Below are 57,671 nucleotides of genomic sequence, written 5' to 3' on the forward strand. Positions count from 1 at the left end.
AGCGACTTAACTATCTTATCAAATCACCAAGCGATTTGCAACAACTTTTTTTTACTGTTTGCTTGTTTATTCTGGATAAGATGGTTTCTATTTCTTGGCCACCTTGCGGCGACAAGTAATAATATAGCATGCATGCCGGGCAAATAACAATGGTAATTTATTACTGATATTAATTTTTTTTTACGCTTAACAGGAAAGCGAATTCACTAAAGGCTTTCGTACCAAAATGAAAAAGCAGAAGAGAATTGTACACCTTCCCTTCTGCTGCCCATTTGCTTATTTTGTATGCCTTTTTTTCAATTCCTCCAGCACTGCATCGAACGGAAGCTTCTGTTCCCGAAGAAGAACAAGCAGGTGGAAAATCAAATCGCTCGCCTCATACCGCAGTTCATCGTGGCTGCGATTCTTAGCGGCGATAATGACTTCGCTCGCTTCTTCCCCAACCTTCTTCAGAATCTTATCAACTCCTTCTCTAAACAAATAAGTCGTATAAGAACCTTCCGGCATTTCAGCCTCACGGACCGCAATTAATGATTCCAATTGGTTAATGATATCAAAACGAGAAGCATTCCCCGTACTTACACTTTCCCCCAGCAATGAATCATTAAAGCAGGAATACACATCCTTATGGCAGGCAGGGCCTGCTGGAATCACCTTTACAACGAGAGCATCGCCGTCGCAGTCATAAAGCACATCGATCACCTGCTGCTTGTTGCCCGAAGTCGCCCCTTTATTCCAAAGCTCCTGCCGGGACCGGCTCCAAAACCACGTTTCCTTCGTTTCCAGCGTTTTTTGCAGCGATTCCTCATTCATATAAGCAAGAGTCAGAACCTCTTTGCTCTGTGCATCTTGTACAACGGCGGGGATAAGCCCGTTCTCGTCAAATTTAATGTTGGATAAATCCATTTATACCGTCTCCTCTACCAGGCGCATTTCAATATTTCGCTCGTCCAAATAATCCTTCACTTCTTTAATCGATGTTTCCTTATAATGAAAAATAGAGGCCGCAAGGGCGGCATCCGCCTTTCCTTCCGTAAACGCATCATAGAAGTGCTCCTTGGAGCCCGCTCCACCAGACGCGATAACTGGAATTCGAACCGCTTCCGATACCGCACGGGTCAATGCAAGTGCAAACCCATCCTTTTGCCCGTCGGAGTCCATACTGGTCAGCAAGATTTCCCCCGCTCCCAGCCTCTCCGCTTGCTTAGCCCATTCGACAGCATCGATTCCCGTTGCCTGCCGTCCGCCATGCGTGTAGACTTCCCAGCCCTCACCGTTCTCCCGGGCTTTTGCGTCAATCGCGACCACGATACACTGCGTTCCAAACACCTTCGCACCTTCACTGATAAGCTCCGGGCGCTTCACAGCTGCTGTATTAACAGACACTTTATCGGCACCCGCACGTAAAATCCGGCGCATATCCTCTACTGCATTAATCCCACCGCCAACCGTAAAAGGAATCGTCACGTTGGCCGCTGTATTTTCAACGACCTCAACCATCGTTTCCCTTCCTTCGTGGGAGGCAGAAATATCAAGAAACACGAGTTCGTCTGCACCTTCTGCGCTATAGCGCTTCGCCAGCTCCACCGGGTCTCCCGCATCCCGCAGGTTAACGAAGCTAACGCCTTTGACGACACGCCCTTCTTTCACATCAAGACAGGGAATAATTCGCTTTGCCAGCATTTATACGACCTCCCTGACTTTCTCAATGGCATTGGTAAGCTGGATACGATCCGTGTACAAAGCCTTCCCGACAATGGCGCCGCCAACCCCATCCTTCGCGTAACGGGCTAGTTCCAGAATGTCCTCCTGCACGCTTACACCGCCGGAAGCAATCACATTTTTTCCGGTTGCTTTTGCCAGTTGAACAATTCCTTCCGTATTCGGCCCTTCCAGTGTGCCATCGCGGGAAATGTCTGTATAGATAAAAGTTTCGGCGCCTTTCCCAATCAATACCTTCGCCAGTTCCTCCGCCGTTACCTCGGATGTCTCCAGCCAGCCATGTGTGGCTACGTATCCGTTCCGGGCATCGATGCCAATCGCCACTTTGTCCCCGTATTTCGCCAGCACCTGCTCAGCAAACGGCTGATCCTGAATGGCCGCTGTCCCGAGAATGACTCTGCTTACTCCGCCCCCAATATATCGGTCAACATCCTCCATCCTGCGAAGGCCGCCGCCTATCTGTACCGGCACATCCAACGTACGGGCGATTTCCAGAACAACCTCATCATTTATCGGTTTGCCGGCTTTTGCGCCATCCAGGTCTACCAGGTGTACCCATTCCGCTCCCTGGGCCATCCATTGCTTCGCCATTTCCAGCGGAGAATCGCCGTATACTGTTTCCTGGCTGTAATCCCCCTGCAGCAGGCGGACACATTTGCCGCCGCGTATGTCAATGGCAGGGTAAATAATAAAACTCATCCCGTCACTCCCTTTCGTGCCGCTTCTCTATTTTGTATACGCCTTTTCACACAGGCCTGTAAAGTTCTCCAGCAGCTTCATTCCAACCGTACCGCTCTTCTCCGGATGAAATTGCATTCCGTATACATTGTCGCGCCCTGTAATCGCAGGTACTTCCTGATAATAGTCGGTCGTTGCCATTAGAACGGAGCGGTTTGTTTCAGCAGGCTGAAGAAAATACGAATGGACAAAATAAACGTACCCTTCTTCCACGTCTGAAAAAATCGGGTTTTCCTGCAAAAACTCCAGCTTATTCCAGCCCATGTGTGGAATTTTATAATCTCCCTCAAACCGCAGGACCGTCCCGGGTAGCAGGCCAATTCCCTCATGCTCTCCATGCTCCGTACTGCTTTCAAATAGCAGTTGCATGCCAAGGCAAATGCCGAGCAGCGGTTTGCCGGACGCCGCGAATTGCCGAATCGATTCAACTAGGTTCAGTTTATGAAGGTTCTCCATGGCATCCCCGAAAGCACCTACACCGGGCAGGATGGCCCCGTCTGCCGCCAGCAATTCTTCCGCAGTAGAAACAAACGTGTACTCGTGGCCGAGGCGTTCAATGGCTTTGCTTACGCTGTGGAGATTCCCCATCCCATAATCAATAATGGCTATCACTTACAACATCCCCTTCGTTGACGGGACCCCTTTAACCCGGGGATCAATCGTCGTCGCCTCATCGAGTGCCCGTCCCAACGCTTTAAACACCGCTTCAATCATATGGTGGGTATTCTGCCCATAATGCACAATAATATGGAGGGTAATTCTCGCCTCCAGCGCCAGCTTCCAGAAAAACTCATGGAAGAGTTCCATCGGGAAGTTTCCGACCACATTCGATGGATACTCGGCCCTGTATTCAAGGTGCGGGCGATTGCTAATGTCGATTGCGACCTGTCCAAGCGCCTCATCCATCGGGACAAAAACGCTGCTGTATCGTTTAATTCCTTTTTTATCTCCGAGCGCTTCACGGAGCGCTTGGCCAAGGCAAATCGCAATATCTTCTACCGTGTGGTGGTAGTCGATTTCAATATCGCCTTTCGCCTGTACCGTTAAATCGAACTGCCCATGCTTTGTAAAAAGGTCCAGCATATGATCGAGGAAAGGAACATCCGTTTTCAACTCGCTTTTTCCTTCTCCGTCGATCGCAAACGCAAGTTTAATATCCGTTTCATTCGTTTTTCTTTCAATGGCTGCCTGCCGCATCGCTGTCTCTCCTTCTATTTGTTCTCGTTATCCAGGCGAACCTGAATCGCTCTGGCGTGCGCTTCTAATCCTTCTTGTCTGGCAAGCGCTACAATTTTATGGCCGTTGGCTAATAAATCCTGTTTACTGTAGGAAATAAGGCTTGATTTTTTCAGGAAATCATCTACATTCAGCGGTGAAGAAAAACGCGCCGTTCCGTTGGTCGGCAGTACATGATTCGGCCCGGCAAAGTAGTCGCCCACCGGTTCTGAGCTGTATGCACCGAGAAAAATGGCGCCCGCATTCTTCACCCTGCCAATATACGATACCGCGTCCTCCAGCATTAATTCGAGATGCTCCGGGGCAAGGCGGTTCACAATATCAAAGCCCTGTTCCAGGCCATCAACCAGGCAGATAGCGCCATAATCCCGAATGGATGCCTCGGCGATTTCTTTCCTTGGAAGCTCGGCAAGCTGCCGCTCTACCTCCGCCTGAACCGCAAAAGCCAGCTCCTTGCTGTCCGTGACGAGAACTGCAGATGCCATTGGATCGTGCTCGGCCTGGGAGAGCAGGTCCGCTGCCACATAAGCCGCATTAGCCTTTTCATCCGCCAGTACAACAATCTCACTCGGTCCAGCCACCATATCGATATCGACAAGCCCAAACACTTCCCGTTTAGCGAGGGCAACATAAATGTTGCCGGGACCGACAATTTTATCGACAGCTTTTATTGTTTCCGTTCCGTAGGTAAGCGCTGCGATGGCCTGAGCGCCGCCCACCTTGTACACTTCTTTTACACCGAGCTCGTAAGCTGCGACAAGCACACCCGGATTAATCGTTCCGTCTTTTCCCGGCGGTGTCACCATAGCAATCTCTTCGACGCCTGCGACCTGTGCCGGAATGGCATTCATCAGAACAGAAGAAGGGTACGCCGCTGTTCCACCCGGCACATAAAGACCCACGCGCTGCAGGGGACGAATAATCTGGCCGAGTATCGTTCCCGACTCCTTTGTCGTCATCCATGACTGGCGTGTTTGCCGGCTATGATAGTCACGGATGTGACCGGCCGCATCGCGAATGGCATTCCGAACTTCCGGGTCAATTTGCTCGTAGGCCTGTAAAAACTCATGCTCCGTCACTTTACAATCTTCAAGCCGGACGCCGTCAAACTGTTCGGTAAACTTCCGAACCGCGCTGTCCCCTTCACGCTTGACCGCTTCCAGTATTGCCATTACGGCCGCCCGCTGTGTTTCCGTCCCGTTCTCCACATCACGGCGGGTTGAAAAATTCTCCGCTTCTACTATCCGTATCACCGCTTAGTCCCCCTCAACAATGGAAGCAAACTTCTCATATATATAATCTACAGCCTCGCTCTTCATCCGGTAGCTGACCCGGTTGGCGATCAGGCGCGTCGTAATGGGTACAATTTCCTCTAACTCCACCAGGCCGTTTTCCTGCAGCGTCCTGCCGGTTGACACGATATCCACAATCCGGTCGGCCAATCCGATGAGCGGCGCCAGTTCGATGGAGCCGTTCAGTTTAATGACCTCAACCTGCTGTCCTTGCTCACGAAAATATTTAGAAGCTACTTTCGGATATTTCGTCGCTACACGCGGCAGGCTGCCCGAGGGCTTCCATCCCGGAAGCCCGGCCACGGAAAGCCGGCAGCGGCTGATTTGTAAGTCCAGCAGCTCGTACACATCCCGCTCATCTTCTAACAGGACGTCCTTCCCGACAACGCCAATATCCGCTACGCCATACTCTACGTAGGTAGGCACATCCGTCGGTTTTGCGAGGATAAAATCCATATTCGCTTCCGGAACCGGCACAATTAATTTACGTGAATCATCAAACTCTGGAGGAAGCGGGACACCGGCCCGCCGCAGCAAGTCCGCCGCCTCTTCAAAAATCCTCCCCTTCGGCATGGCAACAATTAATTTCTCCCCTGGCTCGACCGGCATTATATCCCCTCCTCTGTTAAATCAATAATGCCCATGTATTGTGAAATGTCTACGCCAGCCAGCTCTTCCTTGCGCTGGGCAACGACAATCAGATTCTCTTCAAGGCGCAGCTCCATTGCCTTTTCCAGCGCTTCTCTTCGCTGTGGTTCATGATATAAAATAAGAAAACGTTTCTGCTTCTCCGGTGTGTAGTCCGCCGCTTCCAGCAAACGGTCCATCTGGACAGCAAACCCGGTAGCCGGACATGGCCGGCCAAACTGGGCCATCAACCCGTCATAACGCCCGCCCCCACAAATAGGGAAACCCTGGTTGGCCGCATAGCCTTCAAACAAAATGCCGGTATAGTAATTCAAGTTGCTCAGTAAGTTTAAATCAAACAAAATATAATCCGTAACCTGGTAAGCCTCAAGTGCTTCCCATAGCTGTTTTAGATTGATGACCGCTTTGCGGGCCTGGCCATTAATCGTAATCGCTTCGGCCCGTTCCATCAGCTCTTTGCCCCCGCGCAATGTGAGCAGCTCATGGAGTCTTGCTTCTCCCTGCTCCGGCAGTTCCAGCTTCTTCACATAATGGCGGAACCCAACATAGTCGCGGAAGTACAAGAATTCCTTCAGCGTTTCCCGAGCGGACTGTTTTTCCACAATTTCTTCCAGCAGTCCTTCCAAAAATCCGATATGCCCGACCGCAATTTTAAATGCTTCCACGCCTGCTGCCTTTAATACAGATACGGCAAGCGCAATCGCTTCTGCGTCCGCATCTACCGAAGCAGATCCGATGTATTCGATTCCGGCCTGTGTGAATTCCGCGTTTCTCCCCGCTTCTTTGGCCTGCGCCCGAAAGACATTCGCTGTATACATCAAGCGCAGTGGAAGCGGCTCTTCCTTTAGAAGGGAGGAAGCGACCCGCGCAATCGGTGCTGTCATCTCCGGCCGAAGGACAAGCGTTTTCCCTTTGCGATCCAATAGTTTAAACAATCGATTATCAAGTGCAGCGCTGGCTCCGCCAACGGTATCGTAATATTCAAGCGTCGGCGTGGCGATTTCTTCATATCCCCACTGCCGCATGCAATTCTTTACCTGATTTTCCAACCACCGCTGCTTTTCCAGTACGTCAGGAAGTATGTCCCTCATACCTAGCGGCTTTTCAAATCCTAACGGCTTTGACATTAAAGTTCCACCCCTGCTCTCTATCCTTTAGTTCGCTACCAAGCTAAAGGATTTTCTTATTGAATGTAGTCTACCACTCAATCGCCATATGCGTCAACATAAAAAGAGGGTGGCAAACACTAAAATCCCGCCCGCTTTCCAGTGAAGCACTCTTTAGCATTTGCCACCCTCGTGACCCGATATTCTGTTTTTTATCCATTTCCTATTGCCGGATGATTTGCATCGGATTCCCGCCGGCAAAAGCGCCCGCCGGAACATCGCGGTGCACGAGCGTTCCGGCGGAAACCGTTGCTCCATCTCCAATTGTAACGCCTGGAAGAACGGTTGAATTCGCACCAATCATCACACGCGAGCCAATTTTTACATCCCCCAGCCGATACTCCTCAATCAGATACTCGTGGGCAAGAATCGTTGTATTATAGCCGATAATGCTGTTCGAGCCGATTGAAATCCGCTCCGGAAACATCGTGTCCATCATGACCATAAGGGCCACCGCCGTCTGCTCCCCGATTTTCATACCGAGGAGCGTCCGATACATCCAATTCTTAAACGGCATCCACGGTACATACCGGGCAAGCTGTACAACTGTAAAGCACTTGACTACCTTCCAGAAGCTGACCGTTTTATAGAGTTGCCAGAGAGAGTTCGGCCCCTCCACTGGATAGCGTTCCGTCTGCCGTTTCGCCATAGGCTGCCTCTACAGAGACCGGTGAACAGGCTGTTTGACAATCTGGATTAAATCTTTCATATCGTTAAGCAAATGCGTAGGCTTGAAAGTAGAGAGGAACGAAGCGCCTTTCAGGCTCCAGGCAACCCCCGCGGAGTCGACGCCGGCATTGTGTGCCGCCTGAATATCATACTGGCTGTCTCCCACCATTAGAGTCTTGTCCGGGTCCGCTTTTATTTGTTCCATCGCTTTCTGGACAGGAGCGGGATGTGGTTTATGGTGCTCCGTATCATGGAAGCAAACAACGGTCTCCATATATTTGTCGAGCCCGAACATGCGAAGGCCCATTTCTGCTGTTTTTCTTTGCTTCGTCGTTACGATCCCCATCGTAATGTTCATCTTTGACAATTCATCGATCGTCTCCAGCACATTGGGAAACTCCATTACAAGTTCGTCGTGCACACGCTCATTATGTTCACGGTATACCTCAACAAGCTGTTCTGCCTGGCCCGGCCCGAACAATTCCATTTGATCATATAGCGGCTTCCCCATGTGCGGAATGAGTTCTTCCCTCGTATACTTGCCGGGATAGAATTTCTCAAGCGTGTACATAAAGGACGTAAGGATTAAGTTATTCGTATCAATTAACGTTCCATCTAAATCAAACAGGACATAGTTATACTTGTTCATAAAATCGTTCCTTCCTGGCTAAGTTCCGTTCTCTCATACTGTTATTCTCCGTATTTTTCTCTCGCATATCCCATTTTTCGCCGTACAACCATAAGAATAAGCGCCAGAGCAATTAACACAAGGCTGATGACCTGCGCGATTCGAAGGTTCGCTGTCAGCATCAGGCTGTCCGTACGCAATCCTTCCACAAAAAAACGGCCAATCGAGTACCATATCACATAAATAAGAAACAGGTCTCCTCTCTTTAACGGCGCAATGCGGCGAATCGTGAGCAAAACAATGACGCCGAGAAAGTTCCAGAGAGATTCATATAAAAAGGTAGGATGATAATACGCATATGTATTGGTCACCGGATCAAGAATGTGCATCTGATTAATAATAAACTGCGGCAGGTGCAGGCTTTGCAAGTACGCTAAGCTAACCGGCCCGCCGTGTGCTTCCTGGTTCATAAAATTTCCCCAGCGCCCGATCGCCTGCCCGATAAGCAAGCTGGGGGCGATAATGTCAATGAGCCGCCAGAACGATATGTTTTTTATACGCGAGTAAATATACCCTGTCAGCACGGAAGCAATAAGCGCCCCGTGGATGGCAATCCCGCCATGCCAGATCGCGATAATTTCTCCCGGATGGTCTTTATAGTACTCATTCCAGCGAAAAATCACATAGTAAATACGGGCCCCAATAATAGCGGCAGGCACACCGTACATGACAGCGTCCATAATCAATTCGGGGTTAAACCCCACTCGTTTTGCTTCCCGCAGAGCCAGCAACAGGCCAACCAGTGCCGCTGTCCCGAGAATGATGCCGTACCAGTGCACGGTAAAGGGACCGAGCCTGAGGGCAACTGGATTAATCGCCAACATCATAAAATTAGTGTCCTCCTTTAAATATCTTCAGCCGCTTCTTCAATCGTATCTGTCAGCTTCTTGCTGAATACGACAGCCGCATTGTATCCCATACGCTTCAGGCGGAAGTTCATTGAGGCTACTTCAACAATGACGGCAAGGTTTCGTCCGGGGCGTACAGGAATCGTAATTTGCGGCACATCCGTATCCATAATTTTAAGCTTCTCTTCATCGAGCCCGAGACGTTCGTACATTTTTTCCGGATCCCAGATTTCCAGGCGGATAACGAGCGAGATGCGCTTGTAATTACGGACAGCTCCGGCGCCAAATAATGTCATAACATTGATAATTCCTACACCGCGAATCTCCAGTAAATGCTGGATAAGTTCCGGAGCATTCCCGATCAACTGGTTCTCCTGCGTCTGGCGAATCTCCACCGCATCGTCGGCGACAAGGCGATGGCCCCGCTTAACGAGTTCAAGTGCCGTTTCACTCTTTCCGATTGAACTTTGTCCGACAAGAAGAACTCCGATACCGTATACATCGACAAGAACGCCGTGCATGGTCGTTGTCGGTGCCAGGCGGCTTTCCAGGTACGTCGTCAGCTTACTCGACAATTTCGTTGTCGGAAGCGGTGAAGTAAGCACCGGAATGCTCCGCTCTTCGGCAAGCTGCATCAGTTCAACCGGCACTACAAGATTGTGGGCAACACAAATGCACGGCGTATCCTCATGCAGCATCCGCCCGATCCGCTCTATGCGTTCGTCCGCACTTAATGTTTCAAAAAAACTGAGTTCTGTCTTGCCAAGCAGTTGAATACGCTCAGAAGGATAAAAGTTAAAATAACCCGCCATCTCCAGGCCAGGCCGGCTGATATCGCTTACTGTAATCTCACGAAGAAGGCCGGCTTCTCCACTCGCCACATTTAATTTAAAGTAATTGACCATATCTCGGACATGGGTTTTCTTCAAGCATGTCACCCTCTCGTTTTTCAATCGTAATCTATTTTAACACAAATATCCCTTGCCCACCTACGTTGAAAGGGGCGAATGCCCTGCAGATTGTATGTAACTTTTTTTCTCCTCTATCCGTCTTATACCGTAGAAAGGAAGTGCGAAAATGAAAAAATCTATTGGTTTCTTCCTGTCACTGCTCCTTGTTACAGCCTGTTCACCGAAGCCTGCTGAGCAAACATCCGCCCGGGCAGCGGAGCCGGCGGCAGCGGCTTCAACCCAAACCGCAGTCCAAACGACGGCCCAGGCTTCAGCGCCTGCCCCTGTTCCGGCACCAAATCCGTCACCGTCCAGCAGCAGCATAGCAAAAAGCACGACGGTCTCCCATGCAGCAAAAACACTGGCGTCCACTGCCCCTGCTCCCGCAAAGAAACGCGTGCCCATCGTAATAAAAGACGAATCTTCCAAAAATCCTGCTCTATCCCGCTTTATTGTCCAGCTAAAGGCAACAGTAAACAAAAAAGATACGAAAGCTCTTCTCGCTATTGTTTCAGATGATGTAAGGTTTACATTTGGCGATAGCAACGGCAAAAAAGAATTTATCAAGCATTGGAAACTGGATAAAAATCCGCAAAACTCACCCATTTGGCTGGAACTGCAGGACGCGCTCGCCCTGGGGGGAGACTTCGCGAAAGGAAACTCATCCCTTTACTTTGTTCCCTATCTATACCTGCATTTCCCTGAAAAATACGACGCATTTACACACGCAGCTATTATCGGCAAAGACGTAAATGTCCGGACCTCCCCGAACCTCAAAGCAAAGGTCGTTGCCCAGCTTAGCAACGAGGTCGTACAAATGAAATACCCTCCAAGCAAAGAAATCGTGTCCCTTGGCGGCAGAACGTACCACTGGATTCCAGTGATGACTCTGGACGGAAAGAAAGGGTATGTTGTTGAGAAGTATGTGCGGAGCTCGGTAGATTACCGGATGGGAATACAGAAAAACAAAGCGGGCGCCTGGAAAATTTCATTATTTGTAACCGGCGATTAACCTACTCGTATACGAATTAGGTTGCAGCCCGTCTAAATCCTGGGATTTGACGGGTTTTTGTCATTGGATAGGAAAGGGATATAGTTATACCTTGTTCTCCCTTCCTTTTGGGAAAGTAAGAAAGCAGGAAATTTTCAAAAGGAGCCAGAAGAGGTCGATACACACAGGGATCTTCCATCACAAAAGTGATTAGTGTACAAATCATTAGTACACATGATAAGATAATACAAAATAATCTGATAAATGGAGGTTTATTGTATGAAAGTTGGTGACGTTGTTTTTTGGGAACGAACATTTACTACCGAAGACGTGAATCTATTTAGTAAGGTATCAGGAGACGAAGGGGTACACCACGTTATCCCTGATGAACAGGGCCGGTTAGTCATCCAGGGATTGTTAACGGCTACTCTGCCGACAAAAATCGGCGGTGATTTTAATGTTCTGGCCCGTAAAATTTCTTTCGAGTTTTTAAGGCCTGTATTTACAGGAGATAGGATTCGCTGTGAAGTCGTCATTGAACAATATGAGGAAAAGAATGACCGTACATACATGGCGACAAATTTCGTATGCCGGAATCAGCATGAGAAAGAAGTGATGACCGGTCAATTCTCCGGCGTTATTTTACACCATCAGAACGCTTAGCGACATATACTTTCCAGTAAAAAAGAAGGCACCCACGCGGCGCCTTCCTCTTTTGTTCATCCGTTAATTTGCTTTTGTCTGCAGGGCAGCAACCCGTTCTTCCGATCGTTTCCGGTCCCTTTCCAGCACCGGTGCCAGGAACTGGCCGGTGTATGATTCAGGCACCTGTACGACATCTTCCGGTGTACCTTCCCCGACAATGGTGCCCCCCCGGCTTCCGCCGTCAGGGCCAAGATCAATCACGTGATCCGCCGTTTTAATCACATCGAGGTTATGCTCGATAACAAGCACGCTATCCCCGTTGTCAACGAGGCGCTGCAGCACTTTTAGCAGCCTGTCAATGTCATCAATGTGCAAGCCGGTTGTCGGCTCATCCAAAATATAAAGCGTCTTGCCGTTGCTGCGGCGGTACAATTCCGACGCCAGCTTCACACGCTGCGCTTCCCCACCGGACAATGTCGTAGCCGGCTGGCCCAGCGCAACATAGCCGAGACCGACATCATAAATCGTCTGGAGCTTGCGGTTAATGCGCGGAATGTTCTTAAAGAATTCAAGGGCATCCTCTACCGTCATCTCGAGAATGTCGGCAATATTTTTTCCTTTGTACTTTATTTCCAGCGTTTCTCTGTTATACCGCTTCCCATGGCATACTTCACATGGGACGTACACGTCAGGCAGAAAGTGCATTTCGATTTTGATAATCCCGTCGCCGCGGCAGGCCTCACAGCGTCCGCCTTTGACATTGAAGCTGAAGCGGCCCTTTTGATAACCGCGCATTTTCGCTTCATTCGTCTGGGCAAATAAATCACGGATGTCATCAAATACCCCGGTATAGGTCGCCGGATTGGACCGCGGTGTGCGCCCGATTGGCGACTGGTCAATGTCGATGACTTTGTCGAGGTGCTCAATGCCCTCCAGCTTGCGGTAAGCGCCCGGCTTCTGCTTTGATTTATGCAGTTCACGCGCAAGTGATTTGTGAAGAATTTCATTAATGAGCGTTGATTTTCCTGAACCGGAAACACCCGTCACACACGTGAATACACCGAGTGGGACTTTCAGCGTTACATTCTTCAGGTTGTTTTCTTTCGCCCCGAGAATTTTAATCCACTTGCCGTTTGGCGAGCGGCGCTCCAGTGGAACCGGAATGAATTTACGCCCGCTTAAATACTCGCCTGTCAGCGAGTTTCGGTCATCCATTACTTCCTGCGGTGTCCCCTGGGAGACAACCTGCCCGCCGTGAATGCCCGCGCCGGGACCGATATCGATAATATAGTCTGCGGCCAGCATCGTATCTTCATCGTGTTCCACAACAATAAGCGTATTGCCTAAATCACGCATATGCTCCAGTGTCTTAATGAGACGGGCGTTATCCCGCTGGTGCAGCCCGATGCTTGGCTCGTCCAAAATATAAAGAACACCCATCAGGCTGGAACCGATTTGCGTCGCCAGCCGGATACGCTGGGCCTCCCCGCCGGAAAGCGTCCCCGCTGAACGGCTCATCGTTAAATAATCCAATCCGACGTCAACAAGGAACTGCAGGCGCGCTTTGATTTCCTTTAGAATCAGGCGGGCAATCTGCGTTTCCTTTTCCGTCAACGACAGCTCACCAAAGAATTCAAACGCTTCAACAATCGAAAGATCCGTCACATAAGAAATGTTCTGGCTGGCAATGAGGACAGCAAGCGCTTCAGGACGCAGGCGCTTTCCTTTACATTTCGGGCAGTTCTTTTCACTCATGTACATTTCAAGCTGCTGGCGGACATAGTCGGATCCGGTTTCACGGTAACGGCGCTGGACGTTATTCACAATTCCCTCAAACACCATATCGTGATCCCGCATCACGCTGCTGTAGTCGCTTTTATAGCGGAAATGCAGCTTCTCCGTGCCGCTGCCGAACAGAATGACGTCCTGCTGCTTCTCGGTTAAATTTTCGAACGGCTTATTCATATCGATTTTATAATGTTTGGCTACCGATTGCAGAATTTGCTCATAGTAGTTCGACGTGGAGCTGTTCCACGGCTCGATGGCGCCCTCCGCCAGACTCTTGGAGCGGTCGGGAATGACCAGATCCGGGTCTACCTCCAGCTGGCTTCCCAGGCCATCGCATGTCGGACAGGCACCGAACGGGCTGTTAAACGAAAACAGGCGGGGCTCAAGGTCTTCCATGCTGAATCCGCAAATCGGACAGGCGAGATTCTGGCTGAACAGTAGTTCCTCCTGTTCCATCACATCGACAAGCACACTTCCGTCTGCAAGGCGAAGCGCCGTTTCTAGCGAATCAGCCAGACGGGTTGCTACGCCTTCCTTAACGACAATCCGGTCGATCACGACTTCGATCGAGTGTTTTTTATTTTTCTCCAGCTTGATTTCTTCTGAAAGATCGCGCACTTCTCCATCCACGCGAACCCGGACATACCCCTGGGTGCGAGTTTCCTCCAGCAGTTTCGCGTGCTCGCCCTTCCGGCCCTGCACAAGCGGAGCAAGAATCTGGAGGCGCGTTTTCTCCGGGTAATCCAGAATGCGGTCGACCATCTGCTGCACCGTTTGCGACGTAATTTCAATGCCGTGCTCCGGACAATGCGGCCGGCCGATCCGCGCAAAGAGAAGGCGCAAGTAATCATATATTTCCGTAACCGTCCCCACGGTCGAACGCGGGTTACGGCTTGTTGTCTTCTGATCGATCGAAATGGCAGGCGACAGCCCGTCAATCGAGTCGACATCAGGTTTATCCATCTGGCCAAGGAACTGGCGCGCGTAGGCGGATAGAGATTCCACATAGCGGCGCTGCCCTTCGGCATAAATCGTATCAAAAGCCAGGGAAGATTTCCCTGACCCTGACAATCCCGTTAAAACAACAAACTTATCGCGCGGAATCGTGATGTCTACGTTTTTTAAATTATGGGCACGAGCACCCTTAATGACAATATTCTCACGGCTCATTGACCTTTTCTCATCCTTCCGCCTTTAATTCCAGAATCAAATCACGCAACTGGGCGGCCCGCTCGAAGTCTAAATGGCGGGCTGCTTCCTTCATCTCGTCTTCCATACGCAAAACGACTTCCTTGCGTTCTTTTTTGCTTAACTTGCTGTACATCTTGTCCGGCAGGTAGTCCTCGGACTGTTCTGCCACCTTCGTTCCCTGGATGACATCGCGAATCGATTTCTGGATCGTCTGCGGTGTAATGCCGTGCTCCTCGTTATACGCCATCTGGCGCTCGCGGCGGCGGTTCGTCTCGTTCACCGCATTTTCAATCGACTGTGTCATCCTATCGGCATACATAATAACATGCCCTTCTGCGTTTCGCGCCGCCCGGCCAATCGTCTGGATTAGCGAACGCTCATTGCGAAGGAAGCCTTCCTTATCCGCATCAAGAATCGCTACAAGCGAAACTTCCGGTATATCTAACCCTTCCCGCAAAAGGTTAATTCCAATCAATACATCAAACACACCTACACGCAAATCACGAAGAATCTGCATCCGCTCAATCGTTTTAATATCCGAGTGCAGGTAGCGGACCTTAATGCCGACTTCCTTCAGATAATCGGCTAAGTCCTCGGACATCTTCTTCGTTAACGTCGTAACGAGTACGCGCTCGTTTTTCGCAATCCGCTCGTTAATCTCGCCAAGCAAATCATCAATCTGCCCTTTAGAAGGCCGGATATCAATGGTCGGATCGAGCAGCCCTGTCGGACGAATGACCTGTTCGGCCACGTCCGGCGCCTTCTCCAATTCATATGAGCTCGGGGTAGCGGAAACATACACGATCTGATTGACATGCTTCTCAAATTCCTCGAACTTCAACGGCCGGTTGTCTGCGGCGGAAGGCAAGCGGAAGCCATGCTCAATCAGCATATCCTTTCTCGCTTTATCCCCTTTGTACATGGCGCGGATTTGCGGCAGCATAATGTGCGACTCATCGATCATAATTAAGAAGTCGTCCGGGAAGAAGTCCAGCAGCGTATAAGGCGCTGCCCCCGGTGGCAGTCCCGTCAGGTGGCGTGAGTAATTCTCAATACCGGAGCAATAGCCCATTTCCTGCATCATCTCGAGATCATAGCGCGTTCTTTGCTCAAGCCGCTGTGCTTCCAGCAGCTTTCCCTGCTCTTTGAAAAGCGCCAGCTGTTGTTCAAGTTCTTGTTCGATGCTTTTCATGGTCTGCTGCATTTTATCCGGCCCTGTAACATAGTGGGACGCCGGAAAAATAGCGGCGTGCTCACGTTCGTTCAGTATTTCACCGGTCAATGTATCAACTTCAGTAATCCGCTCGATTTCGTCTCCGAAAAACTCGACGCGGATCGCATGTTCACTATTTGAAGCCGGGAAAATTTCCACGACATCTCCCCGCACGCGGAACGTCCCGCGTGTAAAGTTAATATCATTGCGGTCGTATTGAATATCAATTAACTTGCGCAGTACATCGTCGCGGCCTTTTTCCATTCCACGGCGCAGCGAAAGCATCAGGGAGCTATATTCCTCCGGCGAACCTAAACCATAAATGCAGGAAACGCTGGCAACAATGATAACATCATTACGCTCAAAAACCGCACTCGTCGCCGAGTGGCGCAGTTTATCAATCTCATCGTTAATGCTTGCGTCCTTCTCAATATACGTATCCGAATGCGGAATGTACGCCTCCGGCTGATAATAATCGTAGTAACTTACAAAGTATTCTACTGCGTTATTCGGGAAAAACTCTTTAAACTCGCTGGCCAATTGAGCCGCGAGTGTTTTATTGTGCGCGATAACAAGCGTCGGCTTGTTTACTTTAGCAATGACCTGGGCCATCGTGAACGTTTTTCCCGTTCCGGTAGCTCCGAGCAGGGTTTGGTGTTTCTTCCCGCCTTCAATGCCCTCAACCAGCTGTTTTATCGCTGACGGCTGGTCACCCTTTGGCTCATATTCGGAAACGACTTCAAATTTCTTGTTCAGTTTTTCCAACGTTTTCATCCATCCTTTTATGAAGATGCTCCTTCTATTATAGCACATTCCCCACGATTTCTAGTAGTATTTTCGAACATAGGTTCGGATTTAGCAAGCATTGGATCGAATGGTTTATAAGCGGAAATCCTGTCAAGAAACGGGCAGGAGCTACGCTGCATAAATATAATAGTATTTGATATAATCAACAAAGGAAAGTAAAGTGTATTCATACTAATACAAAGGGTGTGAAAATGGATGGAGAAACAACTTCGTTCCATTCCTCGTCCGCTGGTAAAAACAAATCAATGGTTTATTGTGATTTGTGTACTGCTGACTTGGACTACAGATATAAAGTGGTTTCTGGCATTACCTTTGGTTTCCGGACTTCTTGGACTCTTCTTCGGATTTAATCCTGTTATGCGGTTTGCGAAAATATTTCTAAAAAAACCGCTTTCCACGTACATTCCCGAAGACTGGGACCAGCAGCAGTTTAACCAAACCATTGCTGTTGTTTGTTTAGCTACAGGACTGGTTAGCTATCTTGCTCATTGGACAATACTGGCCTATATTTCTACTGGAATGGTTGCTTTAGCATCGTTTGTCGCTATTCTGGGGTTTTGCATTGGGTGCTTTATCCGGTATCAGTGGACACAATATCGTTTCAGAAGAAGTTCCAATTAAGGCATTACAAAAAAGGCTTGCCAGCAACAAACGATTAATCTTGCTTTTCGTTTGCTCTCGACGAGCCTTTGTTAATTTTTTAGAATGAACCTGATAACTGCTTTTATGGTTTCCTGACACTAAATCTCATCCAGTTCCCCCCGGCATCTTCGTTCATATAAGTGTCTTGCATTGGATTACACCCATACCGTCCATGCCCTCTCATTATCTCCTCACCTACTTGAAAATTCCGATCCATCAAGTAGTTGAGTCCTCCGCCGTCTTGCTCAATGGCCAGTTGAAGAAATTCTACAGCGGCAGTGTTAAATCGTTGGTTCAGTCCTTCCAGACTGATCAGAACGCCGGTAGAAGATTCAAGGCAGCTGCATAGCTGTGTCAGGGAAGTACTTGCCACTTCTTGGCTCAACCATACACACAATGCGACAATATCTTGCGCGCCATACTTACTGTTTCGCTGGACAAAGCCAACTTCTCTAGCCAATATCTGAAGAGTGTCAGGAGATAAACAGCGCTGCAATTCTTGTGAAAAGAGGGCAAGTTCTTCTAGAATCGTGAGATTCATAAAAAACACCATCCTTTATCTCGTTGTTAGATAAAGAATGGTGTTTTTTTGTTTTGAGGATAGTGTTCATTACCTCCATATTATTTTGTATATATTAGTAAATGCAGTACTTGAGTTAATGCTTGGGTATTTACAAAAAACAATAAAAATCGTGTCTTTAATAAAGATTATTGTAAAAAAATTTGCAACACGAGAGGATGCATCTAAGATGACGAATTAAGAAGAAATCTTAAAAATACAAACAGCGATCAAAGAAGCCAAGGATCGAAGATCCTATGAACGTTTTCAATCTGTCTACCTTTCCCTCAAGGGATATACCCAGCGTGAAATTGCAGACATCATGGGGCGTTGTGTAAAAACCATTCACCATTATGTCTCGGCCTATAGATGATTCGTGATTACCAGGCCATTCAACCTTTCCTGGAGGAGAATAAAGACCGGTTAGCGTTGGTCTTCCTGCCACCTTACAGCCCCAACTTGAATGCAATAGAGGGCCTTTGGAAGTGGTTGAAAGAATCTGTAGTGAACAATGTCTTTTACTCGACGATTCAAAAAATCAAGTGGAAGTAATTGACCGACTCTGCATAAAGATGTAATTCAAAGATTCAACTTATATATTTTAAAAAACTATAGATTTAATATGTATGTTAGTCCAAGCATATCTTCCTTTCCTTCATACAATATAGTAGTTGATTATGAAAGGAGGAGAACGCATTGGTACAACCTAGTTTTAAAATACAAGATGTAAAATATCAACATATCGGGAACAATAAAAAAGTAAAGATTGCACAAGGTGACGACCTCATGATTGTCGCAGATGCAATTTCAACTGCTGCAGCCAATATTTCTTCAAGGACGGAAGATTTTAGACAAGCTGTACGAAGAAGAGACATCCAAGCTGTTCGAAATATCATAAGCCTTCAAAATGTTACTGTTATTTTTGTTAGCCGTAGATTTCTTGTTACAAGAGTAATAAACGGTAGAAGAAGAAGGGTGTCTCGGCCTTTTAGATGTGTGCAAATTAGTATCAGACAAGGTACAGCTAACGGTTCGTTCGTTGTCTGCCCAAATATCAGTTAGAAAGTATTTAATTTGTACACTATCTTATTATTATTTTCAGCTCCCCAGTACGTTCCTGGGGAGCTTTTATATTATACATTGTGTTTATCCGGAGTAAAATCACTCTTCCTAAAACAGAATAAAAAAAGACCCGGCCGCATGCCAGGTCTTTTTGCGAACAATTATAGTTCATCCATTTGTTGGATGCCTTTTAACGTCCAAGATATCTTTTCTTGTCCTGTCGTTACATACGTTGTGATAACCTTTATCAGATTAACTTTAGATTGAGAGCCCAATATAATTGAAGATTCCCTAATTGCATCTTTAGCAATACGTCCAGTAATCTTCTCGTTATCATTTGTTTTAAACTCAAATACCCTGGTCCTTACATTAGCACCTACCAGTTCACCAACTACTTCAACAATTTCTTCCCCAGTTTCTGATATGTCGCTCAGCACATCTAAAATTGTAGAAGCCTTATTAGGGTTGAATGATATTGATGATTTACCGATAACCGGCGATCTCCATTCGCTTACAGTGAATCAATGTCAGTGTTCGAGGTCTTTAACGAAAGGAGGAAATGGTAAGGCTTCGTAATTAGCAGTATATGACTCAATCATGGATTTTGTTGAAGTAATTTTTTCAATAATATTATCCTGAGTGTTGGTCATTTGCCACACCTCCTAACGTTATAATTTGGTTTTGATTTAATTCTATGATTCCTTTTGCTTCATGTCTTACTTCGTTATACTCTTTCCTTTTAACCAGAGATACCCCACATAGGTCCCTGCCAGGCCAGAAACAACACCGGTTAACACGACTGGCAGCGGCTGGTACGGACCGTTAAATGCAGCCATCATAATGCCGAGCGTAGCGATCATGCCAACCCATATGTTCATAGAAAAACGAGAGAGTCCTGCCGCCAATGCAAAAGGAACAAGCAAGGCAACGATAATCTTACCAATCACAACGTAACATCCTTTCCCTGCCCGGTTTCTACCGGGTCTCCCTGTGATAACTTATCTATCTCTATTTTTGAGTGAAACAAGTCAAACCACTGTCCCTTTACGTATCCTGTTGTCCGCGCATCCGACGCCGCCACGATGCCAAGCTGATGATGATCGCCCTGGTAAAGCGAGCGCTGCACATATTTCACGTGGCCTTCCCGGTTTATGACTTCCATTTTGCAGAAAGCGGATTGCTGCTGCAGCGCCGGATAAATATCTTCGATGGCGTTGACATCATTTCCGTTCACTCTCGTGATAATATCGCCGGTAACAATCTCCATCTCATCCGCAGGACTGCCCGGTATAACCGCAAGCACGCGCACACCTTTATTCAGCTTTACGTAGAAGGGGACTGCCGTCCGCTGCTTCAGCTTGCTGTACAGCCTCATCCATTCGGGAGCCGTAAGCGCAACAATAGAGGCAAGGAGTCCGGCCAGCATCCAGTATTTCGCCGCATAAGCGAGCAGCAGCAGTCCAATTCCATACAGGAATACCGGTTTCGCAGCCCGCCTGACCTTCTCCTGCGGGACCGAAGAGACGGCCAGATCGGTATAGGAGATGGCCGCCGGAAAAGGCAGCAGGCCGAGCGCGGCTGTCCCCCCATAAAACCACGGCCACCAGGAAGACAAAGCGGCAAGCTCATACCTTCCTGCCGGCTCTCCGGAAAATAATAAAACAAGGGGAAAAAACCAAAATTTCCGTATCTGATAAGCCCCGATAATCTGCCCTCTTTTCCCGGCGACGAACGCAGGAGAGAATCCCTGCTCAGCTGAACGGCGCAGCAGGACTCCCTCCACCAGGTGAAGAACCGCAACAAGGGCGAGAAGCGAAGGGGCATGGATCGAACGGAGCCACTCTGCTGCCTGGAACAAGAAGCCGGATGATTCACCGGCGGGAATGAAACGGGCAATAAAAGATAAAATGCCGAGCAGGCCAGCCGCATAAGAAGCACTGAGAAAACGTGACTGGAACAAGGCAAGCACAGCGCTTACAATCCACAGTGCTGCCACGTCAACCGAAGAGAGGGCAACGCCCAGCACAAGCAAAAAGATAGAGGCAGCCAGCCCCCCGGCAGCACCGTACCCGAGTGCCAGAAGGGTTTCCCTCCCGGGTGAAGTAATGCGTACATGAAACAGGCGCCGCTCCGTTATAACGAGCCTGCGATACTGCAGGAAAATAAAAAACAGAAAAAGATAGAAAACAGGGCTCAAAAAGAACTGGGGTATTTGTTTAAGAAAGTCAATGAGAAAAGCGAACCAAAAATCCACTTGCAAGCCCTCCAGGTGTTATAAAAAATAACCACGGCTTTTACCGCCGTGGTTTTATGATTCTACATACTCAGGCCGAATCCCTGCCTGGTTTTTATTTTGCCTCGTTCTTTAGCACGTCAACTGCGGTCTGCAGCTGAATATCATTTTTCTTGTCTTTGATTCGTTTAATGAGCTCCTCCTGCAGCAGGGCGGCTGTTTTCTTATCCACTTTTCCCGTTGCCGGAAGCTGATGATGGCCCTGGAACGTTTTGACCGCTGTTTCTGTACGGCTGTCAAAATATCCATCCTGTCTGCCCGGATTCGAGCCAATTCCGTTTAAAATCAGCTGTAGGTTTTTCACTTCCGGACTGTTCATGTCTTTTGCCAGCTCTTTGCTGTCAGGTATTGCGGTTGCCTTAAAGTAAGCAGGCTGCTCTACCTTCACATCCGGTGTTATCCCTTTTTTATGGATCCAATTGCCGTCCGGTGTCAGCCATTTCGCAATGGTGATTTTCAGCTGGCTGTCATCTTCTAGCGGAAGCGTATTTTGCACCGTTCCCTTACCAAAGCTTTGCGTACCGACTACTTTATAGCCGTTTTCCTTGAGCCCGGCGGCAAGAATTTCAGAAGCGCTCGCGCTTCCCTTGTCGGCGAGAACGACGATTGGATATTTCGCTTTGCCCATCTCGGAACGGAACACTTCCTTCTTCCCGTCCCCGTACTGAACCTGGAGAATAACCCCTTTGTTCGGAACGAGCTGGTTTGCGATGTCAACGACCGAGTTCAACAATCCGCCGGGATTTCCGCGAACGTCCACGATTAATCCACTGATTTGCTTAGCCTCAAGCTTCTTTAGTTCATTCTTAAAGTGACGGGCGGTATTTTCCGAGAACTGGGTGATTTCCAATTTCCCGTACGTCTTCCCGTCCTTCGTAATCGTTTCTCCGTACACTGTCTCAATCGGGATATCATCCCGGACAACGACGACTTTCATCGGTTCCGTTGTACCCGCCCGCACGATTTCAAGCTCGGCCTTCGTTCCTTTTGGCCCGCGAATCTTCATGACGGCATCCGAGAGACTGAGCCCTTCGAGGCTTTTGCCGTTTACTTTGAGAATCTGGTCCTCCGGGTGTAACCCGGCCTTTTCAGCCGGTGACCCTTTAAATGGAGAAACAATCGTTACCTTCTCGTTCTTGAACGTTACTTCGGCTCCGATTCCTTCAAATGTTGATTGTAAGGAAGAGTTAAAGTCTTTCGTGTCTTTCTGGTTCATATAGCTGGAGAACGGATCATCGAGCGTCTTCACCATTCCCTCTATGGCCCCGTCAACTAATTGTACCTTTTGCTTCTTTTCCAATGCCGAGTTCTGAATTAATTGATAGGCTTCGTACACCTTGCCCAGTTCACCATTCGCGCCCTGTCCGGAGCTGCCTGCATTTTGCACGGCATAAGGAGCAGCCACATGGGAGCTTCCCCACGCCTGTCCGATATAATTGTTTGCAGTGAACGTTATGATACTGCCAGAGACAAGCGACAGGATAAGTAAGACAATAAGCGTACGACGTTTAATATACAATCAAGAGCACCACCTTTAAGCATATCCGATTTACTATTAGTATACGGCAAATATACGAATCCTATATCCACCCACGATGAAATTAATTGAAATACGCCATCGGATCTACTTTTGTCCCGTTCTGAATGACGGTAAGATGCAAGTGTGGCCCGGTAGAACGACCCGTGGAACCGACTTCCGCAATTACCTGGCCCGCCGTTACTTGCTGGCCTTCTTTTACAAGAATACCGCCGTTGCGGATATGTCCGTACAGCGTGCTCAGCCCGTTCCCGTGATAAATAACGACCGCGTTGCCGTACCCGTTCATATAACCGGCTGATGCAACCGTCCCGGCGGCTACCGCGTGAATCGGCGTGCCCTGCGGTGCGGCAAAATCCGTACCGTCATGGAACTTCTTATAATGCAAAATCGGGTGAATGCGGTAGCCGAAAACGGAAGAAATGCGGGCACCGGCTACAGGCCAGTAAAATGCGCCGCCGGAATGAACAGCCGGCGGTGTCCAGCTTGTGTCACCTGGATTTGAAGCATGGCGTTGCGCTTCGAGTCTCCGTTTTTCCTCAATCTTCTGCTGAAGTTCATTCACGAGCGCAAGAGATGCCTGTTCCTGGTCGTCTTTAATTTCAACCAGGTCGCCCTCTTTCGCCTCAAGCTCTTTTAAGATGCGTTCCTTCTCCTGCTTCTGTTTCTCAAGCTCCTGGGAAAGGGCCAGCGTTTCCGCCTGCATTCTCTTTAAATTTGCCAGATTTGTTTCAATCTCTTTTTTCTTCTGTTCAATAATATCGCGATCACGTTTATTGTCTTCCAAAATCGTAACATCCTGATCGACAATCGATTTCACCGCATCTAACCGGTCCAGAAAGTCTGCAAAATCCTTTGATCCGAGCAGCACTTCCAAATAAGAAATATCCCCTGCTTCATAAATCGCGGACACACGCGTTTTTAGAAGTGTATCGCGCTTCTCCACACGCTCAATCGCCGCCTGGAGGTCTTTGGCGGCCTCTTCCGCCTGTCCGGTTGTCATCTTAATACTGCGGTTCAGCTCATCTATCTTTCCTTGCGTTTCATTCATTTTCAAGTCAATGCTCATGATGTCTTCCTGCGTGTCCTGCTGTTGAGCCTGCACGCTGGCAATTTGCTTGTCAATCTCATTCACCTTAATTTTCGCCGCCTGGCTTTGCTGCTGAATCTGGCTGATTTGCTTTTTTACTTCAGCTACTTTATTTGCATAACCGGTGACAGGGCTCAATGTTGTTAACAGTACTGCTGTTGCCAGCGGAATCAGGAACTTCTTCGTCATCATTTCCTCCCCATAAACCAACTCTATTTTTATTTGCTAGAAATCTTAGCCTCTTACACACGCAGGAAACGCCGAACAGACATCATACTTCCCCATATCCCGATGAACGCTCCAATTCCGAGCAAAATGAAAGAGATCTGAAAAGCGAGCGGATACAGTGGGAGCAGTTCAACAATAATCGCGAGCTTTCTTTTTACGAAAGTGGTTAAAGAACTGTAGCCGACAATGAGAATAATAATAGGAATCAGAGAGCCGAGAATGCCCATCAGAGCTCCTTCAATAAAGAAAGGCCAGCGGATAAACCCGTTTGTCGCTCCAACAAGCTTCATAATCTCAATCTCACGGCGCCGCGCGACAATTGTTAACCGAATGGTGTTAGCGATGAGAAACATCGCAGTAAATCCGAGCGCAACAATAAAGGCAGCAATGACTATCCGTACCGTATCGGTGACGGCAAACAGCTTATTGGTCGTTTGCTCCTGGTAATTCACTGCCTTCACATTTTCAATCGGCTGAATTTTCTTGGCCAACATTCCCGTTTCCTGCGGTGTTTTCGCTTTTACAATGAGAACATTCGGCAGCGGATTTTCCTTCTCCAAGCCTTTGAACAAGGAGCCTTTGTCACCAAAGCTCTCCTGCATTTTTTTCAGTCCTTCTTCCTTTGTGACAAATGTAACTTGTGCCACTTCAGGAAACTGCCTGATTTTGGCTTCCACTTGTTTGGCCACAGCCCTGTCGGCGGTAACATCAAACGAAACCTTGATTTCGACCTGCTTTTCCACCGTTGCTACGATATGCTGGATGTTCATTGCAAGCAGAAGAAAGACGCCGAGAATAAGAAGGGTAATCGTTACGGCACTAATCGAGGCGAACGTCATCCAGCCGTTCCGTCCGATGTTTTTAAACCCTTCACGGATATGCCGGCCCAGTGTACTAGTCTTCATATCCGTATTCCCCCTTCTGCTCATCGCGGACAATACGGCCTGCTTCTATGGCAATCACGCGCTTGCGCATGCTGTTTACAACGTCTCTATTGTGGGTCGCCATGATAATCGTTGTGCCGCGGCGGTTAATGTCATGAAGGATGCTCATAATTTCATTCGATGTTTCCGGGTCAAGGTTCCCCGTCGGCTCATCGGCGATAATCATGTCCGGATTATTCACAATCGCGCGGGCAATCGCCACCCGCTGCTGCTCTCCCCCGGACAATTCATCCGGCAGGGAACGGACCTTGTGTTTAAGGCGCACCATATCCAATACTTCCATGACACGCGATTTGATAACTTTCTTCGGAGCTTCGATAACTTCCATCGCGAAGGCAACGTTCTCGTATACACTCAATCGGGGAAGCAGTTTAAAGTCCTGAAACACAACGCCGATTTTCCGGCGCAAATAAGGGATTTGCCGTTCTTTCAAGCGGCTTAGTTGAAAGGTATTCAGGACGATTTGTCCCTTCGTCGCTTTCTCTTCCCGGTACATAAGTTTAATGAAGGTGGATTTCCCTGCCCCACTCGGCCCGACTACATAGACAAATTCGCCGTCTTTAATCCGCACATCAATTCCCTGCAATGCGACGGTGCCGTTCGGATAGGTTTTCCATACATCTTGCATTTCTATCAAAAATATCACCCAAACTACATTTATTTTCCAGTATTTCCTCGGAAATGACAGCATTCAACAGCAAACACCTCTACTATTATACCATTTGTCGAGTAAAACGCATGAACAATTGCACATTATTTTCGACAATTTTTATGGAAAAAAGGCCATCTCCTCCTGATTAGGAGAGATGGCCTTAGATATCGTCTTGAATGCTCTTCTATACGAGAAATCGTTCCTGTTTTTAAATAAGCGATACATCGATTTTGCTATAATGGTTCTCTACCCAGAGCTGGCTGGATTTCAGTTGCGTTTCCGCCTGGGCCAGCTGGATTTCCACCTGGTTTTTCGCAGTGCCTCCGAGTACATTCCTTGCATTTACGACCTGGCGCGGATCGAGCGCCGCGTAAATATCCTCTTCAAAAAGCGGCGAGAACTGCTTATACTCTTCTATCGTTAAATCAAGCAAATATTTGCCCTGTTCAATAGAGTAGAGTACGCTCTTCCCTACAACTTCATGGGCCTGGCGGAACGGCATGCCTTTTCCGACCAGGTAGTCCGCAAGATCGGTTGCGTTAGAGAAGTCTTCCGCCACCGCCTGGCGCATGTTTTCTTTCTTCACTTTCATGGTGCGAATCATTGGCGCAAACAGGGAGAGCGCTCCATGAAGGGTAGCAACCGTATCGAACATGCCTTCCTTATCCTCCTGCATATCCTTGTTGTAGGCGAGCGGGAGGCCTTTTAACACCGTAAGCATGCCGATTAAATTTCCGTACACACGGCCCGTTTTCCCGCGCACGAGTTCCGCCACATCCGGGTTTTTCTTCTGCGGCATAATGCTTGAGCCGGTACAGAAGGCATCATCCAGCTCAACAAAGTTAAACTCATTGCTCATCCAGAGAATCATTTCCTCACTGAGGCGCGACAGGTGCGCCATGAGCAGAGAAGCATGGGAAAGGAATTCAATAATAAAGTCACGGTCGCTTACCGCGTCCATGCTGTTTGTATAAACTGCATCGAATTTCAGCAGTTCAGCAACAAATTCCCGGTCAATCGGAAACGTTGTACCGGCGAGCGCCCCCGCTCCGAGCGGCAGGACATTAATCCGCTTCCAGCTGTCCATCAGCCTCTCCGCATCGCGCTGCAGCATCGAGTAATAGGCCATCAGGTGGTGCGCAAACAGCACCGGCTGGGCACGCTGAAGGTGCGTATAGCCGGGCAGAATCGTGTCCGTATTCGCCTTCGCCTGTTCCAGAAGCGCTTCCTGCACCTTCACCGTCAGATCGATAAGTTCAATGACGCGCGCCCGCAGGTATAAATGCATATCGGTCGCAACCTGGTCATTCCGGCTTCTTCCGGTGTGGAGCTTGCCGCCGACAGGGCCGACCTCATCCAGCAGCATTTTCTCCACATTCATGTGCACGTCTTCGTTGGCTATCGTAAATTCGGCGTCACCGGCCTCGATGCGCGCCGCTACTTTCTTCAGCCCTTCAGCAATGACAGTTGCTTCCTCTTCTCCGATAATGCCGCATTTGCCTAGCATAGCGACATGCGCGAGACTACCCGTAATGTCTTCCTTCCACAGCTGCTGGTCGAATTGAATCGAGGCTGTATATTCTTCTACGAGTTTATCCGTTGCTTTGGTAAATCTCCCGCCCCAGAGTTTCATTGCTTAACCGCTTCCTTCTTATCTATTACGACCGCTTTCGGCGTATGATCGAGCTGGTCTTTATTCACCTGCACAAACACTTTTGTCTGCATACCCCACAGCTTGACGAATCCAAGCGCGGCCTGGTGGTCAAACGTATCCTCGGTGCCGTATGTCGCAAGCTTCTCATCATACAGGGAGGAAGCTGATTTTCTTCCGACAACAATCGCATGGCCTTTAAACAGCTTGACGCGAACCGTTCCGGTTACAAAGCGCTGTGTTTCCTCTACAAAAGCTTTTAAAGCGTCTGTAATTGGTGAGAACCAGAGCCCTTCATAAATCACCTGGGAGATTTTTTGTTCAACAATCGGCTTAAACTGTGCTATTTCACGCGGCTGTGTTAAAAATTCAAGCTCACGGTGTGCGAGAATGAGCGTCATGGCTGCCGGCGCTTCATATACTTCACGGGATTTGATGCCGACAAGGCGGTTTTCCACGTGATCGATACGGCCTACCCCGTGCTTGCCCGCAATTTTATTCAACTCAAGGATTAATTCGCTGAGCAGCATCGGCGCCCCGTTTAGTGCAACCGGCTTCCCTTGAACGAATTCAATTTCGATTTCTTCCGGTGTGTCCGGTGCATCTGCCAGTTCAACTGTCAGGTCATAAGCGCCTGCCGGCGGTTCATTCCATGGATTTTCCAGCTCCCCGCACTCGCACGCACGGCCCCATAAGTTCTGGTCGATGCTGAACGGATTATCTAAATCGATTGGAATCGGAATATTATGTTCCATTGCATATTTAATCTCTTCGTCACGGCTCATGCCCCATTCACGGACAGGAGCGACGATTTTGAGTTCAGGATTGAGCGCTGTAATCGAAACATCGAAGCGAACCTGGTCGTTTCCTTTCCCTGTACAGCCGTGTGCGATCGCAACTGCGCCTTCTTCTGCGGCAATGTCCACGAGAACCTTCGCAATTAACGGGCGGGAGAGTGCGGATACAACCGGATATTTTCCCTCATACATTGCGTTGGCTTTCAGCGCCGGAAGTACAAATTCGCTGGCGAACAATTCTTTTGCATCAACTACGTATGATTTAATCGCGCCGACCTGGATGGCCTTGTCACGCACGAAATCGAGGTCTTTTCCTTCGCCTACGTCCAGCGCCACCGCGATGACGTCGTAGTTGTATTTCTCCTGAAGCCACTTAATTGCTACCGATGTATCAAGCCCACCTGAGTAGGCGAGTATAATTTTGTCTTTTGCCATGTTTCTATCCTTCCCTTCTCCACGTCCAATACTTTGGATTCCTTATGCAACATTATGCATCTAAACTAATAAAAATTCAATAGTTTTTTTAAAAAATAGTCTAAATCAAAATTATGAGTCCCAAGAAACAGATACTGGAAATTAAAATAAATCTTCCTTCCCGGTACAACAGCTGTATGTTTTCGTTAAAATAAAGAAAAAGCGGGTAATACTACTCTATGTACATAGAAGAAAGTAGAGTGAGAACACATGGTGAAAACAATGGATACCATTTGGCAGGAGACGATGAACCGTCTTCAGAAGAAGATGTCCGGGCCGAGCTTTGAAACGTGGATCAAAGGATTAACATTGCAGTCATTCGATGAAGCCAATAACCGGATGATCATCGGGGCAGAAAATGAATTTACCCGCCAGTGGATCGAAACACGCATGAAAGACCTGCTTGAAGACACCCTGTTCGAGGTAGCAGGAGAACGATACGTACTTGCCTTTACCGTCACAGTAAAAGATTACCTCCGCTACAGCATGGAACAGCTGCCGCCGAAAGTGGATATGCGGGAGGAAAACGACCGCGCCAGTAGAGAACTGATGGAGCAGGTGCTGGCTGAAATGCAGTCGCTGAACCAGCGGCTGGACAGAGTGGAAACCCAACTGTTAGACATAAAAAATGACATAAAAAAAATAGCCTCTCCCACAAAAATCCCCCGGCCTGTTAAATAGCCGGGGGTTCTTTCCTATCTCATTGTTGCTACAAGAATCGCTTTCTGCGCGTGGAGGCGGTTCTCCGCCTGGTCAAACACCACGGAGTGGCTTCCATCGATAATCTCAGCCGCGACCTCTTCTCCGCGATGAGCCGGCAGGCAGTGCATGAACACATAATCGGGTTTTGCTGACTGCAGCAGCGCTTCGTTGACTTCAAACCCGTTAAACTTCTGAATGCGCTCCTGCTGCTCCTCCTCCTGGCCCATGCTCGCCCACACATCTGTATAAATAATATCCGCACCGGCTACCGCTTCCCGCGGATCCGCCGTGACGACAACCTGGCTGCCTGTCTCGGCCGCAAAACGGCGGGTCATTTCTGTTACACCTGCATCCGGCTGGTATCCTTCAGGGGATGCAACGGAGATATGCATGCCGACTTTGGCTGCGCCAATCATGAGTGAGTGCACCATGTTGTTGCCATCCCCTACATATGCCATTTTCAAACCTTCCAGCTTGCCTCTTTGCTCAAGAATCGTCTGAAAATCCGCCATCACCTGGCACGGGTGCTGCATATCGGTCAGCCCGTTAATAATCGGAATGGAGGCGTAATCCGCCAGTTCCTGTACCATTGCGTCCGAGAATGTACGAATCATAATGCCATCCAGATAGCGTGAGAGCACCTGCGCGGTATCCGGAATCGGCTCGCCGCGCCCGATTTGCAGGTCTCTTCCGCTCATGAACAGCGCCGTTCCCCCCAGCTGGTACATGCCTACCTCAAACGAAACGCGGGTCCGGGTCGATGCCTTATCAAAGATCATTCCAAGCGTCTTGCCGGCCAGCAGCGGATGCGCAATCCCCTGCTTCTGTTCCTCTTTCAGTTTTGCCGCCAGTTCCAGCAAATAGAGAATCTCTTCTTTAGTAAAATCAGAAAGACAAAGAAAGTCTCTTCCTTTTAGTTGTTCTGTCGCTATCATCACTTCACAGGCTCCTTTCTTTTTTCTTCCTGAAGGTATTGTCCTAAATCAATGACATCACCCGCCGCATAGCCGTGTACTTCAAGGTAAGAAGCAAACGTATCAAGGAAAGTGAAGCATGGAACATTGAGAGCAAGCGCCAGCTGGCGAAGCTCAAATCCGAGCCGGCCCCGTTTGTTTCCAAGCGTCGGTGTGTTGACGAACGCTTTTACTGCCCGCTCCCCGCATAGCTGCTTGGCCCGCTCCTGGGTTTCTATCGTTTCAAGTACGTCAATGCCATGTTCTTTTAAGAGCGCCGCCGTTCCCGGTGTCGCAATGATTTGCAGCTCCAGTTCTTTTACTGCTGGAATGTGCGGCACAAAGCTTGTTTTATCTTGATCAGAGAGGGACAGAAGAATCGTATCTCCCTTCTCTAGCCAGTCACAGATGCCTTCCTTCCAGGCGATAGCTTTCCCGATCGCTTCTTCAATCGAATAAGACAGACCGATAACTTCGCCGGTCGACTTCATTTCCGGTCCGAGCGCCGGATCGACACCGTTCAATTTAATCGTCGAGAAAACAGGTCCCTTCACCGCATAGAATGGGATGCGCGGCAGGATGCCCGTGCCGTAGCCCATCTCGGCCAGCTTTTCTCCCATCTGCGCTCTTGTAGCGAGTGCAACCATTGGGATGCCGGTGACCTTGCTTACGATCGGAACGGTGCGGGAAGCCCGCGGGTTTACCTCAAGTACGTAAATCGTGCCTTTATCATCAAGCACAAGCTGGATGTTAATGAGCCCGCACGCTTTCATCTCACCCGCGATGAGCGCCGCATAACGGCCGATTTCATTGCATTGTTCTTCACTTAAATGCGGGGAAGGAAAAATCGCCATGCTGTCGCCCGAGTGCACCCCGGCCCGTTCAATATGCTGGAAAATGCCCGGGATTAGGATGTCTTCTCCGTCACAAATCGCGTCGATTTCTACTTCCATGCCGGATACGTATTTATCGATGAGAAGCGGGAAAAGCGCGCCGGACGATGTGTAACGATTCCAGTCAGCGAAATACTGATCCAGCTCTTCCGGGTTGTTCAGCACAACCATGCCGCGGCCTCCGATAACATAGGAAGGACGGATGAGCACAGGGTAGCTAAGCTCTTCCGCTACCAGGTGCGCCCCCTGCTGGCTGTTCACCCCTTCTCCCGGAATGTGCGGGATGTTCAGCTTGCGCAGCATTTGATAGAACTGTTCCCTGTCTTCCACTGCGTCGATGGCCTCGACTGAAGTTCCATACACATGGACACCCGCCTTCATCAGCTTTTCCGCCAGGTTAATGGCAGTCTGGCCGCCGAACTGCACCATGACACCGTCCACGTGCTCTTTTTCGATAACGTTGAGCACATCCTCGAGCGCGAGCGGTTCGAAGTAAAGCTGGTCGGCTGTATTGTAATCGGTGGATACCGTTTCCGGATTATTGTTGATGACAACAGCGGAAATCCCCTGTTTTCTCAGTGCCTTGGCCGCGTGCACCGAGCAGTAATCGAATTCAATGCCCTGGCCAATCCGAATCGGACCGGAGCCGAGGACGAGTACTTTTTTGCCTGATTTCTTTACAGGCACCTCGTCGCGGCCTTGCCAGGTCGAGTAATAGTACGGGGTAGCGGCAACGAACTCGGCCGCACACGTGTCAACCAGCTTGTAAGCGGGGGTAATGTCCCACACTTTTAGCTGCTCCCGCACTTCTTCAAAGCTAACCCCGCACAGGCTCGCAATCGTGCTGTCGGCAAACCCGCGCAGCTTCGCTTCCTTCAGCAGCTCCGGCGTCATTTTACGCCAGCGCGTTTCTTTTAACGTGTTTTCGATATCTACAATGCGGGCAAGCGCCTGCAGGAAAAAGCGGTCGACCTCCGTTTTTGCATACAACTCGTCTACGCTCATGCCGCGGCGCAGCGCCTCGGCGATATAGAAAATACGCAGGTCGGTCGCTCTTGTCAGCTCAGCGTCCAGCTCCTCCTCTGCCGCATCCTTCACGTACGGAAGCTCGACATGCTGGATGCCGATTTCAAGCGAGCGAACGCCTTTGAGCAGTGCCCCTTCCAGCGTGCGATCGATGGACATAACCTCGCCTGTCGCTTTCATCTGTGTACCGAGCGAGCGATCGGCGTGCGGAAATTTATCAAACGGCCAGCGCGGAATTTTTGCGACCACATAGTCGATGGCCGGTTCAAAGCTGGCGTAGGTGTAGCCGGTAATCGGATTCACAACTTCATCCAGGTGATAGCCGAGCGCCAGTTTGGCCGCCGTGCGCGCAATCGGATAGCCGGTTGCCTTGGATGCGAGCGCCGATGAACGGCTCACCCTTGGATTTACTTCGATTAAATAGTACTGGTCGCTATTTGGGTCCAGCGCATATTGAATGTTACAGCCCCCAACAACGCCCAGTGCCCGGATAACCTTGGTGGCGACCGAACGGAGCATCTGGTACTGGCGGTCTGTCAGCGTCTGGGAAGGCGCAAAGACAATCGAGTCCCCGGTATGGATGCCAACCGCATCGAAGTTTTCCATGTTGCAGACGATGATGCACGTATCGTTCGCATCGCGCATGACCTCGTATTCGATTTCTTTCCAGCCTTTTATGCTGCGCTCGATGAGCACCTGCTGAATCGGGCTGGCGGCAAGACCGCGCTTAGCCACCGTGCGCAATTCCTCTTCGCCGGCGGCAAATCCGCCACCGGCACCGCCTAGCGTGTAGGCGGGGCGGACAATGACCGGATAGCCGATTTTGTTCGCGAAAGACACCGCGTCTTCCACCGTCGTTACGGTTTCGCTTTCAGGAACGGGCTCGCCGATTTCCTGCATCATCCGCTTGAATTCTTCCCTGTCTTCGCCCTTAATAATCGTATCGAGCGGTGTCCCGAGAAGCTGGACATTGTACTTAGCAAGCACGCCCGCTTTGGACAGTTCCATTGCCAGGTTTAACCCGGTCTGACCGCCGAGGGTCGGAAGGACGCCGTCCGGGCGTTCTTTTGCAATGATTTTCTCCACCGAGTCGACGGTGAGCGGCTCCATATAGATGCGGTCCGCCACTTCGTCATCGGTCATAATGGTGGCTGGGTTGTTGTTGACGAGGATGACTTCAACACCCTCTTCCCGCAGCGCGAGGCACGCCTGTGCGCCTGCGTAGTCAAACTCCGCCGCCTGCCCAATTACGATCGGGCCGGAGCCAAGGACGAGCACTTTCTTTATGTCGGGTTGTTTAGGCATAGCTTTTCTCTCCTGTTACCTGGCATTGTTGGATAAACTGCATGAATAGAAAATTCGTATCATCCGGGCCGGCGTGTGCCTCCGGGTGGAACTGTACTGAGAAAACCGGCAGTGTCTTATGGCGCACTCCCTCGACCGATTTATCGTTTACGTTACGGAACGTAAGCTCGAGCGGCGCAGCGGCAAGACTTTCTTCCTTCACCACGTAGCCGTGGTTTTGCGAAGTCATGTACACTTTGCCTGTCTGGATACTCTTCACAGGATGATTGCTTCCCCGGTGTCCGTATGGAAGGCGCTCGGTATCACAGCCGTAAATAAGTGAAATAAGCTGGTGTCCGAGGCAAATGCCCATCGTCGGATAGCTCTCGATAATCTTCTTCAGCTCGGGAAGCTGGGGCTTCAGGTCTTTCGGATTTCCCGGGCCGTTCGAGAGGAAAATGCCATCCGGCTGCAGCGCCTCTACTTCTTTGCGCGTAACATTGTAAGGAACAACCGTTACCTTACAGCCACCCGCAAGCAAATTGTCGAGGATTGATTTTTTATAGCCGTAGTCAATCAGAACAACGTGCGGGCCTTCTGCTTCCGGGCTGTACTGCTGCACCTTCGCCACGGAAACGCCGGGCACGACATGGCCAACCGGTGCAGGCTGGAAGGAGGCCAGCTTTTCTTTGTCTGTCGTCAGCAGGCCATACACTTCACCCTGCGTGCGGACGATATGCGTAATGGCGCGTGTATCAACTCCGGAAAGCCCGCCAATGCCGAATTTTTCCGCGATTTCGGCCAGCGAATGGCCCGATTGGTAATGGCTTGGGCGGCTGCACAAGTCACCGACCAGCATGGCTTTGCATGCCGGCTTGATACTTTCATAGTCTACTTCGTTGATTCCGTAGTTGCCGATGAGCGGGTATGTGAATGTAATGATTTGACCTGCGTAGGAAGGGTCAGAGAAAACTTCCTGGTACCCCGTCATTCCTGTATTAAATACGACCTCTCCTGTGCAATCCTCCGCACGGCCGAACCATTCCCCTTCGAAAATATCACCCGTACTTAATACGAGGTATCCTTTCATCTCTTCCACTCCTTTGCTAGTATGCTCGTTTCTTATGAAGACGGTGTGGCTGCAGCCGAGAGACGGAGAGTGCTGTCAAGCACCTGGACAGCCCGGTCGATTTCTTCTTTCTCAATCGTAAACGGCGGGAGAAGGCGGAGCACATTCGGGCCCGCCTGGAGCAGCAGGATGCGTTCCTTGCGCATTTTCTCCACAAGCGGAGCCGCTTCTATCTTTAGCTCGACTCCTAACAGCAAACCTTTTCCCCGTACGGCCACCACTTCGGGGTGGACAGCTGCAAGTTCATGCAATTTCCCTGTTAAATATGCACTCATTTCATTTACGCGAGAAAGATAATCGTCTTCTTCTATTGTTTCAAGCGTGGCAAGCCCGGCCGCACAGGCGAGCGGGTTGCCGCCGAACGTCGTGCCGTGGCTCCCTGGCCCGAACGCTTCTGCCAGCTTTTCTTTTCCGATCATCGCACCGATGGGAAACCCGCTGCCGAGCCCTTTGGCCATGGTAATAATATCCGGTTGTATATCATAATGCTGGTGGGCAAACCATTTGCCCGTACGGCCGATCCCCGTCTGCACTTCATCTACAATGAGCAGCAAATTGTGCTCGGCGCACAGCGTTTGAATTTGTTCCACAAACTCCGGAGAGGCCGGGTGGACACCGCCTTCTCCCTGGACCATTTCCAGCATGATGGCACACGTTTTATCCGTAATCGCCGCTGCAAGCGCTTCGCCGTCGTTGTAAGGAACAATGGTGAATCCTTCCGGCAGAGGAGCAAAGCCTTCCTTGACTTTGGCCTGGCCGGTTGCGGTGAGGGTCGCGAGCGTGCGCCCATGAAAAGACTGGGTAAATGTAATGATTTCATAGCGATTTTGCTGGAGAATTTTTTGTGTATACCTGCGGGCCAGCTTAATGGCCGCCTCGTTTGCTTCCGCGCCGCTGTTGCAAAAAAACGCCCGGTCCCCGCACGTGAGAGACACGAGTTTCTCCGCAAGTTTCTCCTGGATCGGAATCTCAAAAAGGTTCGAGCAGTGCCAGAGTGTGTCAAGCTGCTCCTGTACCTGCGCCTTCACCTTCGGCGGAACGTTGCCGAGCGAAGTAACGGCGATGCCGGAAACAAAATCGAGATACGGATTTCCCGCTTCATCCCACAGGTAGTTCCCTTCCCCTTTCACAATGCGAATCGGCCAGCGTCCATAGTTAGGAAAAAGACTGCTCATTTGTTTGCCACCTTTCCTTCAGCTACAATTTTTGTTCCGACCGGCTCCCCTGCCGCTACCTGGCGAAGAATGCCGGGTTCATATCCGTTAATAATGAGCACTTCCTCGACCTCTTGCCCGAGTGCGTCAAGCGCTGCTTTTACCTTTGGAATCATGCCGCCGTAGATAACGCCCTCTTCGATCAAGTTCTCTATCTGCCCGGGGCCCAGTTCGGGAAGCACGCGCTTTACCCCATCGGTTTCCTGCATGACACCCGGGACATCCGTTACCATAATCAATTGTTTTACCCCGAGTACACCGGCAACGGCTCCAGCCGTCGTGTCGGCGTTCACATTGTAAACCTGCCCTGTACTATCGACACCGAGCGGCGCAAGAACGGGAATGTACCCTGCCGCGCTAAGCGTCCTGATTAGAAGCGGGTCAACGTTCCGCACTTCTCCAACAAAGCCGAGGTATTCAGGGCCCTGGATGACTTCCACCGTGGGACCGTCGATTCCGCTGATGCCTGCCGCACGGCCGCCCGCCTGCTGAATCCGGCAGACGATTTCTTTATTTATCTGCCCGATGAGGACCATTTGCGCGACCTGGAGCGTCTCCTCGTCTGTAACCCGCAGGCCATCGATAAACTGGGATTGGAGCCCCATTTTCGCTACTATATTTGAAATCGCAGGTCCGCCGCCGTGTACAATGACCGGGTCGGTACCGGAGGATTTAATCTCTACAATGTCTTCGTAAAAGGAATCCGGCAGTTCACTGAGCATGCTGCCGCCGCATTTAATGACGAGTTGATTTGGCATGATTTCTCCTCTTTTCCTGGCGTTCCGTATCCTTACGGGTACACCGGCGTAAGCATAAGCCTGTTGTTTCCGGTAAATGGAATAGGATGTTCATGTTCTGCACTGCCTGCCCGGCGGCTCCTTTGACTACATTGTCAATGGTGGAAAGGAGCACGACTCTCCCGGTGCGCTCATCGATATGCCAGGCAATGTCACAATAGTTCGAGCCGTATACTTCTTTCGTTTTCGGGTGGGCGCCCGGCCGCAGCCTTACGAACGGCTTGCCTTCATACGCTGCGCTGAAAGCTTCTGCGACCTGAACCGCGCCGGCTCCCTCTGCCAGGGCCGCATAGGCGGTAACCAGGATGCCGCGGTTCATCGGCACAAGGTGAGGCGTAAAAGAGATAATAGCGTTTTTTCCGGTCAGGCGGGCCAGCGTCTGTTCGATTTCCGGGGTGTGCTGGTGCTTTGCTACTTTGTAAGCCGAGATGCTTTCGTTTACTTCACAGAAGTGTGTGCCGAGCGAAGCCGAGCGGCCTGCCCCGGTTACGCCGGACTTCGCATCTACGATAATCGAGTTTTCATCAATCAAATTATTCTGCAGGAGCGGCAGGAGTGCCAGCAGAGTCGCCGTTGGGTAACAGCCCGGGTTGGCAATAAGGGAGGCACCCTTAACCTCTTCCGCCATCCATTCGGACAAACCATATACGGCTCGATTGAGGTATTCCTGTGCTGCCGTTTGCTTTCCGTACCACTCGTTATACAGTTCAGGTGTGGCGAGGCGGAAATCGCCGGATAGGTCGATAACTTTCAGCGAATCATCCAGCAGCTGCGGAACGAGCTGTCCGCTTACTCCTGACGGTGCTGCAATGAACACAACGTCGGAGTTTGTTTTTATCTGCTCGCAATCGATTTCCAGAAGGCTTTCCGTAAAGATGTGGTTCAGGTGTGGATAAATATCGTGTAAGGCTGTACCAGCCTGTGAGTTTGAATAAACGGACGTTATAACGGCTTCGGGATGCTGCCCAAGCAGCCGGATGAGTTCAACACCGCTGTATCCTGTCGCCCCGATGATTGATATATTCACGATTTCTCCCCCATTATTCTCGTTTCTGCATGATTTATGAATTATTATACGTATATAAGAATAATAATTCAACAAGTTTTTTTAAAATAGGAAAAACATCGCGGACATGGCTTCTATACCGTAAAAAAGCTGAAACATAGTCCAAGCGAGAATTCGCCTGCATGTTTCAGCTTCTACACGTTTCTATTTATTTCTTGTTGTTCGTATGACTAACCGAATGCTCTACGCTATGGCTTACCTCATGTTCTCCATGTTCTCCGTTTTTATGGTTCACTTCATGGCTCACAGAATGGGAAACGGAGTGGCTCTTTTCTTTGTTCTTGTCGTCTGCCTTTACTTTATAGTTCATCGATTGCTGTCCATTTTGGCCCTTTTCCTTGTTGTCATAGTTTATCTTTACTTTATAGTCAACCGAATATTTTTCCTTGTGGTTCATTTCCTTTTCGGCCCTGGTTTTCTTTTTTTGTGTAATCGAAGAAATTGACAATACAATTGTTCATTTCTTTGCTGTTTTCAGTTGTTTTCACCGGGATAACCACGGCATGGCTGCTCTCATGGAACAGATTCTTATTTTTATTCTTTTCGTGCACCTTTTCGTGCACCTTCTCATTCAATTTCACCTTCGTAAGGGTGACATCCGTCTCTTTTACTGCACCGCTTACCACGCTTATAGGTTCGGTCTTTTTCTCAGGCAGCAGAATAGTGGATTTTACTATGGAGATATCGATGCTATTATTCTTGATTTGTCCCGGCTGTACACCAAGAACCTTTACAGCCTCCCCGACTCCTTTCGTTTTGATAAGAAGGATAACCTCATTAAGTGGTTTATTTGAAATTTCTGAAATTTTGTAAGCCTGAACAAGTAAGTCGCGATTTAATCCCTGTTCATTCAGAACCTCCACTTTCTGAGACTGCTCTTCTTTTAATGAATACACAACAAGCAGCGTTTTTGTGGCTGTAGTTTCAATCGTTTGCTGCTGCTGGACCTGGAGCTTTTCCAGCAAAGCCTTGTTTAAAGCCGTAGCCTCTTCCAGTTTTTTCGCCCATTCATCCATCTGCTGCTGCGAAACCTGGAGATTCGACTTTTCAACCGTCCCCTGGATATTCACAAGAACGTTAATATAAATGTTGGCGATATGGCTGATCTGGGTCTGGCTTTCGGGCGTTGCGGCAGTCGTCGCATAGGTTGTCAGCACTCCCTGCAGCTCTTTCGCGGTGTTAACCAGGCCTTCTATTGTTTTTACGGCCACAGGTACAGGCTGGTCTGTCGCTGATGAGACGACTGGTGCCGGAGCCGGTGCATTCCCTGATCCCATCTGTGCAGGCAGCGGTGCGGCTGTAACGACAGGGCTGGTGGGGGAGGAAGATACCGTTTGTGTTGCAGTCTTTATTTTCTCAACCATTGTTCCGAAAGCAGTATTCGCCAGTGGAGCATAGGACGTTACCGTTTTTGTACTGGGCACAGGTGCAGGCACTGAGACATGGTCATCGCACGCGAAAGCCGGTACACTGAACAGCATCACAGAAGCAAAAGTTCCAAATAAAACTGTCTTTTTCATTATCTTCTCCTCGCAATCTCGGTTGGTTTTTACTTTGTGCTATAAGTATTCGTGAGGAGAAAGTGAATTTGTGGGGGGAAGAAAAAACTTTTTTACTATTGTCAAGAGGAAATTTAAGGGACCGAAAAAAGGGAGTTCAGTCTACTTGCCTTTCCCTTCCGCGAGGAAGGGGGGGACAAGGTATAACAGTAAAAAAGGACGTTCCACAGCGAAACATCCTTTTTAATAAATCTATTTATTTGTGGGTGCTCAGCCACTGGGCAAGAACTTTCGCTTCAGCATCCGTTACAAGACCGGCAGGCATTCCGCCCCCGCCGGCTTTGATTTTTGCCTGAAGCTTATCCACGCTCGAGTAGTTGCTGCCAACCTTCGTCAGGCTTGGCCCCATGCCGCCTTCCAAATTCCCGCCATGGCAGGAAATACACTTCCCCTGGTAAAGCTTCTGCGCCTGGGCCGTGTTTGCACCGTTCTGATCGCCCTTCTGACCGCCGTTCTGGCCTCCTGTGTTACCGCCAGCTTTTCCGCCTCCCGCCTGGCCGCCATTCGTTCCACCGCCGGTTTGATTCCCTGTCTGGCCACCCGCATTATTGTTGTCCTTGCTGGATGTAGCACAGCCGGCAACAAGAAAAAGCACCAGCATCGCCATGCTGATGGATTGTATCCACTTTTTCACAAAAATCCCTCCTATGGTCATACTTCAGACTTAGTATGAACCAGGGAGGGACTTTTCAAACTGTATGATATTAAAGCAGTTCCTTCGCTTTCGCCACAATATTTTCAGCGGTTAGGCCATATTTTTGGAGCAGTTCGTCCGGTGTTCCTGATTCGCCGAATGTATCCTTCACACCGACACGGCGGAGCATCGTCGGGTGATTCTCAGAAATCACCTCAGCTACAGCAGCCCCAAGACCGCCATAAATATTCGCTTCTTCCGCTGTTACGATTCCTTTGGTCTCACGGGCTGCTTTAATGATAATTTCCTCATCCAGCGGCTTCAGTGTGGAAATGTTAATCACGCGCGCCTGGATACCTTCCTTCGCCAGCGTTTCAGCCGCTTCCACCGCCATGTGCGTCATTACGCCCATGGCAATAATCGCGATATCATTTCCTTCACGGAGCTGCACGCCTTTTCCGATCTTGAATTCGTAGCTGTCATCGAATAAAACCGGCACGTTCGGGCGTCCCATCCGGATGTACATTGGGCCGTATGTGTTAGCCGCAGCCCGGATCGCTTTCTTCGTCTCCGTCGCATCCGCCGGAACAATCACCGTCATGTTCGGAATCGCACGCATCAGCGCAAGGTCTTCCACCGCCTGGTGGGAGGCCCCGTCTTCCCCAAGCGTGAGGCCCTGGTGGGTTACGGCGATTTTGACGTTCAGGTTCGGATAGCAAACCGAGTTGCGGATCATATCGGCTACACGAAGCGAGCCGAACAGGGCAAACGTGCTGGCGAACGGAATTTTTCCGCAGGTAGCAAGCCCTGCCGCCATCCCGATCATGTTCGCCTCCGCAATCCCCACGTCGAAGAAACGATCCGGGAACGTTTTGCCGAATTTCTCTGTTTTCGTAGATTTTGCAAGGTCAGCATCGAGTACAACGATGTCAGGGTTCTCATGGCCAAGCTCGACCAATACTTCACCGTAAGCGTCACGGGTTGCGATTTTCTGTATTGTCTTTTCCATTACTTATCCCCTCCAACATCCTCGCTAATGTCGCAGCCGCACAGCTCATCCAGCGCCTGCTTCAACTGCTCTGCATTCGGTGCCGTACCGTGCCAGCCGGCTACGTTTTCCATGTACGATACACCTTTTCCTTTTACCGTTTTGGCAAGAATAAAGGTAGGTTTGCCCTTTACTGTTTTTGCTTCATCAAGCGCGGCGATGATTTGTTCCATGTCATGGCCGTCCACTTCGATAACGTGCCATTTAAACGCGCGGAATTTATCGGTTACAGGCGCCACGTCCATAATTTCATCGACGATACCGTCAATTTGCAGGTGGTTGTAGTCAAGGATCGCTACGAGATTGTCGAGCTTATAATGGCCGGCAGCCATCGCCGCTTCCCAAACCATTCCTTCCTGGATTTCTCCGTCACCAAGCAGGGCATACACGCGATAATCGAGCTTGTCCAGCTTTCCGGCTAACGCCATTCCGTTGGCGGAAGACAATCCCTGGCCCAGTGAACCTGTGCTCTGTTCTACGCCAGGGAGAAGCTTTTTACTCGGGTGCCCCTGCAGGCGGGAATTGATTTTACGGAACGTGGAAAGCTCCTCTTTCGGAAGGAAGCCTTTTTCTGCAAGCGCTGCATACAGCACCGGGCTGGCATGTCCCTTGCTTAGAATAAACCGGTCACGGTTCGGGTCGTCCGCTTTATCCGGTCCTACGTTCATTTCATGGAAATACAGCACGGTTACGATATCGGTCGCTGAGAGTGATCCTCCCGGATGCCCCGAGTTCGCGGCTGACACCATTTTTACAATTTCCTGGCGAATATTGCTTGCATGCTGCTGCAGTTCTGTCATTTGGCTTTCTGCAACTCTGTTCATTTCCCCACTCCTCCGTCTCCGTTATATACGTCAATTTCTCCGAAAACCTTCTCCAAGTACTTCATTCGCGTCGCTTACGATGACAAACGCATTGGGGTCCTGACGCTTTACAACGTTTTTCAATATGTATTGCCGGACGGTTGCCCATCCGGCATGGTTCTTAGAAGGTGAAAGCGCTGAAGCGCTGCGCTGCCGCATATAATCCACCTTTTTCTATGAATGATGTAATTGCTGGCGCAGATACGAGTCGATAAACGGATTTAAATCCCCGTCCATAACCGCCTGCACGTTTCCTGTTTCAGTGTTTGTTCGATGGTCTTTCACCATGCTGTACGGATGGAAGACATAGGAGCGAATCTGGCTGCCCCAGCCGATGTCCTTCTGCTCTCCGCGCAGCTTGGCGGCTTCGGCTTCCTGTTCCTCAATTCTCTTCTCGTACAGCTTCGAGCGCAGCATTTTCATAGCCCGCTCCCGGTTTTTAATCTGAGAGCGCTCGTTCTGACACGTAACGACAACGCCTGTCGGTATATGGGTAATCCGCACGGCAGAGTCTGTCGTATTAATGTGCTGGCCGCCTGCACCGCTTGCACGGTACGTATCGATTTTCAAATCTTCCGTCCGGATATCGATTTCGATATCGTCGTCGATTTCCGGCATGACATCACAGGAAACGAATGACGTATGGCGGCGTCCGGATGAATCAAACGGCGAAATGCGGACAAGACGGTGAACCCCTTTTTCCGCTTTTAAATAGCCGTATGCGTTGTGCCCTCTAATGAGCAGGGTAACGCTTTTCACCCCTGCCTCGTCACCGGGCAGGTAATCGAGCGTTTCTACCTTATAGCCTTGCTTGTCAGCCCAGCGCGTATACATTCGGAGCATCATCTCCGCCCAATCCTGGGATTCCGTTCCGCCCGCACCCGGGTGGAGTTCAAGAATCGCGCTTTTCTTGTCATACGGCTCGCTCAGCAAGAGCTGCAGCTCATATTCGGAAAGCTGCTGGTTGAGCGATTCAACAGACGATACGATGTCCGGGATGAGCGATTCATCGTCTTCCTCCGCAGCCAGGTCCATGAGCACCTGAATATCCTCATAGGCGCTTTCCATGCCGGCAATCGCCTGGACAGCCTCTTTCAAAACATTGACGTCACCGATAACCTTCTGGGCCGTATCATTGTCGTCCCAGAAGCCCGGCATCGCCATTTTCTCTTCCAGCGCTGCTATTTGTTTTTCCTTCTCCGGGAGGTCAAAGAGACCCCCTGATTTCAGCCAATCGTTTTCCGATAATAGCCATTTGCTGCTTCGCTTCGGTCAAATCCATATTACTCCTCCTGGCCGTGGCAGTTTTTATATTTCTTGCCGCTTCCACAGTAGCACTCATCGTTGCGGCCGATTTTCGGCGCATCCCGGCGCACCGGTTTCTTCGGCGCCGGTTCATCCGTTGGCACAACCGCCTGTCCCTTCGCCACTTCCTGGCGTTCAAGGTTTGTACCGATGTTTGCTTTCATAATATAAGTTGCCACTTCTTCTTCAATCGTCGCAATCATTTCATTGAACATCTCGAAGCCTTCGATCTGGTATTCACGAAGCGGGTCGGTCTGGCCGTACGCACGCAGGTGGATCCCCTGGCGGAATTGGTCCATGGCGTCAATGTGATCCATCCATTTGCTGTCGACCGCACGCAGCACGACAACCTTCTCGAACTCACGGAAGTTTTCTTCTTCAAGCAGCTGTTCACGCTCTGTGTACAGGCGCTCCACAAGCTCACGGAACACTTCCACGATTTCTTCCCGGTCTTTGCCCCAGATGTCTTTCTTATCAAGCTGGCCTTCGTACAGGAACGTTCCGTTGCAACTTTCGATAAGCTTATCAAGCTCCCACTCTTCCTGAACGACTTCATCCGGACAGTGAATGTCAACGAGACGCTCTACATGGGACATAATCATCCCGATAACAACATCGCGCAGTGACTCGGCTTCCATGACTTCGCGGCGCTGCTTGTAAATGACTGTACGCTGCTGGTTCATCACATCGTCATACTGGAGAACGACGCGGCGCATATCGAAGTTAGAGCCTTCCACGCGTTTCTGCGAAGATTCAATGGCCCGTGAAACCATCTTACTTTCAATCGGCATATCTTCTTCCATGCCGAGGCGGTCCATCATGCCCATAATGTTTTCCGAACCGAACTTGCGCATGAGCTCATCCTGCAGGGAAATGAAGAACTGAGAAGAACCCGGGTCCCCCTGACGTCCCGCACGGCCGCGCAGCTGGTTATCAATGCGGCGGCTCTCATGGCGTTCCGTACCTATAATATGAAGTCCTCCAATTTCTGCTACACCTTCGCCAAGCTTAATGTCGGTACCGCGGCCCGCCATATTGGTGGCGATCGTAACCGCTCCGCGCTGGCCAGCTTCCGCAACGATCTCCGCCTCACGCGCATGGTGCTTCGCATTCAGTACGTTATGGCGAATGCCTTTTTTCTTCAGCAAGTTGGAAATAAGCTCCGACTTTTCGATAGATGTCGTACCGACGAGCACCGGCCGGCCTTCTTTATGGTGTTTCTCGATGTCGGCAACAACGGCATGATACTTGCCGTTCTCGGACTTGTAAATGGCGTCCGGCTTGTCTTCCCGGATAACCGGCTTGTTGGTCGGAATAACGACAACTTCAAGGCCGTAGATTTTCTTGAACTCTTCTTCTTCCGTTTTCGCCGTACCGGTCATACCGCCCAGCTTGTCATACATCCGGAAGTAGTTCTGCAGCGTAATGGTTGCAAGCGTCATGCTCTCGTTCTGCACAACCTGCCCTTCCTTCGCTTCGATCGCCTGGTGGAGGCCGTCGCTGTAGCGGCGTCCCTGCATGAGACGGCCGGTAAATTCATCCACAATGACAATTTCGCCGTTGTCTACCACATAGTCCACGTCACGCTTCATAAGCGCGCGCGCTTTTAAGGCGATGTTCACGTGGTGGTTAAGCAGAATATGCTCGCTGTCATACAAGTTCTCGATGTTAAACGCTTTTTCTACTTCAGCTACCCCTTCTTCTGTAAGGGCAACGGAATTGGCTTTCAAATCAATCGTGTAATGCTCTTCTTCCTTTAAACGGGTCGCAAAACGCGCCGCCACATGGTACAGCTCCGTTGACTTCTCCGCTTCACCCGAGATGATGAGCGGGGTACGCGCTTCGTCAACAAGAATGCTGTCGACCTCATCCACGATACAGAAGTTCAGCGGACGCTGGGCGATTTGCTCTCTGTAAAGCACCATGTTGTCGCGCAGGTAATCAAAACCGAACTCGTTGTTCGTTCCATACGTGATGTCGGCTGCGTATGCCGCCTGTTTGTCATCCGGAGACAAACCGTTCAGGTTGACGGCCCACGTTAAGCCAAGGAAGTTATACAGTTGGCCCATTTCTTCCGCGTCACGGGCAGCAAGGTATTCGTTGACCGTGATAACATGGACGCCTTTTCCTGCCAGGGCGTTTAAATATACTGGAAGGGTCGCTACAAGCGTTTTCCCTTCCCCGGTTCTCATTTCGGCAATTTTCCCTTCGTGCAGCACCATGCCGCCGATGAGCTGGACGTCATAGTGGCGCATGCCAAGGACGCGCCGGGAACCTTCACGGCAGACGGCAAATGCTTCGTGTAAAATATCATCAAGAGTCTCGCCTTTTTCAAGGCGTTCTTTAAATTCCATAGTCTTAAGCTGGAGTTGTTCGTCAGTGAGCGCTTGTATAGAAGGTTCCAACGCATTGATTTTTTCTACGCGTTTCATGAGCTTCTTAACGTCGCGTTCGTTGGTATCCCCTATAATTTTTTTCAGTAATCCGATCATGATTACTCTCCTTCCAATTGTTCATTCTTCTACTTTGAAGAGAACATACTACTCTAACTTTTTATTTTATCAGTATGGATAAGGGTTGACAAGTTAAGCCATGAGGTTCCTTCAATGTTATTCTTTTACGTACTTGCCCACTAAAAAGTTACAAACCCGCCTTTCCTTTTCTATCGGGAAGCAGTAGTGACCGCCCTCGCTTCTTTTTTCCAGAAATAATACAAAAGAAGACGCCGGGCGGCGTCTTCTTCCGAGGGTCATGCAGACCCGGTTTCTATTAAGAGACCTGTTCCGGTTCAATTAATCCGTACCGGCCGTCTTTACGTCTATATACAACATTGACTTCTTCCGTTTCCGCGTTGCTGAATACGAAGAAACTATGTCCCAGCATATCCATTTGCAGAACCGCTTCCTCCGCATCCATCGGCTTCAGATTAAAGCGTTTCGTTCTCACGATTTCGGATCCATCGCTTTCCACATCGTCGACTGCTTCGGCAAACACCGGTTCAGCGTCCAAAAACACCTCGCTGGCTCCGCCCTGCTGGCGATATTTACGGTTTACTTTGGTTTTATGCTTGCGAATTTGGCGCTCCAGCTTCTCAATCACCAAATCGATAGCAGCATACATGTCATCGTGCGTATCCTCGGCGCGCAGGATAACCCCCGGCATCGGAATCGTTACTTCAACGGTCTGCTCTCCCCGCAGTACACGCATTGTTACATGACAGCTAGTTGAGGAAGTATTCTCAAAGTACCTCTCGAGGCGACCTATCTTTTTCTCTACATAATCTCTCAGTGCTGGAGTTACTTCGATGTTTTCACCACGGATGTTATATTGCATATGGATACTCCTCCTTTCGATGATACTATTATATTTCCCGCTGCAGATGAAAATCCCTCTTTGATCCGACAATTTTTTCCCCTAAATGTGAAAGTTTTTTGTCCGAAACCCTCTGCTTTTTATTGAGAAATTGTGATATAAATAGAGTACAGAAAAGCAGCAGACCTGTATAAGGAATCGCTGGCCGGCATAAAGATGGTGTTTGAGGAAACGAAAAGCGGCAGAACTCCCAACATAGAACAAATCACCCGGCAGTTTTGCCCGCTTGTACAAACAGGAACTACATTCTACGACTTGCAAACGGAACGAAGCATCATAATTGAATAACTATTGTGACAGGGGGAATCGTATGAAACTGGTAGACACCTCGTATGAACTCATTGGCCATATTATGCGAACGGACATTTATAACGAAGAGGGCATTCTACTGCTCGGCTCGGGAAAAATGATAACCGCTAAAGATGTTGAGCTTTTACTGAGGCACGGTATTTATGAGGTGGCTATACAGGGAGAGAGCGCAGCTAATCGTACTGCATTTGATAATCTTGATCCCCTGCTTCTTCATCAAATTGATACCGCCTGGAGCTACGATCCGATGATGGCGGATTACTATAAGGAAACGCTTTCGGAGATGAAGGAGCTGTTCACAGAAGCAAAAGAAAGCAAGTCCCCAAACGTAAAAGAGATGACAGAGCGTTTCTCTCCGCTGCTGACGTATGCGCTTGAACACCGGTATACGTACCACCCTCTCCATACATTGAAAGGAAAGGATGAGTATACGTTCCGCCACAGCATTAATGTGGGCCTACTCTCCGCGCTAATCGGCCGCCTCCTCCACCTCCCGGACGAAATATGCATCGAGCTTGGCGAAGCAGGGCTGTTCCATGATATCGGAAAAATAGACATTCCGGACGAAATTCTTAATAAACCGGAAAAGCTTACGGAGGAAGAGGCAAAAATCATCCACCGGCACACACAAATCGGCCACCATATGCTGCGGGGAATCAGAAATATCCCGGCATCCTTTGCCGATGTGGCCCTACTTCACCACGAAAGGCTGAACGGCTCCGGCTACCCTTTCGGACTGCGGCATGAGAACATCCCGCTCTCTGCACAAATCGTCGCTGTCGCTGATAAGTTCGACGCCCTGTCCTCGGAGCGGCCGTACCGCGCGGCCTCATCCCCGTTCCAGGCAGCAGCCATCCTGATGGAGTCACAGTACAGCGGGCGGATGAATCCCGCTGTTGTTACACCGTTTGTATCTTATATTCTTGAAGCGTACATCGGCTCCAGGGCCCGCCTATCCAACGGAGAGGAAGGCGTCATTGTTACATTCAATGAACGGGAACCCCTGCGCCCGCTTATTAGAACGGACACGGACCGGTTCTATAAACTGGCGGAAGAGCGGCACCTTATAATCGAGGAAGTTTTCTAGACGAGAAAAACATCGCGGGCATGCCTGCGATGTTTTTCCTGTACCACAGGCAAAACCCCCAGGAATAGCTCCTGGGGGTGTAGTTATCGTTGTTATATGAATCTACCTTACATTTCTCACAATGGAAAGGTGATGCGCTTACAACTTGATAACGTTAGCTGCTTGAGGTCCGCGTGCGCCGTCAACGATTTCGAACTCAACGCTTTGGCCTTCTTCAAGCGATTTAAATCCTTCGGTTTGGATTGCAGAGAAATGAACGAATACGTCTTCTCCATCTTCTCTTTCAATGAATCCATAACCTTTTTCAGCGTTAAACCATTTCACTTTACCTTGCATCAAATACATCCCTTTCCCTAAGTAAAATATGAGGCCGTGTATTGCTCCCACACCTAAAATATACCACCCGCTGCTTCCAAGCGTCAATTGAATTCACTCGACGAATGCGGTCAGCTTTCGACACTTAGCGGACGGAAAAATCCCCGTTTAATCGGTCGAAAATTTCTTTTCCAAATACGCCACAAACCGTGAAATGACAAGTGTAAGCATGAGATACCCGGCTGCGATGGTCAGGTACGATTCCCAGCGCGCGAACGTCGATTTCGCTGTCGAATCCCCGGCGTACGCAAGCTCCGGAGCCGCGATAATGGCAAGAAGGGATGAATCTTTCAGGAGGGCGATGAACTCATTCCCGAGCGGCGGAATCATCCGCTTAAACGCCTGGGGAAGAATGATGCTGCGCATGGCCTGTCCATGGTCCATGCCAAGCGAACGGGCCGCTTCCATCTGTCCTTTGTCGATCGATTGAATCCCCGCGCGGAAAATCTCCGCGATATACGCGCCCGCATTGAGAGACAGCGCCACGAACCCGGAGAATATGGCGGACGGCGGCTCCGCATCAAACAGCCCCCAGATTGCCGGAATCGCTGCGAAGTGAATAATAAGAATTTGCACAAACAGCGGCGTACCGCGGAAAATTGTAACGTAAAGAATGGATGGAAACCGTGCGAGCGGATTTTTTGAGAGGCGGCCGAGACCAAACAGAAGCCCCAGAAGAGTCCCGAGGGTTACGCCGACGCTCGTAAATAAGATGGTGTAGCCGACACCCCGGATAAACATGGCGCGATATTCGTAAATGACAGCCCAGTCCCAATGCAAAAGATTCACAGCCTTTCCCGATAACGTTGTTGTCTTACTAGAATAATAGAGTACACTGGCAGACCGTTAAAGGGTGCGTGGGATTCTACTCCGCACCGCACCCTTCGCTCTGCATGACGTATTCATTATAAAGGATAAAAATACGATTGAAAAGAAATTTACGAATCCATTTATTTCCTTACTTCTGGCCGAAATATTTGTCGAAAATTTCTTTGTATTTGCCATTATCTTGAATGGTTTTCAGTCCCTTATTAATTCCATCTAAAAGCTCTTTATTGCCCTTCTTCACCATGATGCCGTATTTTTCAGGTTCAACACCTGGATCCTTAATGACTTTGAACCCTTTTTTGCCGGATGTTTTTAAGTAGTCGGTCAATACACCGTTATCGGCAACAACGGCGTCTACACGCTTCGCGTACAATTCTTCTACAGCGGAAGGCGTATCAGCAAAGCCTCTTATGTTCGGGTTGCCTTTGCCGAGGACTTTTTCAGCAAGCGCAGCACCTGTAGTTGCGCTCTGCACGCCAACACGTAGATCCTTTAAGTCCGCTGCCTTTGTTACTTTTGAACTTTCTGGAACCATGATGAGCTGGTATGCATCGAAGTATGGATCGGAGAAGTCATATTTTTGCTTGCGCTTGTCGTTAATGGTAATGGCGGAAATACCGATATCGCGCTTTCCTTTATCAATGTCTTCAAAAAGCGGGTCCCAGCCGGCATGTTCGATTTGAAGCTTCCACCCGTTCGCATCCGCAATGGCCTGAATTACGTCCATGTCAAATCCGGTTGGTTTTCCATCTGGACCTTGTTTTTCAAACGGCGGGTAAGCCGCGTCGGTTCCTACTTTAAGTACTTTCTGGTCTCCGCCTGCAGGTGCTTCCGCTTTCGTTTCCGGTTGTCCGCTCGCAGGTTTGGCGCTTTGTTTGTCACCTGTGCCGCCTCCGCATGCTGCCGCTACAATGGCGAGCATGGCAAAGAGGGCGGTAAGGAGAAATGCTTTCATCGTCTTTCTCATTTCTTTGACCCCTTCCCTTTTTGTTTATTTATATATAAGCAAAATATTTTCTTAATTATATATTAGATTTTAGGGACATGACAATGGAAATATGTGAATTGAGAGAATTTTTTTGGTACCTTTATCATGGTAATACTTTACCGCAAAAAAATATTAGGAAGCGTAAAAATCCTTTAAATATCCAAAGACCTCAATTAACAGCCACCTGCCTTTTTGCTATACTGAGTACATAAAGAGATAGTATAAAAGGACGTGTAAAAATGGCAATCGATCATGATCGTCTGTTCAAGGAATTGCTTCAAACGTTTTTTGAAGTATCAGCGGCGAATCTTGCCGATTGCTGTTTTCAGCTACGATACGGTGCGGGATGAACCTGCTGAATTTGGTATTGGGTTCTCATTCTTAGATGTATTGAACTTTAACTTCTATAAGGTTGAATTGAAAAAGCAAAACTGGCGAGACTATATCAAGCAAGATAACCCGGCGGCAGCCGCCCTTCTAAGTAAAATGGGGTACAGGAAAGATGAGCGGATTCAGGTAAAGCTAGAATTTTTAAGGATGCTGGTCCGACTGGAGTTGGACCCTGCCAGAACGAAGTTGCTTGCAGGCTTTTTTGAGACGTATTTAAGACTTGAGGATACAGAGGAGCAGGTACTCCAAATGGAGTTAAAAAAGCTAGGACAAAATGAGGAGGTACGTATTATGGAACTTACGACTTCTTGGGAAAGAAAAGGCATAATGAAAGGGAAAATCGAATCTATCGTTTTGTATCTTGGCGCACGATTCGGTGAATCATCCATAACCGCACAAGAAAAAGCAAAGCTACTGACGGATGTTGAACTTTTAAATAAGGTTTCCCTGGATGTTTTTGCTGCTGAATCGGTGGACGAGGCTCAAACTATTATTGAAGAAGCAATTATAGAGCAGGCAGACAAGAAACCCATGCAATAACATTCTCTTTTATGTTTACCAATCCGACTGAGAAATAAAAGAGCGCCTCCACCGGGAGACGCTCTATTTTCTATAATTAACCTTTTAATAGTTGAAGTACGCCTTGCGGCAGTTGGTTGGCCTGAGCGAGCATGGCGGTAGCAGACTGGTTGATGATGTTGAGTTTAGTGAACTCAGTCATTTCTTTGGCCATGTCGGCGTCGCGAATGCGTGATTCAGCTGCTGTCAGGTTTTCGTTCGCCTGTGTGATATTGTTGACGGTGTGTTCCATACGGTTCTGGTAAGCACCAAGTTTGGAGCGAACTGCAGATACTTTGTCGATAGCTGTATCAATAATGGCGATAGCATTGCTGGCAGAGGTCTCATCTGTAAGTTTGAATTTGTCGATGCCTAGCTCTTTACAGCGGATGTCCCCGATACCCAGTTCTACAATCTCACCTGCATTAGTTCCAATTTGAAAGCTTACTGATGAATCTTCCAAAGTCTGGCGAATATCTATATTCGTCGCCTTTTCACCATTCGTCAATACGCCGGTTCCAAACGTAATGCCTGTGCTTCCTAATTCCATATACTTACGATCATTATCAACAAATTGGTGTGCAATAACTTTCAAATTCTGGTCTTTCAATATAACGCTTGTACGCGGAGCCTCTTCAACCTTAAAGCTATGATACATAGCAGAAGTACCTGTTGGAAGTGCTCCTCCCCTCTTCACATAACCAGCCGCTGCATTGGAAAAATCGACAGTAAGGCCAGCACTTGTCCCCCCAGTGGCTCCAGCGCTTGAATAGGTACCCGAGGGTGTCCTTAAGTCAATTGCCTCAGCACCAAAAGGAATACCCGTTACTTTGGCAGCGCTGCTCCCAACAACACCAGCAGTTGAAACTGGCTTCACGTCCAGTGTGTATTTGGTTTGTTGTGTAAAGGCCCCGGAACCTGTAGATGTAATACCCGAACCTAACAGTTGGGTAACAGTACCTAAAGAGCTTCCCTCTCCTCCACTTAAATCAGCCTTTGACAGAAAAACATTACCGGTAGCATCAACATAGTACGTACCATCTTCTAACTTGGAGTTATCATATGGAGTTGCTGGAGCAGTTGCACCGGAAAATGCAAGTGTTGCTCCGGTTGCTACTGTTCCGGAAACCTGAGCAGTTAATTCCATCCGATAGTCTCCGGCACCTAAGCCACTATCTGGTGACAGAAGAAAGTTTTCCAGGCCTGTCTTGTACGTGTCTGTAATTCCGTCCATGTTCAAATTCCTGCTCTCTGTTACAACATTCAGTTGGTATACATCGGCAGGAAGGATGCTTGCACTGTCAACCTTAATATTCTTTAATCCATTTTCATTTTGGCTGTAATTCACATTGCCATACAAAGAGCGAAGATTGGCATTCTCAGAGAGGCTGCCATTCAATAACTTTTTGGTATTAAATTGTGTGTCATTTCCAACCCGGTCGATTTGCTGACGAAGCTGATTGATTTCGTCTTGAATCGTACTGCGATCGGAATCAGTTAGCGTTCCGTTCGCCGCCTGCACTGACAGCTCACGCATACGAGAGAGCATATCGTGAACTTCGCCGAGAGCACCTTCTGCTGTCTGGATTAAGGAAATTCCATCCTGTGCATTTCTCTCCGCCTGATTTAACCCACGAATTTGCCCTCTCATCTTTTCAGAAATAGCCAGGCCGGCCGCATCGTCAGCTGCGCGGTTAATACGCAATCCGGAAGATAACTTCTCTAAAGCTTTCCCTGTTGCCAATTGATTTTTAGTTAACTTCGAATATGCGTTCAGCGCTTGAATGTTATGGTTAATACGCATAACGTTTCACTCCCTTTTGTTTATATCATTTGCAATTTATTTTTTCAGGTGAATTTCCTGTTTCTCTTGTTCGTATTGGTAAACTTCCTGTTCCATTTCCCGCTGCTGATAAGGATTAAAGCGCGGAGCCCCCGGACGTATACCTGTGGTGCTTACCGGCATGTTTTTATCTTCTTCATTTAGAGTTCCTGCTTGAGCCTGATTCATCGCCAGGGTCCAGACTGAATCTAATTCACGTACAATGCGGCGAACTTCTTTCAGCATCTGAATGTCTTTTTTCATATTCGCCTCATGAATCTGATCGAACAGGTAACGGTAGAGTAACTCCAGCTGATCTGCCATTACTCCTGCTTCATATTTAATCCCAAAGCCCAGACGGGTCACAATATCATTACAATACTGCATCGCTCTATTCGCTTCTAAATATCGGCGCTGCGGAAGCAGCATAATAGCAGCATCCAGCTTTTGAAGAAGCTTTTTATAAAGTAAAGAAGTAATAAGTTCCGGTTTATCATGAATATCGCTTAATTCCACATTCTGCGGAGTAAGAGTGCTTTCCATCGCGATTCCTCCCTGGCTTGTCCAACCACTTTTTTCTTTGCTATTGTAAATATCGGATAGTTCGATGAAAAATTAAGCGATTTGCAACAATTTTGTTCCTCTAAAAGAGAGACTGCTATATATTGCGAATGGATTCAAGTAAATCATCAATACTTATATCATCTTCTTCACCCTGTAATAGGGGCTCTTCCTCCCAGTAAGGAGTTTGTTCAAGTTTATGAAAACCTGAAGCAGGCACAGGAGAGCCAACATTCGCACGCCGAACAAGCAGCAGCACTTCGGCCACTACCTGGTATAGCTGGGGAGGTACATTATTCCCTAAATCAAGTTCCAGTAGATTATCCAGCAGAAGAGCATCTTCCTGCAGCGGAATATCGTGTTCTTTTGCCTTGGCGATAATCTTATCCGCTATCGCTCCCCGTCCCTGTGCAACAATCGTCGGCGCCTTGTCATTCTCTTTATCATAGCGAATGACCGCAGCACGGGTTGGTACACCTTTCTTCTTTGCCGGCTGTTGAAAGTGTTTATAAATCATACGGAGTAATCGACCCCTTCCTTTGCGGTATAGCGCGCAGCATTCATCCTTGCCACTGATGTATCAACAGTCGGCAGTGTCTCCATTTCTTCCATCTGGTTCGTTCGCGTCGCCGGTTCAAACGCCACGTTACCTATACGATAGCCCAGCCCTTGCAACTGCTCTTTGAGCTGTGGAATGTAAGGGGCAAAGGCTTTTTCTATTGTTGAATCATCGTTTTGTACCCGCAATGCTACCTCGCGGTTAACAATCGTTACTGATACGCCTGTTTCGCCAAATTTTGGCGTATCCAGGAAGAAGAAAAGGTTGCAGTTTTCCCAATCCATCTGTTCCCCCTGCGAGCGCGAGTTTACATGCAGGTGAACGGCCTGTGTCCCTTCCTCCCACGGAAGTGGAAGCTGTAGCTGCAGGGACTGCATCTGACTTCCGTTATCTTGTTTTGAAAGCAGCTGCTGGCCTGTGACATGAGAAAGCGCCTGCTCCATCATTTCCCTGGCCCGTGGCGAAACGTTTCCATCCAGTCCTTCCATAAGCATGGATTTCAAATTATGCGGGGGGCTTTCCTGTTGATTCCGAGCATCGCTGCCCTGATGGGAGAAAGTTGGACGGTAGATGCCATCCTCTCTGCCTTCTCGACGGGCCAGCCAGTCAAGCGTTTCTCGTTCATGGTTCAGTCCTGTTCCTTTTATCCAATCCTGCATACCGCGGCCTGTCAGTGATCCCTCACGCCATTCCTGTCCGTATGTTTGCAGTGGATTTTGCATCGTTCCTTCTCCTGTCATCTTCGAGAAAAAGCGTTCCACCTTCATATAGGATGGCTGCCAGTTTAATTTTTCAAGATCCGCTCGGATCCCCCGGAAAACCTCCAGTGCTTCCCCCTGTTTTCCTTTCTCAAGCAGGCCTTTTACATTGTGAAGTTCGCTGCTGATACGTAACACGTCGTGTTCAAACTCCATATCCGCAAAAAGGGCAAATTCCCCCTTTGTTACCAGCCGGTTTACCATTTCAATGGTCGGTTCGATAATCCGCTGGACGTAGGAAGGGGCCTGCGGGACTTTCTGCTGTAAAAACTGGCTCATCCTATCTACATTATTCATAACTTCTTTTTTTATTTGCTTAAACTCATTGCCCACTTCACGCAAATAATCGGGGATATATTGTGACACTTTTTCAAATGAAGCGGTCTGAACAGATGTAAGCGCGGCTATCCGCTCTCCTGATTGCGTAAGCAGTTGCTCGAGCTGGTCTAATCCACCAAGGATAGCTTGATCCTTCTGCCCGGAGTCCGGGGTTTGTACAGTTTGCTCTAACTGCTGCAGCATGTGTTCCATTTTGCGTTTTTCTTCATGCGGAAGCGCCTCCCGTACAGCGGCAGACCGCAAAGAATGCGCCAGTTCCTGGACAATTTGTTCTGACGGACGAGGTATGTTAAATAGAGCTGAATGCTGTTCTCCCTCTTGCACAGACCCTAATGCTGTGATAAATTCCTGACGAGCTAATTCCACAAGGCTGCCAAGCCGTAAAAATGTTTCACTAACCGGCCGTAAAAATACCGGGCCATTCTCTTCACTCGCATCCATGCCGGGTACCGCTCTCGTTAGAGAAGCTGCGGCCCGGCTGGCGGTGATGTCTGCAACAGGCAATTTGAATAATTTTGTAAGTGTATCCATACTGCGTTCTACGATTGCTTTTGCTTCAGTATTCCTTCCTACTGCTTCATAGCTAAGCGACATGCGCAGGTCTTTTACTAAACGATTGGTTAATTCATGAACATCTGTGGCTAGAGAAGGGCTGACTTTCGCTTCCTGCATAACCTTTTCTACCGCTTCCTGAAGCTGTCCCATCTGTGCTCTACTTACTTTTCCTGACGTACGAATGGTAAGCATCAGATCAGCCAGCTTCTGCAGCCGTTCACTAAAGCTTTTCTGTACAGGAACAGATTGAGTTGTTCGAGCCGGATCAGCTTTAGATTCGGCGGGCAGTAAATCAGGTGCTTCTTTTGCCAACTCATTTAAAATCTTATCGAGAGGGGGACCATATTTAACCCGAAATACGGCCTCATATCCGCTGGGCGTTATAGAAATGTTCTTCCGTGCCATAACGGATAATACATCCAGTTTCTGCTGGATGTTTCCCTCTCCCTTTTGCATGATGTGCTGTACAGACTGCAGTGTCTCTTTTGAGACAGGAAGCCGTTCGGCTACCAATCGGCGCACCGCTTCTTTCATTTCTGCCGTTACTTTTACCCCTGCATCCCGGAGCAATTTTTCTACCTGTACGTCAGGGGATGGAGATTCTCCCGCTTTTCCATCAACCGTCTGGATTTCACGAAGCTGAAGCGTATCCCCGCTCTTGCCTGTCACCTGTACAGCTACTTTTTCTCCGCGTGGTACCCCTTTTTCAAAAGCTGCTCTATATTCCTGGCCGTTGATTTCAACGAGTGCTTCATTCGGCCCTGATTTTTGTTTGATCGAGGCGTTGACTGACTGTCCTGGAGACATATCATCTATTTTATTCAATCCTTGTAATCTGCTGCTTCCGCGCATTCCATCTGAAATTTGCATCTCACTACTTCACCCTTTCGCGCGACTTATCTACTTATAAATATCGGTAGAAATTAGAAGAAATTGCACCAAATAAAGTAAAAACCACCTTTTCCTTAATTGGGAAAAAGTGGCCCTAGCATTTACTTGGATTTTATTGTTTTATCGACAAAAAAACCTTCACTTGCGTATCCTTTTGTATTATAAGAGGTGTGCATTCTCTTTGAAGCTCTTATTTTTCGCAGTTCAGAAGCAAACGATTCTTTTTTTTGCTCCATTAGCTGTTTAATTTGTTTATCTTTCTCTATTAAAGAGGCTAAAAAAGAGTGCAGCTCTTCCTCCGCATACTCCCTCTCTGCCGCATTCACTGACCGATCTAACTCATTAACTTGCTGGATGATTTGCTCTCTTTTTTCCATATATTCATCGATGAGTTCTTCGTCTTCAGCATGCAACGCCTGCTCAAGCTCATTCGTATACAGACTAAATCTCTCTAAAAGCATTCTCTTCTGATTAACAGACATACTTATTTTTTCACCGATTTCATTGCTTCTGCCCATGTGATCGCAAACTCTTCAAAATATCCTTTTATTTCATCAAGAATAACCACGTCTTTTTTTACATTGGCTTCTATTAATCTTATTCTCATATAGTCGTACATAGATAAAAGATTGTTAGAAATAGCGTATTCCGTATTTAACGTAATAATTAACTCGCTAACAATTTCCTGGGCTTTCACGTTATATTTATGGGAATCCTGAACATTCCCTTCTTCCAGCGCTCTCTTGGCCGCATTAATAAAGCGAACGCCGCCCTTATAGAGCATTAATGTTAATTCAGCCGGTGTCGCCGTATTTACTGAGTTCTGCTGGTAGGTTTGCTGTGCATTCATGCTTTTTCTTCCCCCTGAGGTTTTTATTTACCTGTTGCTATGCAAAGAAACCATTTACTTTGCACTGCCGCCACCGCCAAATTGACCTGCTAACCACTGAGACTGGGAGTTCATTTTGCTCATCGCCTTCTCCATTGCACTAAATTTGTTCCAGTATCGATTTTCCTTATCTTTTAAGCGGACCTCCCACTTATCGATGTCAGATTGAATTCGACTAATACTTTTTCCGAGATAGCTATCGTCTGTATTAGTAAAAGTTGTGCTGCTTCCCGCTTGTTCACTAATATCTTTAATTGAATTATTAAGCTGAGTATATAACCGGTCGGCTAAACCGCTTTCGTTAAACTTTGTGGTAGCATCTGTAGAGGTACTGGACTTTGTAAACAAATCCATTACCTCCTGCGGGTTACTGCTAATCGCTCCCCTTAGTTTTTC

55 protein-coding genes and 4 pseudogenes (1 of these 59 running past the window's edge) are annotated in these 57,671 nt (G+C 48.9%); 9 read left to right on the plus strand and 50 right to left on the minus strand.

Going from position 1 to position 57,671, the window contains the following annotated elements; translation table 11 throughout:
• Positions 1 to 276: 276 nt before the first annotated feature.
• The 12 genes from hisIE to hprK form a co-directional block, all read right to left on the minus strand.
• Complete coding sequence (gene hisIE, locus MBEAL2_RS17120; RefSeq protein WP_047153495.1) at positions 277 to 906, minus strand: bifunctional phosphoribosyl-AMP cyclohydrolase/phosphoribosyl-ATP diphosphatase HisIE; 630 nt, start codon at positions 904 to 906, stop codon at positions 277 to 279.
• Positions 907 to 1,683 (minus strand): imidazole glycerol phosphate synthase subunit HisF, encoded by a 777-nt coding sequence (gene hisF / locus MBEAL2_RS17125; protein WP_047153496.1) that lies wholly within the window; start codon positions 1,681 to 1,683, stop codon positions 907 to 909.
• Positions 1,684 to 2,421: a 1-(5-phosphoribosyl)-5-[(5-phosphoribosylamino)methylideneamino]imidazole-4-carboxamide isomerase gene (hisA, locus tag MBEAL2_RS17130; protein ID WP_047153497.1), complete on the minus strand. Its 738-nt coding sequence runs from the start codon at positions 2,419 to 2,421 to the stop codon at positions 1,684 to 1,686. It abuts the gene before it with no gap.
• A gap of 27 nt (positions 2,422 to 2,448) precedes the next feature.
• On the minus strand, positions 2,449 to 3,072 hold the full coding sequence (gene hisH / locus MBEAL2_RS17135) for an imidazole glycerol phosphate synthase subunit HisH (RefSeq protein ID WP_047153498.1): 624 nt from the start codon (positions 3,070 to 3,072) through the stop codon (positions 2,449 to 2,451).
• Complete coding sequence (hisB, locus tag MBEAL2_RS17140; RefSeq protein ID WP_047153499.1) at positions 3,073 to 3,657, minus strand: imidazoleglycerol-phosphate dehydratase HisB; 585 nt, start codon at positions 3,655 to 3,657, stop codon at positions 3,073 to 3,075.
• Positions 3,658 to 3,671: 14 nt separating this feature from the next.
• The gene (gene hisD, locus MBEAL2_RS17145; RefSeq protein ID WP_047153555.1) at positions 3,672 to 4,946 is read right to left on the minus strand and encodes a histidinol dehydrogenase; all 1,275 of its coding nucleotides are present in this window, start codon (positions 4,944 to 4,946) and stop codon (positions 3,672 to 3,674) included.
• Positions 4,947 to 4,952: 6 nt separating this feature from the next.
• Positions 4,953 to 5,597, minus strand: a complete 645-nt coding sequence (gene hisG / locus MBEAL2_RS17150) for an ATP phosphoribosyltransferase (RefSeq protein ID WP_047153500.1) — start codon at positions 5,595 to 5,597, stop codon at positions 4,953 to 4,955.
• The gene (locus MBEAL2_RS17155) at positions 5,597 to 6,763 is read right to left on the minus strand and encodes an ATP phosphoribosyltransferase regulatory subunit (RefSeq protein ID WP_047153501.1); all 1,167 of its coding nucleotides are present in this window, start codon (positions 6,761 to 6,763) and stop codon (positions 5,597 to 5,599) included. Before MBEAL2_RS17155 ends, hisG begins: the two co-directional genes overlap by 1 nt.
• Before the next feature lie 202 nt (positions 6,764 to 6,965).
• Positions 6,966 to 7,451 carry an acyltransferase gene (locus MBEAL2_RS17160; RefSeq protein ID WP_047153502.1) on the minus strand — a complete coding sequence of 162 codons (486 nt, stop codon included), beginning with the start codon at positions 7,449 to 7,451 and terminating at the stop codon, positions 6,966 to 6,968.
• A gap of 9 nt (positions 7,452 to 7,460) precedes the next feature.
• On the minus strand, positions 7,461 to 8,120 hold the full coding sequence (gene ppaX / locus MBEAL2_RS17165; RefSeq protein ID WP_047153503.1) for a pyrophosphatase PpaX: 660 nt from the start codon (positions 8,118 to 8,120) through the stop codon (positions 7,461 to 7,463).
• Positions 8,121 to 8,161: 41 nt separating this feature from the next.
• Entirely contained in the window at positions 8,162 to 8,986 is an 825-nt protein-coding gene (lgt, locus tag MBEAL2_RS17170) for a prolipoprotein diacylglyceryl transferase (protein WP_047153504.1), read from the minus strand.
• Positions 8,987 to 9,003: 17 nt separating this feature from the next.
• A complete protein-coding gene (gene hprK, locus MBEAL2_RS17175) occupies positions 9,004 to 9,936 on the minus strand; it encodes an HPr(Ser) kinase/phosphatase (RefSeq protein WP_082129994.1) in 933 nt (310 codons plus the stop codon).
• Positions 9,937 to 10,084: 148 nt separating this feature from the next.
• On the opposite strand from hprK, the gene MBEAL2_RS17180 reads away from it, so the two are divergent.
• The gene (locus MBEAL2_RS17180; RefSeq protein ID WP_047153505.1) at positions 10,085 to 10,969 is read left to right on the plus strand and encodes an SH3 domain-containing protein; all 885 of its coding nucleotides are present in this window, start codon (positions 10,085 to 10,087) and stop codon (positions 10,967 to 10,969) included.
• A 258-nt stretch (positions 10,970 to 11,227) separates the two neighbouring features.
• Positions 11,228 to 11,611, plus strand: a complete 384-nt coding sequence (locus MBEAL2_RS17185) for a hotdog family protein (RefSeq protein WP_236692927.1) — start codon at positions 11,228 to 11,230, stop codon at positions 11,609 to 11,611.
• 63 nt (positions 11,612 to 11,674) lie between these two features.
• Here the strand turns inward: MBEAL2_RS17185 and uvrA are convergent, their stop codons facing one another.
• Positions 11,675 to 14,551 (minus strand): excinuclease ABC subunit UvrA, encoded by a 2,877-nt coding sequence (gene uvrA, locus MBEAL2_RS17190; RefSeq protein ID WP_047153507.1) that lies wholly within the window; start codon positions 14,549 to 14,551, stop codon positions 11,675 to 11,677.
• A gap of 10 nt (positions 14,552 to 14,561) precedes the next feature.
• Positions 14,562 to 16,541: an excinuclease ABC subunit UvrB gene (gene uvrB, locus MBEAL2_RS17195; RefSeq protein ID WP_173427725.1), complete on the minus strand. Its 1,980-nt coding sequence runs from the start codon at positions 16,539 to 16,541 to the stop codon at positions 14,562 to 14,564.
• Positions 16,542 to 16,787: 246 nt separating this feature from the next.
• Here uvrB and MBEAL2_RS17200 point away from each other — a divergent pair, with 246 nt between their 5' ends.
• The gene (locus tag MBEAL2_RS17200) at positions 16,788 to 17,213 is read left to right on the plus strand and encodes a DUF4395 domain-containing protein (RefSeq protein WP_047153509.1); all 426 of its coding nucleotides are present in this window, start codon (positions 16,788 to 16,790) and stop codon (positions 17,211 to 17,213) included.
• Positions 17,214 to 17,490: 277 nt separating this feature from the next.
• Here the strand turns inward: MBEAL2_RS17200 and MBEAL2_RS30335 are convergent.
• Positions 17,491 to 17,775: pseudogene (locus MBEAL2_RS30335) on the minus strand (IS4 family transposase); the annotation flags it as partial.
• Between the two features lie 247 nt (positions 17,776 to 18,022).
• On the opposite strand from MBEAL2_RS30335, the gene MBEAL2_RS34010 reads away from it, so the two are divergent.
• The 3 genes and pseudogenes from MBEAL2_RS34010 to MBEAL2_RS17210 all read left to right on the plus strand — a co-directional run bounded on the left by MBEAL2_RS34010 (position 18,023) and on the right by MBEAL2_RS17210 (position 18,855).
• A complete protein-coding gene (locus MBEAL2_RS34010) occupies positions 18,023 to 18,166 on the plus strand; it encodes a helix-turn-helix domain-containing protein (RefSeq protein WP_369405508.1) in 144 nt (47 codons plus the stop codon).
• A gap of 14 nt (positions 18,167 to 18,180) precedes the next feature.
• Positions 18,181 to 18,336 (plus strand): annotated as a pseudogene (locus tag MBEAL2_RS33655) (transposase); the annotation flags it as partial.
• 153 nt (positions 18,337 to 18,489) lie between these two features.
• Positions 18,490 to 18,855 (plus strand): hypothetical protein, encoded by a 366-nt coding sequence (locus MBEAL2_RS17210; RefSeq protein WP_047153511.1) that lies wholly within the window; start codon positions 18,490 to 18,492, stop codon positions 18,853 to 18,855.
• 161 nt (positions 18,856 to 19,016) lie between these two features.
• Here the strand turns inward: MBEAL2_RS17210 and MBEAL2_RS17215 are convergent, their stop codons facing one another.
• From MBEAL2_RS17215 to MBEAL2_RS17255, 10 genes are all read right to left on the minus strand, one after another.
• On the minus strand, positions 19,017 to 19,292 hold the full coding sequence (locus tag MBEAL2_RS17215) for a hypothetical protein (protein ID WP_047153512.1): 276 nt from the start codon (positions 19,290 to 19,292) through the stop codon (positions 19,017 to 19,019).
• A 90-nt stretch (positions 19,293 to 19,382) separates the two neighbouring features.
• On the minus strand, positions 19,383 to 19,505 hold the full coding sequence (locus tag MBEAL2_RS33660) for a hypothetical protein (protein ID WP_269082486.1): 123 nt from the start codon (positions 19,503 to 19,505) through the stop codon (positions 19,383 to 19,385).
• A 66-nt stretch (positions 19,506 to 19,571) separates the two neighbouring features.
• Entirely contained in the window at positions 19,572 to 19,802 is a 231-nt protein-coding gene (locus MBEAL2_RS17220; protein WP_047153513.1) for a DUF2198 family protein, read from the minus strand.
• The gene (locus MBEAL2_RS17225; RefSeq protein WP_052947786.1) at positions 19,799 to 21,109 is read right to left on the minus strand and encodes a PDZ domain-containing protein; all 1,311 of its coding nucleotides are present in this window, start codon (positions 21,107 to 21,109) and stop codon (positions 19,799 to 19,801) included. Before MBEAL2_RS17225 ends, MBEAL2_RS17220 begins: the two co-directional genes overlap by 4 nt.
• A 94-nt stretch (positions 21,110 to 21,203) precedes the next feature.
• Positions 21,204 to 22,667 carry a S41 family peptidase gene (locus MBEAL2_RS17230; protein ID WP_047153514.1) on the minus strand — a complete coding sequence of 488 codons (1,464 nt, stop codon included), beginning with the start codon at positions 22,665 to 22,667 and terminating at the stop codon, positions 21,204 to 21,206.
• Positions 22,668 to 22,749: 82 nt separating this feature from the next.
• Complete coding sequence (locus tag MBEAL2_RS17235; RefSeq protein ID WP_047153515.1) at positions 22,750 to 23,964, minus strand: murein hydrolase activator EnvC family protein; 1,215 nt, start codon at positions 23,962 to 23,964, stop codon at positions 22,750 to 22,752.
• A gap of 53 nt (positions 23,965 to 24,017) precedes the next feature.
• Positions 24,018 to 24,908 (minus strand): permease-like cell division protein FtsX, encoded by an 891-nt coding sequence (gene ftsX, locus MBEAL2_RS17240; RefSeq protein ID WP_047153516.1) that lies wholly within the window; start codon positions 24,906 to 24,908, stop codon positions 24,018 to 24,020.
• Positions 24,898 to 25,584: a cell division ATP-binding protein FtsE gene (gene ftsE, locus MBEAL2_RS17245; protein ID WP_047153558.1), complete on the minus strand. Its 687-nt coding sequence runs from the start codon at positions 25,582 to 25,584 to the stop codon at positions 24,898 to 24,900. The genes ftsX and ftsE overlap by 11 nt, the downstream gene beginning before the upstream one ends.
• Positions 25,585 to 25,807: 223 nt before the next feature.
• The gene (gene argH / locus MBEAL2_RS17250) at positions 25,808 to 27,232 is read right to left on the minus strand and encodes an argininosuccinate lyase (protein WP_047153517.1); all 1,425 of its coding nucleotides are present in this window, start codon (positions 27,230 to 27,232) and stop codon (positions 25,808 to 25,810) included.
• A complete protein-coding gene (locus MBEAL2_RS17255) occupies positions 27,229 to 28,482 on the minus strand; it encodes an argininosuccinate synthase (protein ID WP_047153518.1) in 1,254 nt (417 codons plus the stop codon). Before MBEAL2_RS17255 ends, argH begins: the two co-directional genes overlap by 4 nt.
• A 261-nt stretch (positions 28,483 to 28,743) precedes the next feature.
• Here MBEAL2_RS17255 and MBEAL2_RS17260 point away from each other — a divergent pair, with 261 nt between their 5' ends.
• Entirely contained in the window at positions 28,744 to 29,202 is a 459-nt protein-coding gene (locus tag MBEAL2_RS17260) for a DnaA N-terminal domain-containing protein (protein ID WP_161798226.1), read from the plus strand.
• 14 nt (positions 29,203 to 29,216) lie between these two features.
• On the opposite strand, the gene argF is transcribed toward MBEAL2_RS17260, so the two are convergent.
• The 15 genes and pseudogenes from argF to hpf all read right to left on the minus strand — a co-directional run bounded on the left by argF (position 29,217) and on the right by hpf (position 46,327).
• Positions 29,217 to 30,158: an ornithine carbamoyltransferase gene (argF, locus tag MBEAL2_RS17265; protein WP_047153520.1), complete on the minus strand. Its 942-nt coding sequence runs from the start codon at positions 30,156 to 30,158 to the stop codon at positions 29,217 to 29,219.
• Positions 30,158 to 33,400 (minus strand): carbamoyl-phosphate synthase (glutamine-hydrolyzing) large subunit, encoded by a 3,243-nt coding sequence (carB, locus tag MBEAL2_RS17270; RefSeq protein WP_047153521.1) that lies wholly within the window; start codon positions 33,398 to 33,400, stop codon positions 30,158 to 30,160. The genes argF and carB overlap by 1 nt, the downstream gene beginning before the upstream one ends.
• Positions 33,393 to 34,469 (minus strand): carbamoyl phosphate synthase small subunit, encoded by a 1,077-nt coding sequence (locus tag MBEAL2_RS17275; RefSeq protein WP_047153522.1) that lies wholly within the window; start codon positions 34,467 to 34,469, stop codon positions 33,393 to 33,395. Before MBEAL2_RS17275 ends, carB begins: the two co-directional genes overlap by 8 nt.
• 32 nt (positions 34,470 to 34,501) lie before the next feature.
• Positions 34,502 to 35,683 (minus strand): acetylornithine transaminase, encoded by a 1,182-nt coding sequence (argD, locus tag MBEAL2_RS17280; protein ID WP_047153523.1) that lies wholly within the window; start codon positions 35,681 to 35,683, stop codon positions 34,502 to 34,504.
• Positions 35,680 to 36,480, minus strand: coding sequence for an acetylglutamate kinase (gene argB / locus MBEAL2_RS17285; protein WP_047153524.1), 801 nt, complete (start codon positions 36,478 to 36,480; stop codon positions 35,680 to 35,682). The genes argD and argB overlap by 4 nt, the downstream gene beginning before the upstream one ends.
• 32 nt (positions 36,481 to 36,512) lie before the next feature.
• Positions 36,513 to 37,549: pseudogene (gene argC, locus MBEAL2_RS17290) on the minus strand (N-acetyl-gamma-glutamyl-phosphate reductase).
• Positions 37,550 to 37,733: 184 nt separating this feature from the next.
• Complete coding sequence (locus MBEAL2_RS17295; protein WP_047153525.1) at positions 37,734 to 37,982, minus strand: hypothetical protein; 249 nt, start codon at positions 37,980 to 37,982, stop codon at positions 37,734 to 37,736.
• Complete coding sequence (locus tag MBEAL2_RS17300; RefSeq protein WP_047153526.1) at positions 37,954 to 39,105, minus strand: hypothetical protein; 1,152 nt, start codon at positions 39,103 to 39,105, stop codon at positions 37,954 to 37,956. The genes MBEAL2_RS17295 and MBEAL2_RS17300 overlap by 29 nt, the downstream gene beginning before the upstream one ends.
• A 235-nt stretch (positions 39,106 to 39,340) precedes the next feature.
• The gene (locus tag MBEAL2_RS29415; RefSeq protein WP_052947787.1) at positions 39,341 to 39,778 is read right to left on the minus strand and encodes a c-type cytochrome; all 438 of its coding nucleotides are present in this window, start codon (positions 39,776 to 39,778) and stop codon (positions 39,341 to 39,343) included.
• A gap of 70 nt (positions 39,779 to 39,848) precedes the next feature.
• Entirely contained in the window at positions 39,849 to 40,787 is a 939-nt protein-coding gene (locus tag MBEAL2_RS17310) for a transketolase family protein (RefSeq protein WP_201780827.1), read from the minus strand.
• Positions 40,787 to 41,650: a transketolase gene (locus MBEAL2_RS17315; RefSeq protein ID WP_047153527.1), complete on the minus strand. Its 864-nt coding sequence runs from the start codon at positions 41,648 to 41,650 to the stop codon at positions 40,787 to 40,789. Before MBEAL2_RS17315 ends, MBEAL2_RS17310 begins: the two co-directional genes overlap by 1 nt.
• A 30-nt stretch (positions 41,651 to 41,680) precedes the next feature.
• Positions 41,681 to 41,773 (minus strand): annotated as a pseudogene (locus MBEAL2_RS32995) (DUF2179 domain-containing protein); the annotation flags it as partial.
• A 90-nt stretch (positions 41,774 to 41,863) separates the two neighbouring features.
• Positions 41,864 to 42,971 (minus strand): peptide chain release factor 2 gene (gene prfB / locus MBEAL2_RS17320; protein WP_152667826.1). Its coding sequence is split into 2 segments (ribosomal slippage): positions 41,864 to 42,898 and positions 42,900 to 42,971, totalling 1,107 coding nucleotides; the frame shifts between segments, so codons are not numbered across the junction.
• 1 nt (position 42,972) lies between these two features.
• The gene (secA, locus tag MBEAL2_RS17325) at positions 42,973 to 45,486 is read right to left on the minus strand and encodes a preprotein translocase subunit SecA (RefSeq protein WP_047153529.1); all 2,514 of its coding nucleotides are present in this window, start codon (positions 45,484 to 45,486) and stop codon (positions 42,973 to 42,975) included.
• A 277-nt stretch (positions 45,487 to 45,763) separates the two neighbouring features.
• Complete coding sequence (gene hpf, locus MBEAL2_RS17330; RefSeq protein WP_047153530.1) at positions 45,764 to 46,327, minus strand: ribosome hibernation-promoting factor, HPF/YfiA family; 564 nt, start codon at positions 46,325 to 46,327, stop codon at positions 45,764 to 45,766.
• A 349-nt stretch (positions 46,328 to 46,676) separates the two neighbouring features.
• On the opposite strand from hpf, the gene MBEAL2_RS17335 reads away from it, so the two are divergent.
• Entirely contained in the window at positions 46,677 to 47,762 is a 1,086-nt protein-coding gene (locus tag MBEAL2_RS17335; RefSeq protein WP_047153531.1) for an HD-GYP domain-containing protein, read from the plus strand.
• Between the two features lie 138 nt (positions 47,763 to 47,900).
• Here MBEAL2_RS17335 and MBEAL2_RS17340 read toward each other — a convergent pair whose 3' ends face one another.
• The 3 genes from MBEAL2_RS17340 to MBEAL2_RS17350 form a co-directional block, all read right to left on the minus strand.
• Positions 47,901 to 48,098 carry a cold shock domain-containing protein gene (locus MBEAL2_RS17340; protein WP_047153561.1) on the minus strand — a complete coding sequence of 66 codons (198 nt, stop codon included), beginning with the start codon at positions 48,096 to 48,098 and terminating at the stop codon, positions 47,901 to 47,903.
• A gap of 147 nt (positions 48,099 to 48,245) precedes the next feature.
• Positions 48,246 to 48,878 (minus strand): amino acid ABC transporter permease, encoded by a 633-nt coding sequence (locus MBEAL2_RS17345; protein ID WP_047153562.1) that lies wholly within the window; start codon positions 48,876 to 48,878, stop codon positions 48,246 to 48,248.
• A 217-nt stretch (positions 48,879 to 49,095) separates the two neighbouring features.
• Complete coding sequence (locus tag MBEAL2_RS17350; protein WP_047153532.1) at positions 49,096 to 49,932, minus strand: basic amino acid ABC transporter substrate-binding protein; 837 nt, start codon at positions 49,930 to 49,932, stop codon at positions 49,096 to 49,098.
• A gap of 438 nt (positions 49,933 to 50,370) precedes the next feature.
• Here MBEAL2_RS17350 and MBEAL2_RS17355 point away from each other — a divergent pair, with 438 nt between their 5' ends.
• Positions 50,371 to 50,883 carry a hypothetical protein gene (locus MBEAL2_RS17355; RefSeq protein WP_152667827.1) on the plus strand — a complete coding sequence of 171 codons (513 nt, stop codon included), beginning with the start codon at positions 50,371 to 50,373 and terminating at the stop codon, positions 50,881 to 50,883.
• Between the two features lie 76 nt (positions 50,884 to 50,959).
• Here the strand turns inward: MBEAL2_RS17355 and MBEAL2_RS17360 are convergent, their stop codons facing one another.
• From MBEAL2_RS17360 to fliD, 7 genes are all read right to left on the minus strand, one after another.
• On the minus strand, positions 50,960 to 52,705 hold the full coding sequence (locus MBEAL2_RS17360) for a flagellin N-terminal helical domain-containing protein (RefSeq protein WP_047153533.1): 1,746 nt from the start codon (positions 52,703 to 52,705) through the stop codon (positions 50,960 to 50,962).
• A 36-nt stretch (positions 52,706 to 52,741) separates the two neighbouring features.
• A complete protein-coding gene (locus MBEAL2_RS17365; protein ID WP_052947789.1) occupies positions 52,742 to 53,266 on the minus strand; it encodes a flagellar protein FliS in 525 nt (174 codons plus the stop codon).
• Between the two features lie 115 nt (positions 53,267 to 53,381).
• Positions 53,382 to 53,801 (minus strand): EscU/YscU/HrcU family type III secretion system export apparatus switch protein, encoded by a 420-nt coding sequence (locus MBEAL2_RS17370; RefSeq protein ID WP_082129999.1) that lies wholly within the window; start codon positions 53,799 to 53,801, stop codon positions 53,382 to 53,384.
• Entirely contained in the window at positions 53,798 to 56,365 is a 2,568-nt protein-coding gene (locus MBEAL2_RS17375; protein ID WP_047153534.1) for a hypothetical protein, read from the minus strand. Before MBEAL2_RS17375 ends, MBEAL2_RS17370 begins: the two co-directional genes overlap by 4 nt.
• Before the next feature lie 122 nt (positions 56,366 to 56,487).
• The gene (locus tag MBEAL2_RS17380; RefSeq protein WP_047153535.1) at positions 56,488 to 56,904 is read right to left on the minus strand and encodes a flagellar protein FliT; all 417 of its coding nucleotides are present in this window, start codon (positions 56,902 to 56,904) and stop codon (positions 56,488 to 56,490) included.
• Complete coding sequence (gene fliS / locus MBEAL2_RS17385) at positions 56,871 to 57,236, minus strand: flagellar export chaperone FliS (RefSeq protein ID WP_047153536.1); 366 nt, start codon at positions 57,234 to 57,236, stop codon at positions 56,871 to 56,873. Before fliS ends, MBEAL2_RS17380 begins: the two co-directional genes overlap by 34 nt.
• Positions 57,237 to 57,290: 54 nt before the next feature.
• On the minus strand, positions 57,291 to 57,671 hold the final stretch of the coding sequence (gene fliD / locus MBEAL2_RS17390; protein ID WP_047153537.1) for a flagellar filament capping protein FliD. Its footprint extends 1,224 nt past the window's final position; the window shows 381 of its 1,605 coding nt (coding positions 1,225-1,605); the start codon falls outside the window, past its right edge — the gene reads right to left on this strand; it ends in the stop codon at positions 57,291 to 57,293.

This window comes from Aneurinibacillus tyrosinisolvens (assembly GCF_001015055.1).
In the GTDB taxonomy this organism is placed as follows: Bacteria; Bacillota; Bacilli; order Aneurinibacillales; family Aneurinibacillaceae; genus Aneurinibacillus_A; species Aneurinibacillus_A tyrosinisolvens.

Bases quoted from the DNA above. Each gene is read 5' to 3' on its own strand.
- hisF (WP_047153496.1), bottom strand. From the start codon at position 1,683: ATGCTGGCAAAGCGAATTATTCCCTGTCTTGATGTGAAAGAAGGGCGT.
- hisIE (WP_047153495.1), bottom strand. From the start codon at position 906: ATGGATTTATCCAACATTAAATTTGACGAGAACGGGCTTATCCCCGCC.
- MBEAL2_RS17340 (WP_047153561.1), bottom strand. From the start codon at position 48,098: ATGCAAGGTAAAGTGAAATGGTTTAACGCTGAAAAAGGTTATGGATTC.
- ftsX (WP_047153516.1), bottom strand. From the start codon at position 24,908: ATGAAGACTAGTACACTGGGCCGGCATATCCGTGAAGGGTTTAAAAAC.
- hisG (WP_047153500.1), bottom strand. From the start codon at position 5,597: ATGCCGGTCGAGCCAGGGGAGAAATTAATTGTTGCCATGCCGAAGGGG.
- lgt (WP_047153504.1), bottom strand. From the start codon at position 8,986: ATGATGTTGGCGATTAATCCAGTTGCCCTCAGGCTCGGTCCCTTTACC.
- ppaX (WP_047153503.1), bottom strand. From the start codon at position 8,120: ATGAACAAGTATAACTATGTCCTGTTTGATTTAGATGGAACGTTAATT.
- fliS (WP_047153536.1), bottom strand. From the start codon at position 57,236: ATGAATGCACAGCAAACCTACCAGCAGAACTCAGTAAATACGGCGACA.
- MBEAL2_RS17345 (WP_047153562.1), bottom strand. From the start codon at position 48,878: ATGTTTATCCGGGGTGTCGGCTACACCATCTTATTTACGAGCGTCGGC.
- MBEAL2_RS17180 (WP_047153505.1), top strand. From the start codon at position 10,085: ATGAAAAAATCTATTGGTTTCTTCCTGTCACTGCTCCTTGTTACAGCC.
- MBEAL2_RS17295 (WP_047153525.1), bottom strand. From the start codon at position 37,982: ATGAACCACAAGGAAAAATATTCGGTTGACTATAAAGTAAAGATAAAC.
- argH (WP_047153517.1), bottom strand. From the start codon at position 27,232: ATGAAACTCTGGGGCGGGAGATTTACCAAAGCAACGGATAAACTCGTA.
- MBEAL2_RS17200 (WP_047153509.1), top strand. From the start codon at position 16,788: ATGGAGAAACAACTTCGTTCCATTCCTCGTCCGCTGGTAAAAACAAAT.
- hisB (WP_047153499.1), bottom strand. From the start codon at position 3,657: ATGCGGCAGGCAGCCATTGAAAGAAAAACGAATGAAACGGATATTAAA.
- hisA (WP_047153497.1), bottom strand. From the start codon at position 2,421: ATGAGTTTTATTATTTACCCTGCCATTGACATACGCGGCGGCAAATGT.
- MBEAL2_RS33660 (WP_269082486.1), bottom strand. From the start codon at position 19,505: ATGACCAACACTCAGGATAATATTATTGAAAAAATTACTTCAACAAAA.
- MBEAL2_RS17300 (WP_047153526.1), bottom strand. From the start codon at position 39,105: ATGAAAAAGACAGTTTTATTTGGAACTTTTGCTTCTGTGATGCTGTTC.
- MBEAL2_RS17185 (WP_236692927.1), top strand. From the start codon at position 11,228: ATGAAAGTTGGTGACGTTGTTTTTTGGGAACGAACATTTACTACCGAA.
- MBEAL2_RS17360 (WP_047153533.1), bottom strand. From the start codon at position 52,705: ATGCGTATTAACCATAACATTCAAGCGCTGAACGCATATTCGAAGTTA.
- MBEAL2_RS17315 (WP_047153527.1), bottom strand. From the start codon at position 41,650: ATGAACAGAGTTGCAGAAAGCCAAATGACAGAACTGCAGCAGCATGCA.
- argB (WP_047153524.1), bottom strand. From the start codon at position 36,480: ATGCCAAATCAACTCGTCATTAAATGCGGCGGCAGCATGCTCAGTGAA.
- MBEAL2_RS17235 (WP_047153515.1), bottom strand. From the start codon at position 23,964: ATGACGAAGAAGTTCCTGATTCCGCTGGCAACAGCAGTACTGTTAACA.
- MBEAL2_RS17310 (WP_201780827.1), bottom strand. From the start codon at position 40,787: ATGGAAAAGACAATACAGAAAATCGCAACCCGTGACGCTTACGGTGAA.
- carB (WP_047153521.1), bottom strand. From the start codon at position 33,400: ATGCCTAAACAACCCGACATAAAGAAAGTGCTCGTCCTTGGCTCCGGC.
- uvrA (WP_047153507.1), bottom strand. From the start codon at position 14,551: ATGAGCCGTGAGAATATTGTCATTAAGGGTGCTCGTGCCCATAATTTA.
- secA (WP_047153529.1), bottom strand. From the start codon at position 45,486: ATGATCGGATTACTGAAAAAAATTATAGGGGATACCAACGAACGCGAC.
- MBEAL2_RS17260 (WP_161798226.1), top strand. From the start codon at position 28,744: ATGGATACCATTTGGCAGGAGACGATGAACCGTCTTCAGAAGAAGATG.
- MBEAL2_RS17365 (WP_052947789.1), bottom strand. From the start codon at position 53,266: ATGGAAAGCACTCTTACTCCGCAGAATGTGGAATTAAGCGATATTCAT.
- MBEAL2_RS17255 (WP_047153518.1), bottom strand. From the start codon at position 28,482: ATGGCAAAAGACAAAATTATACTCGCCTACTCAGGTGGGCTTGATACA.
- argF (WP_047153520.1), bottom strand. From the start codon at position 30,158: ATGATAGCGACAGAACAACTAAAAGGAAGAGACTTTCTTTGTCTTTCT.
- argD (WP_047153523.1), bottom strand. From the start codon at position 35,683: ATGAGCAGTCTTTTTCCTAACTATGGACGCTGGCCGATTCGCATTGTG.
- MBEAL2_RS17335 (WP_047153531.1), top strand. From the start codon at position 46,677: ATGAAACTGGTAGACACCTCGTATGAACTCATTGGCCATATTATGCGA.
- MBEAL2_RS17350 (WP_047153532.1), bottom strand. From the start codon at position 49,932: ATGAGAAAGACGATGAAAGCATTTCTCCTTACCGCCCTCTTTGCCATG.
- MBEAL2_RS17160 (WP_047153502.1), bottom strand. From the start codon at position 7,451: ATGGCGAAACGGCAGACGGAACGCTATCCAGTGGAGGGGCCGAACTCT.
- MBEAL2_RS17275 (WP_047153522.1), bottom strand. From the start codon at position 34,469: ATGAAAGGATACCTCGTATTAAGTACGGGTGATATTTTCGAAGGGGAA.
- hpf (WP_047153530.1), bottom strand. From the start codon at position 46,327: ATGCAATATAACATCCGTGGTGAAAACATCGAAGTAACTCCAGCACTG.
- MBEAL2_RS17380 (WP_047153535.1), bottom strand. From the start codon at position 56,904: ATGGGCAGAAGCAATGAAATCGGTGAAAAAATAAGTATGTCTGTTAAT.
- MBEAL2_RS17375 (WP_047153534.1), bottom strand. From the start codon at position 56,365: ATGCAAATTTCAGATGGAATGCGCGGAAGCAGCAGATTACAAGGATTG.
- MBEAL2_RS17370 (WP_082129999.1), bottom strand. From the start codon at position 53,801: ATGATTTATAAACACTTTCAACAGCCGGCAAAGAAGAAAGGTGTACCA.
- MBEAL2_RS17155 (WP_047153501.1), bottom strand. From the start codon at position 6,763: ATGTCAAAGCCGTTAGGATTTGAAAAGCCGCTAGGTATGAGGGACATA.